The sequence below is a fragment of the Comamonas testosteroni ATCC 11996 genome (assembly GCF_000241525.1).
In the GTDB taxonomy this organism is placed as follows: domain Bacteria; phylum Pseudomonadota; class Gammaproteobacteria; order Burkholderiales; family Burkholderiaceae_C; genus Comamonas; species Comamonas testosteroni.
The window spans coordinates 114,542-170,261 of record NZ_AHIL01000032.1; the positions used below are offsets into that span (position 1 = coordinate 114,542).

The 55,720-nt window shown below is 61.1% G+C and carries 49 protein-coding genes, 2 tRNA genes and 1 pseudogene (2 of these 52 cut by a window edge); 25 read left to right on the forward strand and 27 right to left on the reverse strand.

Annotation, left to right across the window (positions count from 1 at the left end):
* On the reverse strand, positions 1-280 hold the 5' portion of the coding sequence (locus CTATCC11996_RS13855; RefSeq protein ID WP_003077149.1) for a leucine-rich repeat-containing protein kinase family protein. It extends 923 nt beyond the left edge of the window; only the first 280 of its 1,203 coding nucleotides appear in the window; it begins with the start codon at positions 278-280; its stop codon lies beyond the left edge, outside the window.
* Between the two features lie 65 nt (positions 281-345).
* On the opposite strand from CTATCC11996_RS13855, the gene CTATCC11996_RS13860 reads away from it, so the two are divergent.
* Both CTATCC11996_RS13860 and CTATCC11996_RS13865 read left to right on the forward strand, forming a co-directional pair.
* Positions 346-1,323, forward strand: coding sequence for an SMI1/KNR4 family protein (locus CTATCC11996_RS13860; protein WP_003077151.1), 978 nt, complete (start codon positions 346-348; stop codon positions 1,321-1,323).
* A gap of 1 nt (position 1,324) precedes the next feature.
* Positions 1,325-1,834, forward strand: a complete 510-nt coding sequence (locus CTATCC11996_RS13865; protein WP_003077153.1) for an ankyrin repeat domain-containing protein — start codon at positions 1,325-1,327, stop codon at positions 1,832-1,834.
* Between the two features lie 57 nt (positions 1,835-1,891).
* Here the strand turns inward: CTATCC11996_RS13865 and CTATCC11996_RS13870 are convergent, their stop codons facing one another.
* The 8 genes from CTATCC11996_RS13870 to CTATCC11996_RS13905 form a co-directional block, all read right to left on the reverse strand.
* Entirely contained in the window at positions 1,892-2,260 is a 369-nt protein-coding gene (locus CTATCC11996_RS13870; RefSeq protein WP_003077155.1) for a copper-binding protein, read from the reverse strand.
* A 23-nt stretch (positions 2,261-2,283) separates the two neighbouring features.
* Positions 2,284-2,772: a DUF411 domain-containing protein gene (locus tag CTATCC11996_RS13875; RefSeq protein ID WP_003077157.1), complete on the reverse strand. Its 489-nt coding sequence runs from the start codon at positions 2,770-2,772 to the stop codon at positions 2,284-2,286.
* A gap of 19 nt (positions 2,773-2,791) precedes the next feature.
* Positions 2,792-3,274 carry a cupredoxin domain-containing protein gene (locus CTATCC11996_RS13880; protein WP_003077158.1) on the reverse strand — a complete coding sequence of 161 codons (483 nt, stop codon included), beginning with the start codon at positions 3,272-3,274 and terminating at the stop codon, positions 2,792-2,794.
* A 15-nt stretch (positions 3,275-3,289) separates the two neighbouring features.
* Positions 3,290-4,696: a multicopper oxidase family protein gene (locus CTATCC11996_RS13885; RefSeq protein WP_034349175.1), complete on the reverse strand. Its 1,407-nt coding sequence runs from the start codon at positions 4,694-4,696 to the stop codon at positions 3,290-3,292.
* Position 4,697: 1 nt separating this feature from the next.
* Positions 4,698-6,131, reverse strand: coding sequence for a TolC family protein (locus CTATCC11996_RS13890; RefSeq protein WP_003077161.1), 1,434 nt, complete (start codon positions 6,129-6,131; stop codon positions 4,698-4,700).
* Positions 6,128-6,487: a hypothetical protein gene (locus CTATCC11996_RS13895; protein WP_003077163.1), complete on the reverse strand. Its 360-nt coding sequence runs from the start codon at positions 6,485-6,487 to the stop codon at positions 6,128-6,130. The genes CTATCC11996_RS13890 and CTATCC11996_RS13895 overlap by 4 nt, the downstream gene beginning before the upstream one ends.
* 115 nt (positions 6,488-6,602) lie before the next feature.
* Positions 6,603-7,064 carry a hypothetical protein gene (locus CTATCC11996_RS13900; RefSeq protein WP_003077164.1) on the reverse strand — a complete coding sequence of 154 codons (462 nt, stop codon included), beginning with the start codon at positions 7,062-7,064 and terminating at the stop codon, positions 6,603-6,605.
* Between the two features lie 104 nt (positions 7,065-7,168).
* Positions 7,169-9,304: a heavy metal translocating P-type ATPase gene (locus tag CTATCC11996_RS13905; RefSeq protein ID WP_003077166.1), complete on the reverse strand. Its 2,136-nt coding sequence runs from the start codon at positions 9,302-9,304 to the stop codon at positions 7,169-7,171.
* A 39-nt stretch (positions 9,305-9,343) separates the two neighbouring features.
* On the opposite strand from CTATCC11996_RS13905, the gene CTATCC11996_RS13910 reads away from it, so the two are divergent.
* From CTATCC11996_RS13910 to CTATCC11996_RS13925, 4 genes are read left to right on the forward strand one after another with little or no spacing between them, the layout of a single operon-like run.
* Positions 9,344-9,817 carry a Cd(II)/Pb(II)-responsive transcriptional regulator gene (locus CTATCC11996_RS13910; RefSeq protein ID WP_003077167.1) on the forward strand — a complete coding sequence of 158 codons (474 nt, stop codon included), beginning with the start codon at positions 9,344-9,346 and terminating at the stop codon, positions 9,815-9,817.
* A 57-nt stretch (positions 9,818-9,874) separates the two neighbouring features.
* Complete coding sequence (locus CTATCC11996_RS13915; RefSeq protein WP_003077169.1) at positions 9,875-10,678, forward strand: MlaE family ABC transporter permease; 804 nt, start codon at positions 9,875-9,877, stop codon at positions 10,676-10,678.
* Between the two features lie 13 nt (positions 10,679-10,691).
* Complete coding sequence (locus CTATCC11996_RS13920) at positions 10,692-11,681, forward strand: MlaD family protein (RefSeq protein WP_003077171.1); 990 nt, start codon at positions 10,692-10,694, stop codon at positions 11,679-11,681.
* On the forward strand, positions 11,678-12,382 hold the full coding sequence (locus CTATCC11996_RS13925) for a hypothetical protein (protein ID WP_034349176.1): 705 nt from the start codon (positions 11,678-11,680) through the stop codon (positions 12,380-12,382). Before CTATCC11996_RS13920 ends, CTATCC11996_RS13925 begins: the two co-directional genes overlap by 4 nt.
* 95 nt (positions 12,383-12,477) lie before the next feature.
* Here CTATCC11996_RS13925 and CTATCC11996_RS13930 read toward each other — a convergent pair whose 3' ends face one another.
* A complete protein-coding gene (locus CTATCC11996_RS13930) occupies positions 12,478-13,518 on the reverse strand; it encodes a porin (RefSeq protein ID WP_003077175.1) in 1,041 nt (346 codons plus the stop codon).
* A gap of 578 nt (positions 13,519-14,096) precedes the next feature.
* Between CTATCC11996_RS13930 and CTATCC11996_RS13935 the strand changes: the two genes are divergently transcribed.
* Both CTATCC11996_RS13935 and CTATCC11996_RS13940 read left to right on the forward strand, forming a co-directional pair.
* Positions 14,097-14,173, forward strand: a tRNA-Pro gene (locus tag CTATCC11996_RS13935).
* 169 nt (positions 14,174-14,342) lie between these two features.
* Positions 14,343-14,419, forward strand: a tRNA-Pro gene (locus CTATCC11996_RS13940).
* A 108-nt stretch (positions 14,420-14,527) separates the two neighbouring features.
* Here the strand turns inward: CTATCC11996_RS13940 and CTATCC11996_RS13945 are convergent.
* Positions 14,528-14,956, reverse strand: coding sequence for a YbaN family protein (locus CTATCC11996_RS13945; protein WP_003077176.1), 429 nt, complete (start codon positions 14,954-14,956; stop codon positions 14,528-14,530).
* A gap of 217 nt (positions 14,957-15,173) precedes the next feature.
* Here CTATCC11996_RS13945 and CTATCC11996_RS13950 point away from each other — a divergent pair, with 217 nt between their 5' ends.
* Positions 15,174-16,277, forward strand: a complete 1,104-nt coding sequence (locus CTATCC11996_RS13950) for an enoyl-CoA hydratase/isomerase family protein (protein ID WP_003077178.1) — start codon at positions 15,174-15,176, stop codon at positions 16,275-16,277.
* Positions 16,278-16,390: 113 nt separating this feature from the next.
* Here CTATCC11996_RS13950 and CTATCC11996_RS13955 read toward each other — a convergent pair whose 3' ends face one another.
* On the reverse strand, positions 16,391-17,509 hold the full coding sequence (locus CTATCC11996_RS13955; RefSeq protein WP_003077180.1) for a DUF72 domain-containing protein: 1,119 nt from the start codon (positions 17,507-17,509) through the stop codon (positions 16,391-16,393).
* A gap of 178 nt (positions 17,510-17,687) precedes the next feature.
* Between CTATCC11996_RS13955 and CTATCC11996_RS13960 the strand changes: the two genes are divergently transcribed.
* From CTATCC11996_RS13960 to CTATCC11996_RS13990, 7 genes are all read left to right on the forward strand, one after another.
* Positions 17,688-20,069, forward strand: coding sequence for a Tex family protein (locus CTATCC11996_RS13960; protein ID WP_003077181.1), 2,382 nt, complete (start codon positions 17,688-17,690; stop codon positions 20,067-20,069).
* 159 nt (positions 20,070-20,228) lie between these two features.
* Positions 20,229-21,377: an alpha/beta hydrolase family protein gene (locus tag CTATCC11996_RS13965; RefSeq protein ID WP_236597860.1), complete on the forward strand. Its 1,149-nt coding sequence runs from the start codon at positions 20,229-20,231 to the stop codon at positions 21,375-21,377.
* Between the two features lie 66 nt (positions 21,378-21,443).
* Positions 21,444-22,286: an HDOD domain-containing protein gene (locus CTATCC11996_RS13970; protein ID WP_034349177.1), complete on the forward strand. Its 843-nt coding sequence runs from the start codon at positions 21,444-21,446 to the stop codon at positions 22,284-22,286.
* A 207-nt stretch (positions 22,287-22,493) separates the two neighbouring features.
* Positions 22,494-23,255 (forward strand): response regulator, encoded by a 762-nt coding sequence (locus CTATCC11996_RS13975; protein WP_003077190.1) that lies wholly within the window; start codon positions 22,494-22,496, stop codon positions 23,253-23,255.
* 156 nt (positions 23,256-23,411) lie between these two features.
* Entirely contained in the window at positions 23,412-24,125 is a 714-nt protein-coding gene (locus CTATCC11996_RS13980; RefSeq protein WP_233506467.1) for a sensor histidine kinase, read from the forward strand.
* A gap of 133 nt (positions 24,126-24,258) precedes the next feature.
* Positions 24,259-25,278 (forward strand): patatin-like phospholipase family protein, encoded by a 1,020-nt coding sequence (locus CTATCC11996_RS13985; protein ID WP_003077195.1) that lies wholly within the window; start codon positions 24,259-24,261, stop codon positions 25,276-25,278.
* A gap of 298 nt (positions 25,279-25,576) precedes the next feature.
* The gene (locus CTATCC11996_RS13990; RefSeq protein ID WP_003077198.1) at positions 25,577-28,003 is read left to right on the forward strand and encodes an AI-2E family transporter; all 2,427 of its coding nucleotides are present in this window, start codon (positions 25,577-25,579) and stop codon (positions 28,001-28,003) included.
* 18 nt (positions 28,004-28,021) lie between these two features.
* Here the strand turns inward: CTATCC11996_RS13990 and CTATCC11996_RS13995 are convergent, their stop codons facing one another.
* Positions 28,022-29,158, reverse strand: a complete 1,137-nt coding sequence (locus tag CTATCC11996_RS13995) for an iron-containing alcohol dehydrogenase (RefSeq protein WP_003077201.1) — start codon at positions 29,156-29,158, stop codon at positions 28,022-28,024.
* A 164-nt stretch (positions 29,159-29,322) separates the two neighbouring features.
* Between CTATCC11996_RS13995 and CTATCC11996_RS25950 the strand changes: the two are divergent.
* Positions 29,323-30,024: pseudogene (locus CTATCC11996_RS25950) on the forward strand (transposase family protein); the annotation flags it as partial.
* 259 nt (positions 30,025-30,283) lie between these two features.
* Here the strand turns inward: CTATCC11996_RS25950 and CTATCC11996_RS25565 are convergent.
* Positions 30,284-31,264, reverse strand: coding sequence for a GlxA family transcriptional regulator (locus tag CTATCC11996_RS25565; RefSeq protein WP_034349178.1), 981 nt, complete (start codon positions 31,262-31,264; stop codon positions 30,284-30,286).
* Between the two features lie 88 nt (positions 31,265-31,352).
* Between CTATCC11996_RS25565 and CTATCC11996_RS25080 the strand changes: the two genes are divergently transcribed.
* Entirely contained in the window at positions 31,353-32,162 is an 810-nt protein-coding gene (locus CTATCC11996_RS25080) for an MBL fold metallo-hydrolase (RefSeq protein ID WP_003077205.1), read from the forward strand.
* Between the two features lie 276 nt (positions 32,163-32,438).
* On the opposite strand, the gene CTATCC11996_RS14015 is transcribed toward CTATCC11996_RS25080, so the two are convergent.
* The 7 genes from CTATCC11996_RS14015 to CTATCC11996_RS14045 all read right to left on the reverse strand — a co-directional run bounded on the left by CTATCC11996_RS14015 (position 32,439) and on the right by CTATCC11996_RS14045 (position 39,814).
* A complete protein-coding gene (locus CTATCC11996_RS14015) occupies positions 32,439-32,783 on the reverse strand; it encodes a DUF4148 domain-containing protein (protein ID WP_034349181.1) in 345 nt (114 codons plus the stop codon).
* Between the two features lie 280 nt (positions 32,784-33,063).
* Positions 33,064-34,158 carry a porin gene (locus CTATCC11996_RS14020; RefSeq protein WP_003077207.1) on the reverse strand — a complete coding sequence of 365 codons (1,095 nt, stop codon included), beginning with the start codon at positions 34,156-34,158 and terminating at the stop codon, positions 33,064-33,066.
* A gap of 107 nt (positions 34,159-34,265) precedes the next feature.
* Positions 34,266-35,069 (reverse strand): SRPBCC family protein, encoded by an 804-nt coding sequence (locus CTATCC11996_RS14025; RefSeq protein WP_003077209.1) that lies wholly within the window; start codon positions 35,067-35,069, stop codon positions 34,266-34,268.
* The gene (locus tag CTATCC11996_RS14030) at positions 35,059-35,538 is read right to left on the reverse strand and encodes a (2Fe-2S)-binding protein (RefSeq protein ID WP_003077211.1); all 480 of its coding nucleotides are present in this window, start codon (positions 35,536-35,538) and stop codon (positions 35,059-35,061) included. Before CTATCC11996_RS14030 ends, CTATCC11996_RS14025 begins: the two co-directional genes overlap by 11 nt.
* Complete coding sequence (locus CTATCC11996_RS14035; RefSeq protein WP_003077213.1) at positions 35,535-36,416, reverse strand: FAD binding domain-containing protein; 882 nt, start codon at positions 36,414-36,416, stop codon at positions 35,535-35,537. The genes CTATCC11996_RS14030 and CTATCC11996_RS14035 overlap by 4 nt, the downstream gene beginning before the upstream one ends.
* Positions 36,409-38,715 carry a xanthine dehydrogenase family protein molybdopterin-binding subunit gene (locus tag CTATCC11996_RS14040; RefSeq protein ID WP_034349182.1) on the reverse strand — a complete coding sequence of 769 codons (2,307 nt, stop codon included), beginning with the start codon at positions 38,713-38,715 and terminating at the stop codon, positions 36,409-36,411. Before CTATCC11996_RS14040 ends, CTATCC11996_RS14035 begins: the two co-directional genes overlap by 8 nt.
* 115 nt (positions 38,716-38,830) lie before the next feature.
* A complete protein-coding gene (locus CTATCC11996_RS14045) occupies positions 38,831-39,814 on the reverse strand; it encodes a Bug family tripartite tricarboxylate transporter substrate binding protein (protein WP_003077219.1) in 984 nt (327 codons plus the stop codon).
* A 177-nt stretch (positions 39,815-39,991) separates the two neighbouring features.
* Here CTATCC11996_RS14045 and CTATCC11996_RS14050 point away from each other — a divergent pair, with 177 nt between their 5' ends.
* Positions 39,992-40,516: a MarR family winged helix-turn-helix transcriptional regulator gene (locus CTATCC11996_RS14050; RefSeq protein WP_003077222.1), complete on the forward strand. Its 525-nt coding sequence runs from the start codon at positions 39,992-39,994 to the stop codon at positions 40,514-40,516.
* 470 nt (positions 40,517-40,986) lie between these two features.
* On the opposite strand, the gene CTATCC11996_RS14060 is transcribed toward CTATCC11996_RS14050, so the two are convergent.
* Positions 40,987-42,159, reverse strand: coding sequence for an FAD-dependent monooxygenase (locus CTATCC11996_RS14060; RefSeq protein ID WP_003077225.1), 1,173 nt, complete (start codon positions 42,157-42,159; stop codon positions 40,987-40,989).
* A 142-nt stretch (positions 42,160-42,301) separates the two neighbouring features.
* Between CTATCC11996_RS14060 and CTATCC11996_RS14065 the strand changes: the two genes are divergently transcribed.
* On the forward strand, positions 42,302-43,273 hold the full coding sequence (locus CTATCC11996_RS14065; RefSeq protein WP_003077226.1) for an AraC family transcriptional regulator: 972 nt from the start codon (positions 42,302-42,304) through the stop codon (positions 43,271-43,273).
* Positions 43,274-43,419: 146 nt separating this feature from the next.
* On the opposite strand, the gene CTATCC11996_RS14070 is transcribed toward CTATCC11996_RS14065, so the two are convergent.
* The 5 genes from CTATCC11996_RS14070 to CTATCC11996_RS14090 form a co-directional block, all read right to left on the reverse strand.
* On the reverse strand, positions 43,420-45,606 hold the full coding sequence (locus tag CTATCC11996_RS14070; protein ID WP_034349184.1) for a TonB-dependent siderophore receptor: 2,187 nt from the start codon (positions 45,604-45,606) through the stop codon (positions 43,420-43,422).
* Positions 45,607-45,687: 81 nt separating this feature from the next.
* On the reverse strand, positions 45,688-46,404 hold the full coding sequence (locus CTATCC11996_RS14075) for a TonB-dependent receptor (RefSeq protein ID WP_034349212.1): 717 nt from the start codon (positions 46,402-46,404) through the stop codon (positions 45,688-45,690).
* A 326-nt stretch (positions 46,405-46,730) separates the two neighbouring features.
* Positions 46,731-47,090: a DUF3325 domain-containing protein gene (locus CTATCC11996_RS14080; protein WP_003077232.1), complete on the reverse strand. Its 360-nt coding sequence runs from the start codon at positions 47,088-47,090 to the stop codon at positions 46,731-46,733.
* A 2-nt stretch (positions 47,091-47,092) separates the two neighbouring features.
* Positions 47,093-48,805 (reverse strand): PepSY-associated TM helix domain-containing protein, encoded by a 1,713-nt coding sequence (locus CTATCC11996_RS14085; protein ID WP_003077233.1) that lies wholly within the window; start codon positions 48,803-48,805, stop codon positions 47,093-47,095.
* Positions 48,802-49,110, reverse strand: a complete 309-nt coding sequence (locus CTATCC11996_RS14090) for a DUF3649 domain-containing protein (RefSeq protein ID WP_003077235.1) — start codon at positions 49,108-49,110, stop codon at positions 48,802-48,804. The genes CTATCC11996_RS14085 and CTATCC11996_RS14090 overlap by 4 nt, the downstream gene beginning before the upstream one ends.
* Positions 49,111-49,572: 462 nt before the next feature.
* Here CTATCC11996_RS14090 and CTATCC11996_RS14100 point away from each other — a divergent pair, with 462 nt between their 5' ends.
* The 5 genes from CTATCC11996_RS14100 to CTATCC11996_RS26310 all read left to right on the forward strand — a co-directional run.
* A complete protein-coding gene (locus tag CTATCC11996_RS14100; RefSeq protein ID WP_034349186.1) occupies positions 49,573-50,091 on the forward strand; it encodes a sigma-70 family RNA polymerase sigma factor in 519 nt (172 codons plus the stop codon).
* Entirely contained in the window at positions 50,088-51,068 is a 981-nt protein-coding gene (locus CTATCC11996_RS14105) for a FecR domain-containing protein (RefSeq protein ID WP_003077238.1), read from the forward strand. Before CTATCC11996_RS14100 ends, CTATCC11996_RS14105 begins: the two co-directional genes overlap by 4 nt.
* A gap of 149 nt (positions 51,069-51,217) precedes the next feature.
* Positions 51,218-53,824: a TonB-dependent receptor gene (locus tag CTATCC11996_RS14110; RefSeq protein WP_003077240.1), complete on the forward strand. Its 2,607-nt coding sequence runs from the start codon at positions 51,218-51,220 to the stop codon at positions 53,822-53,824.
* Positions 53,825-53,890: 66 nt separating this feature from the next.
* Positions 53,891-55,537 (forward strand): choice-of-anchor tandem repeat GloVer-containing protein, encoded by a 1,647-nt coding sequence (locus tag CTATCC11996_RS14115; RefSeq protein ID WP_003077242.1) that lies wholly within the window; start codon positions 53,891-53,893, stop codon positions 55,535-55,537.
* Between the two features lie 96 nt (positions 55,538-55,633).
* Positions 55,634-55,720, forward strand: the beginning of a protein-coding gene (locus tag CTATCC11996_RS26310; RefSeq protein ID WP_003077245.1) for a hypothetical protein. Its footprint extends 285 nt past the window's final position; 87 of the gene's 372 nt are visible here — the first part of the coding sequence; it begins with the start codon at positions 55,634-55,636; its stop codon lies off the right edge, out of view.

A 55,720-nucleotide genomic window follows, 5' to 3' on the forward strand; every position in this document is an offset into this window, starting at 1 on the left:
TGAAGCCCACCATTTCGAGTTGCGGCATGCGGCCCAGCACACGGGGCAGTTCGCTGAACAGGTTGCTCGAGGCAAACAGAATGCGCAACCGCGCAAAGCGCGTCAGATCATCGGGCAGGGTGGTGAGCTGGTTGCCGGACAGATCGAGGATCTCCAGCGTCTCGGCCAGCTGATAAAGCGCGGCGGGGAACTCGGTCAGGCCATCGCTAAGCCTGATATGGTGTGCGCGGGCCAGTGAGCCATTGGCCAGCCCGGAGTGAAACTGTTCTAGCGTCAACATAGGACGCGCAGTCTAAGCCTTGCGCACGAAATGCACAGAAAACACGAAATGCACGGAATGCCTGCATGAAAATCTTCAAAGACCTGCCTGCGCTGGTGCAGGCATTGCCAGAACTGACGCTGAGCGACTGGGTGGATCTGCCTGCCGATACCGCTGCCCAGCTTGAGGCGCCAAATCAGTCTCCGCCAGCAGATCTGCTGAAACAGCCGGCCTTGCGCTTTGTGGTGCGTGATGCGAATGAAGTGCCGCGCATGGGCCATAAGCCCTGGATGCCGGTGGCGGTACTCGCCCGGATGCACTGGCCTTCCTCTGCGGACGCGGTGGCATGGTCTCGTTTTTTGCAGGCCGAGTTTGGGCGCAGCCAGCGCTTTGTAGAAAACCATGATGTGTGGGATGAGGCCGACGTGCCTGAGCCGTATTGGCCGCCCGCCGATGCGTCGTCCGATCAGCGGCTGGCCTATTGGCATCAAGGCTTGCAAGCCCATTTCTGGATGGATGAAGAGCCCGCCCAAGCCAAGCCATTCAGCCGGGCCGAGCTGCGCCTGTGCGAATGGCGCCTGGGTTGCAGTCTTCCCCAGTCCTTGCGTGACTATCTTTTGCAACTCGGTGTGCTGGAATGGGCCGAGCGCTTGCTGAGTCCGCGCTTTGTTCTCATGGCGCCGGATGCAGACATGGACGCCATCGGTCCGGTGCAAGTCGTGTTCCCAGGCATAGTCGACATTGTGGAAATGAGTGCGCCGCAACAGGCACAGGCCTTGATGGCGCAGTTGAATGAGCTGGTGGTGTTCGGGGACTATCTGAGCAATGGCAACCTCTGGTGCTTTGACCGTCGCGATGGCTCTGTCTGGTATCTGGACCATGACAGCAGTCCCTTGCTAACCCGTATGTTTGACGATGCGGGCGACTATCTGGACGCGCTGGCCTTGATGTCGCTATGCCACAGTCACGTCGTGGCCCAGGGGCGGGATGATGGCGATGAGCAGGCCGAAGTGCTGCTGGCAAAGCGCTTTGGGCGGGCGCTAATCAGGAAATGGATGTACTGAGATGAGCATGAAACTGCTCAAGGCCGCTGAACAGGGCGATATCGCTGCGCTGGAGCTGCGCCTGAAGGACGGTGACGATATCGCCTATGTGCAAAAGAGCACTGGCCTCAATGCGCTGATCACTGCCCTCAATTGCGGCAACGATGCTGCGGCCCAATGGTTGGTGGAGCAAGGCAGTCCGCTGGATCAGGTGAGCCTGACAACGGGCATGACCGCCACCGCCTGGGCGGCCTTCAACGGGCGCACAGAGATGCTGCAAGCGCTGCGGCAAGCGGGGGCCGATCTCGACAAGACAGGGGATGACAAAGGCCGAACCCCGTATCTGATTGCCGTGGACCATGGTGCCTGGGAGGCTGTGCGCTGGTTCTGGTCGACAGGGGTCGATCTTCGGCGCAGAGATGCACAGGGTCGCAATGCCCATGATCTGCTGGTGCAGAGCGGTCGCGATGTGCCTGGGGATTTGCTGGAGCGCACGGCAGCTCATGCGGCAGTACCGCCCACGGGGCTGTGACGGGATGACGATGCCATGCTTGCATGGCATCGTCATCGTCTCAACGGCGAGACTGCATCAGGACGCTGGCTGGATGCGTGTGATGATCAGCGAGCCATCCTTGTCCTCGGCATGGAACAGAACCTTGTCACCGGCCTTGAAAGAGGTCGACTGAGCGGAGTCAGACAGCGCAAACACCATGGTCATGGGAGGCATGTCCAGGTTCTTGATTTCTTCATGGCGAATCGTCAACTTGCCTGTGCGAGCGTCCACACGGGTGATTTCACCGGCGGTCATCACATTGCTCTGGCCGGTCGATGCGGCTGTCGAAGCACCGGCCATCGCCCCATGGCCTGCGTGCGCCGAGTGATCCTGTGCGGAAGCCGGAGCGGCCAGTGCAATGCCGAGGCTCAGGGCTGCCAAAGTGGTGTGAAAGAGGTTTCTCATCATGTTCTCCTGAGTTGAGGGGGTCAGCCGCGATAGCTGGTGAAGACCGAGGTGGACACATCGCTGCGCATCAGGCTTTGGGTGACCAGCAGCACGTCGTAGGGGTCTTTGCGGCCACCGTACTCGGGGCCATCCATGCCGGGACTACCAATGGGCATGCCTGGTACGGTGATGCCCAGCGCCTTGGGTTTCTGCTTCAGCAGCTTGTGCACATCGGAGGCAGGCACATGTCCTTCGACCAGATAACCGCCCACCAGGGCGGTATGGCAGGAACCCAGGCGGCCAGGCAGGCCCAGTTTGGCGCGTACGGCGCTGTTGCCCACGTCGTGCACCTTGACGGCGAAGCCAGCCTGCTCCATCAGGGCAATCCAGTCCTTGCAACAGCCGCAGTTCGGGTCTTTCCAGACCTCCATGGCAATCTTGGCGGGAGCAGCCGCCATTGCTGGCAGCGCAGCCATGCCGACAGCGGTGGCCAGCATATGCAGGACGTGGCGGCGGTTGGTGCTTGTCATCGGGAATTCCTTTCTTGCGTTATTCGGTGACGGTGAAGCGCCCCGTCATGCCTGCCTGGTAGTGGCCGGCGATCAGGCAGGCGAAGTCGAAATCGCCTGCGCGGTTGAAGCTCCAGACCATGTCTTCGGTCTGGCCTGCGGCGACATGGGCCATATAGGGTTCGGCATGCTCCATGCCAGGGTACTTGAGCATCATCTGCGCGTGCTCATCAAGCGATGCCCGGGTGCCCAGCACCATCTCGTGCATGAGAAGGCCTTTGTTGACCACGCGCAGGCGCAGGGTTTCGCCCTTTTTCACGCTGAAATGGCTGGGGCTGAAGCGCATGTCGTCCGTCATCTGGATGGTGATGGTGCGCTGGGCCTCCCTGGCCTCGGCTGCAATGCCCCAGGGCTTTTGCTCCTTGATCACGGGACCGCTGGCATGGGCGTTGTTTCCATGCGCAAAACTAGCGCTGGTGCATGCTGCCAAGGCGCAGGCAGCTATGAAATGAATAGTCTTCATGGGAGTCTCCTGGCATCAGTGCTGGGTGTGAGTACCCGTGACGGGGCCGGTTTCGGGTTTGCGTACGGTGGCGGCACCGGGAGCGGTGCCGGGCGTGGTCTGGCGGGGGGCCTTGGCATCGAAAGGCGCGCCCTGCCATTCATAGGCCCGTGTGCCCTTGGGCTGCTGGTACCAGCCAGGATCGCCGTAGTCGTTGGCACCCAGGTTTTTGCGAACCTTGAAGCTGGTGAACATGCCGCCCATCTCGATGGGGCCGTAAGGGCCTTGGCCGGTCATCATGGGGAAGGTGTTGTCGGGCAGAGGCATTTCCATGGCGCCCATATCGCCCATGCCGCGCTCGCCCATCAGCATGTAGTCGGGCACGATCTTCTGGATCTTGCCCACCAGGCCGCGGTGGTCCACGCCGATCATGGTGGGTACGTCGTGACCCATGGCGCCCATGGTGTGGTGGCTCTTGTGGCAGTGGAAAGCCCAGTCGCCGGGTTCGTCTGCAATGAATTCCACCTGGCGCATCTGGCCCACGGCCACATCCGTCGTCACTTCGGGCCAGCGGGCGGACTTTGGCACGGGGCCGCCATCGGTGCCCGTGACCTCGAACTCATGGCCGTGGATATGGATGGGGTGGTTGGTCATGGTCAGATTGCCCACGCGGATGCGCACCTTGTCGCCCTGACGAGCCACCAGCGGGCTGATGGCGGGGAAGGCGCGGCTGTTGAAGGTCCAGATATTGAAGTCCGTCATCTCGTTGATGCGCGGCGTCATGGTGCCGGGCTCGACCGCATAGGCGCTGAGCAGGAAGGCATAGTCGCGCTGCACCTTGTCGATCAGCGGGTGGGCTGTCTTGGGGTGGGTGATCCACAAGCCCATCATGCCCATGGCCATCTGCACCATCTCGTCCGAATGCGGGTGGTACATGAAGGTGCCGGGGCGGCGCGCCTCGAACTCATAGACGAAGGTCTTGCCCGGCGGGATGTGGGGCTGGTTCAGACCGCCCACACCGTCCATGCCATTGGGCAGACGCTGGCCATGCCAGTGGATGGTGGTGCTCTCGGGCAGGCGGTTGGTGACGAAGATGCGCACCTTGTCGCCTTCCACCACTTCGATCGTGGGGCCCGGCGACTGGCCGTTGTAGCCCCACATATTGACGAAAAATCCGGGCGCCACCTCGCGCACCACGGGCTCAGCCACGAGGTGGAACTCTTTGACGCCCGCATTCATGCGCCAGGGCGTGGTCCAGCCGTTGAGCGTGACCACGGGTTGGTAGGGGCGACCGTTGGGCGGCGTCAGAGGCGCAGCCGTGTCGGCGCTGCCTTGCATGACGGGTTCGGGCAGGGCCGCCATGGCAACCCGGCTTACGGCCATTGAAGTTGTGGCGGCTGCCACTGCAGTGGCCGCGCCAGTGAAAAAGGATCGGCGTTGCATATCAGTGACCTGCTTCGGCTTGTGCAGCGGGCGCTGCGGTAGTGTTGACGGTGGGGGAGGTTCCTGGCGATGTGCCGGTCAGGGCCAGGCGTAGATCGGTCTCGGCCAGCCAGAAGTCGCGCTGGGCCTCGGTGGCGGTCACCACCGCTTGCGTGGTGCTGCGGGCCTGGGCCAATAGCTGCCACACACTCATGAACATGCCGTTGTAGCGGTAGATGGTTTCTTCCTGCATCAGCTTGGCCAAGGGCAGCACCTCTGCCTGCTGCTGCTGGGCCAGGTCATAAGCCGTGCGGTAGGCCAGCCAGTTGCTGCGTGCTTCGCTGCGTGCGCGTATGGCGTTGTCGCGCAGCAGCGATGCGCTGCGCAGCACCTGGTTGCGCGCCATGCCGCGTGCGGCAAAGCCCCAGTCAAACAGCGGCAGGGGCACGTCGAACTCCCAGCCCTGGGTCTTGTCGCTGTGACCGGTGGCTCGTTCGGTGCTGGTGTTGTTGCTGTAGCTGGCGCCGATATCGCCAAAGATGGTGCCCACCGTGGCCCAGCCTTGGCGGCCGGCGGTTACATCCAGGTCGCGGCGCAGCGCGCCCAGATCCAGCCGCTGGCGCAGCGCTGTGGCCTCGGCGTCATCGCCGCTGCGCAATTCGGCTGCTTTTGGCAGGGCGGGCAGCTGGGCGGGCAGCTTGTAGGCCAGTTGCTGCCCCCACAGGCCCATGCGGCGGGCCAGCTGCTCGCGTTCCAGCTGGGCGTTCAGGCGCGCGCGTGCCAGTTGGGCGGCGGCCTGCTGCTGTTGGGCCAGCTCTCTGGCCTGGTCCATCTTGCTGAAGTTGCCGACCTGGGCCATGCGGCGGGCCAGCTCGCCGCCCAGGGCTGCGGCCTCATGCATGCGCTCGTTGGCGGCCAGAGCCTGCTCGGCGGCCACGGCGCGCAGCCACGCGCGCCGTGTGTCGGAGGCCAGCAGCAGCACCTGCTGGGCGGCCGTCAGAGTGGCCTGCTCCATCTGCCAGCCCTGCCAGCGGCTGCGCCAGGGCAGGGTGATGAGCTGCACCAGGCCAAAGCTGAGCTGGCGCTCGATCTCGCGCTCGTGGCCGTTGCGAAAGCGGCCGAAGGTAAAGCTGGGGTTGGGCAGGGTCAGGACCTGCACGCGCTGCGCGTCGGCAATACCGAGCTGCGCCAGTTGGGCCTGCAGACCGGGGTTGTTGAGCAGGGCGATGCGCACGGCGGTGTCTGCATCGACTGGGGCTTTGAGCCAGTCGGCAATCTGGGTCTGCGCATCCTGCAGGGCCTGGGCGTCCGGCGACGGCAGCTGCGCGCCAGCAGGCAGCCTGCCTTCGGTATGTCTGGCCACATCGCCGCGCAGTCCGTCGGGCGAGATGCTGGCGCAGCCGGCCAGCGCCAGTGCGGCGAGCAAGGGGCCGGTTTTGAATGCAAGGCGCTTCATGGCTGGCCTCCGTGATGTTGCTGATGAGCGGACGCACCGCTGTCCGGGGCTGCGCCGGAGGCATTGCCCTGGGATTTCTCCCACCTGAGCACATCGCCATGGCCGCGCGGGAACTCGCCCACGGCAGCATTGGCGGCCTTCCAGTCGCCGGGTTGGTTCACGATGGCAGCACCTGCCGCGAGTGGCCGATGCTGCAGCGCCAGCGTAGGAGCGTCGGGATCGAAAACGCGGTTGCCATTGGCTGGGGATCGGGCGGCCGGGGGAGCCGGCTCGGGCGTCTGGGCCAGGACTGGAGGGCTGACGCCGGCCATGAGCAAAGCCATGGCTGTCAAAGAAAGAGGATGCGCTTGGCGCATAGGGGATTCCTGTCGTCTAAAACCGGGAGAAGGTCCGCAGTTATGCGCGTTTGACGGCTCGAAACTAGACAGCTAGCACGGTGGCTGCCATCAAAATGCGGACGCACCTAGGGCGTCAGAGCGCAGAAATCGGTGGTTTGACGAGTTCGGCAGGTGCGGCGCTGGCAAAGCGCGCTGCACCATGGGCCGGCTGGGCGGCCAGTGGGAGGCTGGAGTGAAGCGTCAGCAATTCGGGGTTGGCCAGCGTCGAGTGGCAGATGCCGCAGGCCGTGCAATGGCCTTCATGCTGGTGGCAGTCGCTGTCGGCGACCTTGGCGCTACAGCTGACGGCCCCTGCAGGGCCTGCCTTGTGGGACGCGGCCATATCGTGATGCGGCTGTGCGTCGGTCGCGAGGTTTGCATGCGCGTGGTGCACAGCGGCTGCCATGGCGGCCACTTCATCCAGGCTTTGCGTCTGCACCAGTGCATGTCCCATGTGATGGGCCTGGTCGGTGTTCTGCTCCATGGCCATGGCATCGCCTGCCAGGCCGCGCAGGGCCAGCAGCAAAACCAGGAATAAGGAGAAAAAGCGACGCATGGGCTGAATGATAGCGAAGGGCGGGGTTTAGTTCCCCGCCCGGTGCAGTAAATCGTAAATTAGATAGCTGCTTGCGCTTGCCCATCAAGGGCTAAAGTCGAATTTCATGCATTCTCAGGCCTGTTACCCCAATGGCGCAGGCGCAGGCCATTGGCGACCACCAGCAGGCTCACACCCATATCGGCCAGCACGGCCAGCCACATGCTGGCATTGCCGCTGACGGCCAGAACGAAGAAGGCCAGCTTGATGCCCAGGGCCAGGCTGATGTTCTGCCAGAGCACGCTGTGTGCGCGCTGCGAGAGATCAACCACCTCGGGGATGCGGCGCAGGTCGTCGTTCATGAGCACCACATCGGCGGTCTCCATGGCCATGTCGGTGGCATGCATGCCGCCCATGGCAAAGCCTATATCGGCCTGGGCCAGTGCCGGCGCGTCGTTGATACCGTCGCCTGTCATGGCCGTGGGGCCGATGTCGCGCTGCAACTCGCTCAGGGTCTTGAGCTTGTCCTCGGGCAGCATATTGCCGCGCGCATCGCTGATGCCCGCTTCAGCGGCCACCGTGCGCACGGTGGCGCTGTTGTCGCCGCTGAGCACAATGGGCTTGACACCTAGCGCCTGCAGCTGGGCCACGGCTGCCTTGGCTTGGGGACGCAGCGGGTCGGCCACGGCAAACAGCGCCTGCACGCCCTGCTCGTTGGCCAGCAGGGTGACGGTGCGGCCCTGTTGCTCCTGCAGCATTAGCGCAGCCTTGAGTTCGGCGCTGTCCCAGCCTTGCTCGCCCACCCAGCGCAGATTGGCCAGCGTCCAGTGTTCAGCACCGATCTGGGCCTGCACACCGCGGCCGGGCAGGGCCTGCAATTGCTGTGCTTCGGCAAAGTCCTTGCCGACCTGGGTCTCCAGTCCCTGGGCAATCGCGCGCGATACCGGGTGGTCGGAGCGCGATGCCAGCGCATAGGCGCGGGCTGCGGCTTCATCGCTGCCCGCTGCATTCCAGCCCTGCCAGTCCACCAGCCTGGGCGAGCCCGTGGTCAGCGTGCCGGTCTTGTCGAGTGCAATGGCCTTGAGCTGGCGGGCCGACTCCAGCGCGCTGCCGCCTTTGATGAGAATGCCGCGCTTGGCCGCAGCCGTGAGCGCGCTGACCACAGTGACGGGGGTGGACAGTACCAGGGCGCAGGGGCAGGCGATGACCAGCAGGGCCAAGGCCTGGTAAGCGGCCTGATGCCAGCTCCAGTCCAGCAGCCAGGGGGCGAGCAGGCCCAGGGCAATCGCCAGCACCAGCACGATGGGGGTGTAGATCTCGGCGAAGCGGTCGACAAAGCGCTGGGTGGGGGCCTTGGAGGATTGCGCCTGCTCCACGGCATGGACGATGCGAGCAATCAGGCTGTCGCTGGCCGGCGCGGTCACGCGCAGGTGCAGCTCGCCGTCCTGGTTGATGGAGCCTGCATACAGCTCGTCGCCCGGGCCTTTGTGCGCCAGCGCGCTCTCGCCCGTGATGGGGGCCTGGTTGACCGAGCTTTCGCCCTCGGTGACCAGGCCGTCGAGTGGGACGCGAGCGCCTGGCGTCACACGCAGCACGGCGCCCAGAGGCACCTCGCTGGCGGCCATGCGCTGGGTGCTGCCGTCGGGTTGCAGCACATCGGCGGTCTCTGGCGCCAGCTGCAGCAGGTTGCGGATGGCCAGGCGGGCCTTGTCCATGGCCTGGTCTTCGATGCGCTCGGCCGCTGCATAAAGGGCCATGACCATGGCGGCTTCGGGCCATTGGCCGATGATGAAGGCGCCCGTGACGGCTACGGCCATCAGTGCATGAATCCCGAGCTTGAAGCGCAGCAGATCCTTGAGACCGGCCTTGTAGACGCCCAGACCCGACAGCGCTATGCCCAGCACGGCCAGTGCCATGCCCAGGTATTGAAGCGTCGAGTTGGCGCCGTCGCCGCCAAACCAGTGGCAGGCCTCGGCCGCCAGAGCCGCCGCCAGAGCAGCGTAGATGCGCGGCCAGCCGGGCAGCACGCCATGGTCGTGAGCATGGTCATGACCGTCGCCTTCATCATGACCCTGGCTCTTGGCCGGCTCGCTGATGGAAAACGGTGCGCAGCAGCCCGTGCCGCAGCTCGATGCAGCGGTGGCGGCGACGGGTTTGGACGTGGCGGGCGCATGGGCATGGTCATGCTCATGATCGTGATCATGTGAATGACCATTGTGGCCGCCGCCATGGGCGTGGGTAGACAGGCTTTCTTGCTTCATGGCAGTATTGAAAACAATAAAGTCACTTTAAGGTCAAGCATGTCCCTCAATTCGCACGATATTCCGCGCTGGCGCATTGGCGAGGCAGCCAAGCGTTCCGGCATCGCAGCGGCCAATATCCGCTACTACGAGAAGGAGCAACTGCTCTCGCCCGGCGTGCGCGAGGACAACCAGTACCGGCTCTATACCGATGTCGATGTGCACCGTCTGCGTTTTATCCGGCTGTGCCGGGCCATGGATATGTCGCTCGACGAGGTCCGAACCCTATTGGCGCTTGATGGTGCACGCAAGGCCGATTGCGTGGCTGCCAACAAGACCCTGGACGCCCATCTAGGTCATGTGCGCGAGCGGCTGGCCGAGCTGCAGGCGCTGGAGCACGAGTTGATGCAGCTGCGCAGCCAGTGCGACGGCTCGGACAGTTTTTGCCACATCATCGAGGCCTTGCATGCCCAGGCCGATGAGCCCTTGCCTGAAGGCCTGCAGGGCAGCGCTGCAGCAAAGCGCCATGTCTGACAGACTGCAACAGTGGTGGCTGCGCCTGCACCCTGAAGTGGACGCTATCATTCCTGCATGAGTTGGAGTGAAACCACCATCAAGCTGCCGGGGCGGATCTGGGCCGCGCTGGGCGCGCAGGCCCTGGCGTGGTGGCGCAGCATTTATCTGACAGCCGTGCTGCTGGTGCTGGTCAGCTCGCCGTCGAGCTACCAGAAGCGCGGGCGGGCCATGCTGGCCCAGCAGATGTTTGCGCAGACCGCCCCCATACTCACAGGCTTTACCGCGCTGGCGGCCCTGCTGTGTGCGGTAATTGCGCGCATCGTCATTGTCACCGCACAAAGTTACGGCCTGTCGCGCTATGCGCTGGATCTGGTGGTGCGGGTGATGGTGATCGAGCTGATACCGCTGACGGCTGCACTGTTTGTGGCCATGCGCTGCACCATTCCAGCCGGCGTGCAGGTGGTGCAGATGCGTATGCAGGGCCAGCTCGCGAAGTGGAAGACGCAAGGCATTGACCCTGTCCGTGCGGCGCTGGTGCCGCGTGCGGCGGCGGGCGTGTTTGCCGCAATCACGCTGGCCGCACTCAGCTGCATCGTTGCCTTGGTCACCGTGTATCTGAGCGTCTATGGCTTCAGCCTGGCCGGGTTTGGTGCGTACACACGCATCTTTGGCCAGATCTTCACACCGTCGCTGACGTTGGTGTTCGTGCTCAAGACCTGGTTTTTCAGTCTCACGGTGGCCGTCATGCCGCTGGCCTCTGCCATGTACACGCCTGTTGCGCGACACAGGCAGGGCGGGGCGGAGCTGGGTGGCTTTGCACGCATGTTTGCCGTGTTGCTCCTGATCGAGGTGATCTCGCTCATGGGCAACTATTACTGAAAAGGATGGAGCCATGAGCGAAACGCGTATGGCTGAGGAGCAACTGATTGACGAGGAGTTGCTCAGCCTCAAACCCGTCGCGCACCTGCGCGCCAAGGCAGCCGCGCTGCTGGCGCTGACCCTGATCTTGATTCTGAGTGCTGCCGCTTATCTGCTCTACGCGCGTGGAGTGTTCGAGCCCACGCAGCGTCTGGTGCTGACGGCCGATGACTCCGAAGGCGTGGTCGTGGGTATGGATATGACGTTCTCGGGCTTTCCCATAGGCCGCGTGCGCAAGATAGAGCTGGCCGAGGACGGCTCGGTCCGCATTCTGGTCGATGTGACCGAAAAGGATGCCCACTGGCTGCGCCAGTCCAGCGTGTTCACCTTGGTCAAGGGACTGGTGGGCGGCACTACCATCAAGGCTTATACCGGCATGCTGGGCGATGCACCGCTACCGCCGGACTCTGTGCGGCCCGTGCTCAGCGGTGATGCTACGGCAGAGCTGCCTCAGATCATCAGTTCCGCCAAGGAGGTGCTGGCCAATGTGGCAGCTCTGACCGCCACAGATTCGGCATTGGGCGGATCGTTGGCCGAAGTGCGCAAGCTGGCCGAGCGCATGCAGGGCCAGGGCGGAGTTCTGGGCGCGGTGCTGGGCAGCGATGAGGAAGCGAAGAAGGTGGGCCAGATGCTGGAGCATGCCAATTCCCTGCTCGGACGCATGGATCGGATGGTGGCGCGCGCCGACAGCCAGGTCTTTGATGCGAATGGCGTCATGCCCCAGGTCAAGGCCACCATGGAGCAGCTCAATGGTTTGCTGGCCGATACGCGCAAAAGCATGGCCAAGGTTGACGCCGTGCTGGCCGATATGCAGGTGGTGGGCGGCAATGCCCGCGAGGCCTCGACCGATCTGGGCGCGCTGCGCGCCGAGGTGGAAAGCAATCTGCTCCGACTGGAGTCCGTGCTCAACGATCTGCAGCGCAAATGGCCGTTTTCCCACAAGCCGGAGTTGAAGCTGCCATGAAGCAAAAAATCAAGCAAAAACAAACTCTAGGCCATTATGGGAAGGCGATGGCTGCTATATTTGTCATAGCGATTTCAGCCTGCGGCAGCCACCCTCCGGCACCGGATTGGGCGTTGAGCGCCGAAGCTGCGGCGCAGAAAGCCACCCAGGCCTATTTGCAGGGACAGCAGCGTGTGGAGGCGCTGCAGTGGCAGAAGGCACGTGATGCCGTGGCCAGCACCGGCCAACCCGCACAGGCCGCCAAACTGGAGTTGATGCGCTGCGCAGCGCAAGTGGCCAGCTTGGACTGGAATGCCTGTCCGGCCTATGAGGCGCTGGCGCAGGATGCGGGCCAGCAAGAACAAGCCTATGCCCGTTACCTGCAGGCCCGGCCGCAAGCGGGTGATACAGAGCTATTGCCAGAGGCACAGCGTGCCGTGGCGCGGCAACTGCTCGGCGGCGCCTCAGGTGCGGTAGCTGTGGCCGAGATCAAGGATCCGCTATCGAGACTGGTAGCGGCGGGCGTGCTGCTGCGTGGTGGAGCTGCCGGCCCAGCCCTGCTCCAGCAAGGCGTCGATACCGCTTCCGAGCAAGGCTGGCGCAGGCCTTTGATGGCCTGGTTGCTGCTGCAGCTCAAGGCAGCGCAGCAGAGCGGCGATGCGGAACAGCAGGCGCAGTTGCAGCGTCGGCTGAAGCTGTTGGAGACATCCGCGCCCAAGTGAACAGGCCGCCGGTCATAGGCTCGGAAATAAAAAAGCGAGGCTCAGGCCTCGCTTTTTTATGGATGGCGAGCCAGAGGCCCGCTCGAGTCCAGTGCTTAGAAACGGTGACGGATACCGGCGATCAGGCTGGTGCCGGTCTTGGGGTTGGCATCAGTCACGCGGTCGTACATCAGAGCGGTGTAGACATCGGTGCGCTTGGACAGGAAGTGGTCGTAACCCAGGGTTGCGGTGGTGCGTGTGGCGTCGGTGGCTGCTTCGTACTTGGTGCGGGCTACGGCTGCCTTCACAGTGCCGGGGGTGCCGGAGACCGGAATGTCCAGACCCAGCGAGTAGGTCTTGCTCTTAGTATCCAGATCCTTGACCTTGGCCTGGCCGTAGGTGGCGTAGAGCTTCACAACGTTGAAGTTGTAGCTGCCGCCGACCATCCAGTCGCTCTTGGTGGGCATGACTGTGCCGCTGCCGGGGTTGGTGATCTGGTCGCGCTCGTAGAAGGCCGTCAGGCTCAGAGGACCGCTGAAATACAGAGCGTTCACGCCGACGTTCTTCTTGCTCTTGTTGCCAGGAGTTGTTTGCTCGCCGAACTGGTAGTAGACATTGGCAGTCAGACCGCCGAAGTTAGGTGTCGTGTAGACCAGCATATTGCTCCAGCCGGTGTCGGCGGGCGTGGTCAGACGGGAGCTGTCCCAGACTCCGAAGGTGGGCGTGTTCGCATGCAGCACCAGAGGCGAGATGGTGAACGAGTCGCCGAAGGGGTTGGTCAGAATGGTGGGCAGGAAGTTAGGCGCCTTGTCGCGGCCCAGGCCGATGCGGCCGAAGTTGCCGTTCAGGCCGATATTGGCATCGCGCGAGAAAAAGGTGTCGCCAGGGAAGCGGCCGGGTTCACCCGTGTCCATGCGCATGAAAGCGGTGAGGTTGAAATCGACCTTCAGGCCGCCGCCCAGGTCTTCCGTACCCTTCAGGCCCCACCAGGAAGTGGTCATGCCGCCGGAGCCGACAACGCCCTTGCGGTCCTGGCCGGCCATCTTGACGGAGCCGGCATACATATCGGCCAGGCCCGTCAGTTGCACATTGCTCTGGGCAAAAGCGGCGCCGGAGCAGGCCAGGGCTGCAGCCATGGCGATAAAAGCGGTCTTCATGAGTGTCCTCTCGAGTTAGATATTGGATTTACGTTTTGAAATATAGCGGGGGTTTGTATACAGCTTGCTCTGCAGTTCCGCGGATGCCGATGAAATCATCTTTTCAGCGATATGACAGTGGTTTTTTTTACCTCAAGGACTCAGGGAAATCTCTTGTATGCACTGTATTGGTGCTATCGATATTGCCGTGCAAAGCGGCTGGGGGAGGCCCGTCGAATGAGAGTGAGTGCTGATGGTTCCGTGATCAAGGAATAACAGTCATTCCTGGTGAGCCTGGTTTGATCAGGAGGTCCGGCGATGACAGTGTCAGCGTATGGAACAGGTGTGGCTCGGCGATGGATGCCTGCTTGGAATCGCTGAAGCGCCCACTCTTGTCGTTCTCTTGGGCAGTCTTGGTCAAGCCCTGAGCAGGGCTTGCGATTTGCCGGAGTGTGCTGCGCGCGCGCAGCGCTTATGTGGCCGGGCGTGCGTTGATCTCAGGCCTGCGGCTTTCAGCACCTGTTTGGTACTTTTTTGAAAAAAGTGCGCGTTTTCCCAGGGGAGGGTGTTTTTCCTCCATATAATTCATCCTATCGACACGGAATGTAGCGCAGCCTGGTAGCGCACTTGCATGGGGTGCAAGGGGTCGCGAGTTCGAATCCCGCCATTCCGACCAAATTGAAAAGGCCTGTGATGCAAATCACAGGCCTTTTTCAATGCCGCTGCGAGGTTCGCTATGAAACCTGCAGCGTTAGATGACCGTCGTGGTTGATAACCGAGCAACTGCTCGAGTTGCGGCCTTCCCAAAAGATGGTCGAAAATCGGTTACAATAGCGTCATCGACACGGAATGTAGCGCAGCCTGGTAGCGCACTTGCATGGGGTGCAAGGGGTCGCGAGTTCGAATCCCGCCATTCCGACCAAATTGAAAAGGCCTGTGATGAAAATCACGGGCCTTTTTCTATTTCTGCTCTCTGCTTCAAAGAAAGCCCCGGGGCTGCCGGCATCGTTGCTTGGAGCCGGCCCTGCCTCTACGGCTCGGGCCTGAGCCACAACCAGAGCAGCACGCAGGCCATGATGCTCAACGTCATCGCAGTGAGCCATGGCTTGTACGAAAAATACAGAATCAGCAGGCTGCTGGCGCCCATGCTGACGGTTGCCGTCCATTTGGCGCGGCGGCTGACCTTGCCACCGGTGTCCCAGTTGTGCAGCAGTGGGCCGAACACACGGTGCGCATAGAGCCAGCGGTGCAGCCTGGGCGAGCTGCGCACCGCCGCCCAGGCGGCCATCAGTATGAATACCGTGGTGGGCATGCCGGGAACCACGGCGCCTATCAGCCCCAATATCACGCAAACCAGCGCAAAAGCAATGAGCAGATAGCGCAGCGGCGCGGAAAGCTGTTTGGGCTCCAGATGCGGTTCTTCGCGAGGGGTTTCGGGCGGTGGTGGCAGATCGTTCATGAGGCAGAAGATGGGCCGCAGAAACTGGTGAAGCTGCAGCCAGGCACGGTTCCCATATTAGTCAGCATTGCAGACCGTTCGGGCTTTGTGGCTGCAGATGCTGGCGGTATTTGTCACGTCCTTGTCCCTGCTTGCGCGGAGTGCACCCGCATAATCGGTGCGCATGGCCTGGCGACCGATTGGCGACCAGCATGGAATTGATTCAAGGAGCAAGACAATGACCCCCACCCCGAGCGCCGATATGTCCGATGTGATTGCCGAAGTCCGTGGCAAGCTGGGCATGATTACGCTCAACCGTCCCAAGGCGCTCAACGCGCTGTCTCTGGGCATGGTGCGCGATCTGCTGGGCACTTTGCTGGCCTGGCAAAAAGACGACTCGATTCTGGGCGTGGCCATTCGTGGCAGCAACAAGGAAGGGGTGTTCGGGGCGTTTTGCGCGGGTGGTGACATCCGCTTTCTGCATTCGGCCGGCAGCAGTGGCAATCCTCAACTCGAAGATTTCTTCACCGAGGAATATGCGCTCAACCATCTGATCCACAGCTTTGGCAAACCCTATATCGCTTTCATGGATGGCATCGTCATGGGCGGCGGCATGGGTATCAGCCAGGGCGGCTCGCTGCGCATCGTGACCGAACGCACCAAGATGGCCATGCCCGAGACGGCCATTGGCCTGTTCCCCGATGTGGGGGGAGGCTACTTCCTCTCGCGCTGCCCCGGTGCCGTGGGCGAATGGCTGGCCTTGACCGGCGATACCATCGGTGCGGGCGATGCCCTGGCTTTTGGTTTGGCCGATGGCTGCATTCCCGCCGAACAGCAGGCAGAGCTGTGGGAGACCCTGGCGACCACGGATTTTGCCAATGTGGAGGCGCTCAATGCCGTGGTGCGCTCCCGCTTTGTGAGCGCCGAACCCAAGGTGGTGGCGCACCGTGCTGAAATCGACACCTGCTTCTCCCAGCCCACGGTGGCGGCCATTGTCAAGGCCTTGCAGGCCGGCAGCGACTGGGCCCAGGCCGAAGCTGCTACGCTGCGCAAGCGCTCTCCGCTGATGCTGCATGTGGTGCTGGAGCAAATCCGTCGCGCACGCCAGATGACTCTGGCTGAAGATCTGCGCATGGAGCGCGATATGGTGCGCCACTGCTTTTATCTGCGCCCGGGTCGGAGCGAAACCGTGGAGGGCATCCGCGCATTGGCGGTGGACAAGGACCACAGCCCGCGCTGGAATCCTGCCAGCATCGAAGAGGTGAGCGATGCCGAGTGGCAGGCGTTCTTTGACAGCCCCTGGCCTGCGCATTCTCACCCGCTGGCGGCGCTGCAAGGCTGATTCGGCTCCTTATCAAAACAAAGCCCGACAGACTCGATGCTGTCGGGCTTTGTTTATTTTGATAGCTATCAGCGCTTTTCTGGTAAACGTTTGATGGTATTTTTAGTATCAATTCAGGACGGCGAGCGCGGATGCTTGTCCGGGCTAGGGTCTGCAAGACTCGCAAGTGCCTGCGCCAGCAGCGCTATCGAGCGTGGGGCACATCCCTCGGCATCGTTGCTGATGGTCACAAAAGCGGGTTGACCGGCACCGGTGATGCCGGCAATCGTGCGGGCCAGCCGCTCCCTGGTATGCAGGTCTTCGCTGAGGATCTCGTTGAACGGCTGGTGCTTCTTCTGGGCATCGGCATAGCCATAAGCGCCAAAGAGGCGATTCAGATTCCAGCGGCACACCAGCGGCCCGGGCCACAAGGCACGCAACGTGGGCAACTGCTCTTCGATGGGAGGCATCTTGCCGTGCAGCCCTAAGCAATAGGTCGCGTCATGGAGCTTGAGTGTCTGGGCCAGTGCCGAGGTCAGCAGTTCAGGGTCTCTCACCTCGACGGCAACGACGACCTGCGGATGTGCTTGCAGCGCCTGTTTCACGGTGGCCAGCAGCAGGCCCAGCTTGTCCATCAACAGGGCAGGGCGGCTGAGCAGATTCCAGGGTAGGGGGCTGAGCTGAAAGACCAGAACGCCCAGTTTGCTGCCCAGACCTTCGAGAGTGGGTTCCACGAAATGCTCTATGGCCAGGCCAGGGTCCAGAAACGCGGGGTTGGCTTCGCGCGGCTTACCTTCCTCGCTGCGTACCTGGGCATCGGTAATGCCAGCCGGGCATTTGACGACAAAGCGGAAGTCGGCATCGACCTGAGCGGCAAAGGCGGCATATTGGCTGGCCGTCAGCGGCCTCCAGAAGGTGCGGTCGACGCAGACGGTGCGCAGCAACGGGTGCCGGTGATAGGCCGTCAGGCCTTTTTTGGCCAGCACGCTGCTGTCATAGGCTCCGTCCCAGACCAAGCCCTCCCAGCCCGGATAGGACCAGGTCGAGACGCCCATGCGCAGCAGGGGTGGCAGTTGTGCGGCCAGCTCCTGGTACTGCGCGGCTGCCGGGGCCAGGGCAATCGCGCCGCGTCTGGGTTTGCGTTCACCTGGGCCATCGGCCTGCGGCGCTTCTTCAGGCGGTGCTTTGCCGGCGCCGTCTCCGGAGGGAGGCAGCTCATCGGCAAAAAAATCGTCCTGGAAGGTATCGGTCATGTCGCAATAATTCTAATGAAATTGGCCTTCCACGCTTTCTCATCAATGGAAAGCAGCTATGGAAAGCATAGTTTTTAAGGTTTGCTTGCACTTCTGCCAGATATCTAGGGCGGTCTGGCGGCATGCCTATGGCAAACTCATCGGCTTCCTGTGTTGAACGCCGTGGGGCGAATATCGAATGCAAAAAATCATTGGTCAGATTGCTCAAGAACTGAATGTCAAGCCGCAGCAGGTGAGCGCGGCAGTGGAGTTGCTCGATGGTGGCGCCACGGTTCCGTTTGTGGCCCGCTACCGCAAGGAGGCCACGGGCGGTCTGGACGATACGCAGCTGCGCACGCTGGACGAGCGCCTGACCTATTTGCGTGAGCTGGACGACCGCCGCGAAACGGTGCTCAAGGCCATTGACGAGCAGGGCAAGCTGACCGATGCGCTGCGCCTGGCGATTGCCAGTGCACCGACCAAGCAGGAGCTGGAGGACATTTACCTGCCCTTCAAGCAAAAGCGCCGCACCAAGGGTCAGATTGCCAAGGAGTTCGGCATCGAGCCGCTGGCCGACAAGCTGTTTGCCGACCCCACGCTGGACCCGCACAAGGAAGCCGAGGCTTTCTGCAAGCCTGCGACGACGCTGGACGACGGCAAGCCCGGCCCCGACTTCAGCACCACTTTTGCAGTGCTGGACGGCGTACGCGACATCCTGTCCGAGCGCTGGGCCGAGGACCCGGCGCTGGTGCAGAAGCTGCGCGAATGGCTGTGGGATGAAGGCCTGCTCAAGTCCAAGAAGGTCGAGAGCAAGAACGAAAGCGACCCCGAGGTCGCCAAGTTTCGCGACTATTTCGAATACGACGAGCCCATTGGCCGCGTGCCCTCGCACCGTGCGCTGGCCGTGTTCCGCGGCCGTGCACTGGAGGTTCTCGAAGCCAAGCTGGTGCAACCAGTCGAGCCTGAACCGGGCCAACCCAGCCTTGCTGAGGGCAAGATTGCGCTGCACCTGGGTTGGAGCCATGCCAAGCGCGCCGCTGACGATCTGATTCGTAAATGCGTTGCCTGGACATGGCGCGTGAAGCTGAGCCTGTCCACCGAGCGCGACCTGTTCAGCCGCCTGCGCGAAGACGCCGAGAAGGTGGCGATCAAGGTGTTTGGCGACAATCTGCGTGACCTGCTGCTGGCGGCACCCGCCGGCCAGCGGGCCGTGATCGGCCTGGATCCCGGCATTCGCACCGGCGTCAAGGTGGCCGTGGTGGACAGCACGGGCAAGCTGGTGGACACCACAACCATCTACCCGCATGAGCCGCGCCGCGACTGGGATGGCTCGCTGGCCGCGCTCGCCCGTCTGGTGGAAAAGCACGATATCAATCTGATTGCCATCGGCAACGGCACAGCCAGCCGCGAAACCGACAAGCTGGCGGCGGATCTCATCAAGATAGCCACCAAGGCCGACAAGAAGATCGAGAAGGTGGTGGTGAGCGAGGCCGGGGCTTCGGTCTATTCGGCCAGTGAGTTTGCGGCGCAGGAAATGCCCGATATCGACGTGAGCCTGCGTGGTGCGGCATCGATTGCCCGCCGCCTGCAGGATCCGCTGGCCGAGCTGGTCAAGATCGACCCCAAGAGCATTGGTGTGGGCCAGTACCAGCACGATGTGAACCAGAGCGAGCTGGCGCGCCAGCTGGATGCCGTGGTCGAGGATTGCGTGAACTCCGTGGGAGTGGACTTGAACACCGCTTCGGCTCCGCTGCTGACGCGCGTATCAGGCCTGTCGGGTTCGGTCGCCAAGTCGGTGGTGCGCTGGCGCGATGCCAATGGCTCGTTCAAGAACCGCAAGCAACTGATGGAGGTGGCCGGTCTGGGGGCTAAGACTTTCGAGCAGGCCGCAGGCTTTCTGCGCATTCGTGGTGGGGACAATCCGCTCGATATGACAGGCGTTCACCCCGAAACCTATCCTGTGGTGGAGCAGATTATTGTCTCTACCGGCAAGCCCGTGGACCAGATCATGGGTCGTGGCGAGGTGCTCAAGTCTTTGAAGCCTGAACAGTTTGCCAATGAAAAATTTGGTGCTGTGACCATCAAGGACATTCTTGGCGAGCTGGAGAAGCCCGGCCGCGACCCGCGTCCCGACTTTGTCGTCGCCCGCTTCAATGATGGTGTGGAAGACATCAAGGACCTGAAGGAAGGAATGACGCTGGAAGGCACGGTCAGCAACGTGGCCCAGTTCGGCGCGTTCGTGGATCTGGGCGTGCACCAGGATGGTCTGGTGCACGTGAGTCAGATGAGTCACAAGTTCATCGAAGATGCGCGTGAAGTGGTCAAGACTGGGCAGATCGTCAAGGTCAAGGTGCTGGAAGTCGATGTGGACCGTAAGCGCATCAGCCTGACCATGAAGCTCGATGCGGCGCCTGCGCGCCGAGACGGCCCGCGCGACAACCGCTTTGAAGGCGCAGGCCGCGGCAACAGCTATGGCGGCGGCAACCGTGGTGGCTATGCACAACCCCAGCGTGGCAACCAGCCCACAGAGCAAAACGCCATGGCATCAGCCTTTGCGAAGTTGCAGGGATTAAAGAAATAATCTCCTATCAGGCCGCCACTTAATTCATATTACAGGCGGCCTTTTTGTGGGAGCACATCAATGCGCAAAGCGAGGGGGCGGGTGATACTGCCGGCCATAGGGGTGGCAATTTTGGTGGTCTTTATCGGCGCCAAGATGGCATCGCGCGGCTGGATATCGTTGGACAAAATCAAAAACAAGGCCCATGCCCAGCAGCCTGCAGCCTTGGCCTGGCCACCATCCCTGGCGCCAGAGAGCGATGACTTTTGTCATACCGTCAAGCTCAATCTTGCCCAGGTCGACAAGGCCCAGGAAGAGGGCATCAACATAGATCAACAACGGCGCTGCATCACGCGTGCTGCTATGGCAGAGCATGAGACGGCCAAAGTGCGTCACGCTGCCGCTCGCAAGCTGCACGAGAGCCAGCGCGCGGAGCAGGTCCAGATCGAGCAGGTGGTTGAGCAACAGATCGCTTCTGGTGAAATCGCTCTGCAGAACCTGATGCAGGCTCGCTTGGGCAAGACAACACAGATTGCGACAGCCTTGTTGGCGGCGGCACATACGCCCATCCAGCCGATGCCTACGCCGCCTTCCCAGCTGTTTGTTTCCATGAGCTATCAGAGCGGGGACCTGAAACTCAATGCCTTTGTCACTCCGGACCCCAGGGATGGGAAGAAGCTGCCTTTGATGGTCTGGCTGACGGGAGGAGACACCAATAGCCTGGACGATTTCTGGAGCGAAGGGCCAGCCGCCAATGACCAAAGCGCCAGTGCTTTTCGCAAGGCTGGCATGGCAATGCTGTTTCCCACATTGCGCGGCGGCAATGACAATCCCGGCCAGCGTGAGTATTTCTGGGGGGAAGTGCAGGATGTGGCTGCAGCCATCCTGCAGGCCGCACAGCTGCCTTATGTCGACCCGGCACGCATCTATCTCGGTGGGCACAGCACCGGAGCCACGCTGGCTTTGCTGACGGCGACGGCAGGGTTGCCAGTTCAGGGGGTGTTCGCGTTTGGCCCTGTGGACGAGGTCAGCGGCTATGGCTGGCCTGTGAAATGGGGTTTGATCTCGGCGGATGAAAAGCGCTTGCGTTCGCCTGTCTACTGGCTGCATGCCATAAAGAGTCCGACGTGGATCATCGAGGGCAGCAAGAGCCCCGGCAATATCAACAGCCTTGACAATATGTGCGCCGCACGAAAATCGAATCAGCTGCATTGCGTCTCGGTTCAGGGGGCTGATCACTTTTCCGTGTTACAACCCCTGACACGCAAGCTTGCCAGCCAGTTGGTCATGGGCCAGCCTGTGCAATTGAATAGAGATGAAAAGCTCTGACATTCCTATGAGCCCACTCCTGTTCGTTTCGTGGTGGCGACAGCCTTGCTATCGCCTTTGACCCAGATGAGCCGCGTCAAACCATTGAGTCTGGCAACTCTGCTGGAGCAGCATGTATTGCTGCCAAGCCAGCCGCGCGTCGTTGCGCTGCTGTCGAGTGAACTGCGCAAGCCAGAGCCCGGCATGCGCAGTCTGGTGCAATTGTTTTCCACCGATCCGGTCTTGACCGCTCGTCTGCTGGCAGCGGCCAATGGGCCAGCGCATCTGCTGGGGCAACGCGTTCACAGCATTCCCGAAGCACTGGTGCTGCTGGCGCCGGTTCAGTTGCGACAATTGGTGCAAAAGGCGGCTCCAGTCAGTGCATCTCATGTCTCGGCAGGCTGGAGTCTGGCGAATTTCTGGCGCTACAGCCTGGACACGGCACGCATGGCGCGCGCGCTTGCAATGTCGGTTCAGGCCAACGCCTCGCAGGCATATACGTTGGGACTGCTGCATGGCCTGGGAGAGCTGTTGCTGCAGGCTGCCGACCCAGACACTTTCTTCAGACTTTCCGAGCTGTTGGAGCCCATGCATCCCAAGCGCCCCCAGGTGGAGATGCAGCTGATGGGCTATTGCTCGGGGCAGATTACGGCCCATTTGGCGCGGCAGTGGAATTTTCCAGAGCTGATCAGCGATGCCTTTCAGTTCATGCATGCGCCGATGGAGCAGCCTGTATTCGAGCCTTTGACGGGGGTGCTGCATCTGGCCGTCTGGCGAGCATCGACTCGCGCGCTTAACTGGGGTGAGCGCCAGCTGGCAGTGACATTCCCTGCTGAAACTGGACTGGCGCTGGGCATGGACATCGACATGGTGCTGCGTCAGGCATCTATCGACTGGCACGCGGCAGGCTCTCTGGATGTTCAGTTTTAGGTCGCCTGGGCGATTGTGATGAGGAATTGGCGGTTTTGAACAGGGTCGTCAGAAAACCGTGATTACTCAAATTGCATTTTTTCTTACGCTGAGTTGCAGTTTTAATTGCTAAAAACTATCTAATGACGCGCTGGGGAGTTTTTTTCTATATGGTGTCTTGAGCACCATCCTGAGTCCCCGGCAAGCAACTCTGGCCAGGAGAGAGAAATGGACCCGAACAGTGCAAACAACTCTGGTGATGCCTTGATGCTTCGACCCATGGCTGTGGAGCTGGGGAGTCCTTCCATGTGGCCCGATCACATGGTGGGGCAGCCCGACAAGCCCGTCAGAGTGCTGTTGGTGGACGATGATGCGCATCTACGCATGGTGATCGCGCAGGAAATCATGAATGATCGGCGCACCATGGTGGTCGCGCAGGCGGACAACCTCAAGGATGCAAGAAAAGCCATTCGTCAACATGAGTTTGATGTCATGTTGCTGGATCTGAAGCTGGGGGCTGACGATGGCCTTGAGTTGATTGAGGTGATGAAAAGCCAGCGCCCGCAGGCCGAGGTCATTGTGGTTTCGGTGGTGGAGACGGAAGAGCAGGTGCTGCACGCTTTTGAGTTGGGTGCAACCGGCTATCTGGTCAAGAACTCCTGGTTTGGCAACTATCCTCAAGCGGTGCTGCAGGTCGTCAATGGCGGTGCATCCATTACCCCCAGTCTCGCCAGGCGGCTGTTGCAGCGGTATGACAAGCGGCCGGCCACCGGAGCCATTCCGGGCTCTGATATGTCCGACAGGCTCTCCAGCCGCGAATGCGAGGTCTTGCGTATGGTTGCCAGCGGCAATACCAGTGCAGAGATCGGCACGCAGTTGGAGATCAGCACCATGACGGTCAACACGCACATCAAGAACATCTATCGCAAACTCCAGGTGCGCACCCGAGCACAAGCCGTGCGTTTCGCCTACTTGCGTGGCTGGTTCTAGGCGCCAGCGTCTGTGAACGCATTCACCATGTCCTACGTCTGGCAGCTGCTACTGTGGAGTGTTCAGCTGCTGCTGTGGCTGCCCTTGCTTTTGCAGACTGGAGCGGTGTTCAATTCAGCTGCCTGGTGGACTGCGGCGCTAGGTGCGGGGGGCTGCATGGCGGCTGTCGCCTGGTTGTTGCCTCTTGCATATCGCAGCGTGCTGTGGCGCAGACGTAAAAGCGTACGTCCATCGAGAGAGGTACAGCTGGAGCGTAGGCGCATAGCGGAGGCATTGCATGATGATGTCGGCAGCCAGCTGGTGCAGCTGATCAGCCTGACCGATCTCGGCACGAACCCGGCGATTCGCAGCAACGCAGAACAATGCCTGCTCGATCTACGGCTGATTGTGGATTCCATGGATAGCCGAAATGAACCATTGGGTGTCCTTCTGGCACGTTTCAGGCACAGGCTGCAACCCGTGCTGGATCATCGAGGCATGAGTCTGCACTGGGATGTTTGGGACCCGGAGATGTCTGGCGATACCGGCAGCCTGCCATGCGGCGCCATGGCCGAGGAAATCATGGCAGTGGTGAAGGAGGCTGTGAGCAATGTGCTGCAGCACACTGACGCGCTTGAACTCTGGATCACGCTGGCTGCCGACGAACGGTGGAAAAGTGCTTCAAGTTTTTCAGATGCCTCCTTTGTGCATGCTCGCCTGAGCATTGAGGATGCGGGGCCCGTCAGACCTGCTGATGGCAGGCAAATCCCGGGCGTAGCATCTGCTGGCATGGGGTGGGTCAATATGCGCCGCAGAGCGCTTGTCATGGGGGCGAAGCTGAGCATCTCAGCCCGACCCGGCGGCGGTACCTCGGTCTCGCTCAACTGGTGAAGTCGCTGAGCTGATCGCGAGCAACGGGGCTTGAAAGCACAATGCCTACATGACGTCATCCACAAGAGCATTGCGAATCTATGCCGGTCCAAAGGCGCGGCAGTCTATAGAGCGGCGGGGCTTGCAGCCGGATATGGTCAGAGTCATACCGGCGGCGGCAGGCGGTCCCAAGGGTTTGATTCTTGGACCTCTGGATCGCTTCATTTTTGGACAGTGGTTACAGACCAGCGCACAGCCGGTGGATCTGATTGGCGCTTCCATCGGTGCCTGGCGCATGGCGACGGCTTGCCTGGACGCACCAGTGGACGCCTTTGAGCGACTGGAGCGTGACTATATTGCACAGCGCTTTGATCCCCCCGAAGGGCAGAAGCGCACGCCGTCTTCGCTGGTCAGTGAGCGGTTTGCTCAGTCACTACAGGATTTTTACGGGGGGCGTGTGAGCGAGGTTCTGGCGAATCCTCGCTATAGGCTGCATGTGATCGCCGCCCGCGGGCGTGGTCTGCTGTCACGTGCATCGTCCTGGCGCACTCCACTGGGCTATGCGGCCGCGTTTGCCGGCAATGCATTGCATCGGTCGGCATTGGGCTGCTTGCTGGAGCGTGTGATCTTTTCCTCTTCTGCAAACGATGCCGTGCATGCTCTTCCCTTTGGAGTTGAGGACATTCGGTCTGCGCAGGCCCGGCTGACGGAGAGTAATTTCATGGATGCCTTGCGAGCCAGTTGCTCCATCCCTTTCGTGCTGGATGCCGTGCAAGACATTTCAGATGCTCCCAAGGGCGCCTATTGGGATGGTGGCATTACCGACTATCACATGCATCTGGATTATCTGGCCTCTCGTCACGGCGATGGGGTGGTGCTATATCCTCATTTCCAGAAAGCGGTGATCCCTGGCTGGTTGGACAAAGGGCTGAAATGGCGTCATGGCTCCAGCTCGTACCTGGACTCGATGGTGGTACTGGCACCCGACCCTGCATGGGTGGCCCGCCTGCCCAATGGCAAGTTGCCGGACCGGCATGACTTTCTGAGTTACGGCATCGACCATGATGCGCGTGCCAAGGCCTGGAATGTGGCGACGTCGGCCAGTCAGCAACTGGCCGATGAGTTTGCCGAGTGGCTGCATGCACCCGATCCGAGCCGGGTCGAGGCGCTGTAGCTTTCTTGCAAATTGAGACAAAGCCTGACAGCAGAAGGAGGCAGAGCCAGTTGCAATTCCAGATGAGCACACTTTGACTCCGAAAATCACAGACCGTAGTCCACCAACGATGTCCATGTCCGAGAACCGAAACGAGAAGTCTCCTTCCGATGAGTCGTCTCCCTCCCCCGAGGTCAACTTTGGAGCGGTTGCGCCCACCAAGCCCTATGCGGGGGCGCCGGTCGAAATCGAGACTCTCTCGCGAGAGACGGGTTCGGCCGGAGAGGGCCGGCAGCCTGCGCCTGGTTTGTGGGAGGGCATGGACAGACGTGCCAGGGGCAATGTGGCTCCCGGGCTTGTGCATCTGGCAGAAATGCTGCCGGCATTGCGCTTGCTCATCGGACTGATGATTGCTTCCATCGTGATCCTTGCTCTGTACTTCGGGCGGGACATGCTGATTCCTCTGGCCCTGGCAATGCTGTTCGGCTTCTTGCTCGACCCGGCTGTCAGCCGGCTCAAGCGCTGGGGACTGCCGCGAATGGCTTCGGCTATCGTGGTGGTGGCCTTTGCCCTGGCAGCGCTCGGAGGGCTGGGCATGTATCTGGGTAGTCAGGTGCAGCAACTCAGCGCTGACTTGCCGACCTATCAATCGACAATCCGTGACAAATTGCGCAGTTTGCGCAAGAGCGCAAACATGCCCAGCGCCTGGGATGGCGTTTTCAAAACCTACAACACCGTTGAGAAAGAGATTGCCAGCGTGGATAACGCCAGGGCGCGGGTGCAGAAAGTGGAGGTTCAACCTCCCGAGTCCAAACCCACCACGCGGATGCTGCAGTGGCTGGGGCGTATTGCCGAGCCGGTGACGACCGCAGGAATCGTCTTGCTGTTTGTCATTTTGATTCTGCTTGATAGGGACGAACTGAGGGATCGATTGCTTAGGCTGGTGGGAGGCAACCTCAATGTGGCCACCGATGCGCTGGATGAGGCCTCGCAGCGCATTGGCAAATATCTGCGCATGCAGTTCATCGTCAATGTCAGCTATGGCGTGCCACTCGCCATGGGCTTGTTGCTCATTGGTGTGCCAGGGGCGATTCTCTGGGGCGTTCTGGGTGCCATCATGCGTTTTGTACCCTATGTGGGTCCGATGATGTCTGCGGTATTTCCGCTGGCGCTGGCCTTTGCAGTCGATCCCAGCTGGGATATGTTTTTGATGACTCTGGGCCTGATTCTGCTGCTGGAGCTGATCAGCAACAATGTGATCGAGCCATGGCTATATGGCGCAAGTACAGGTTTGTCGACCTTGTCAATCATTGTTGCCGCAACCTTCTGGACAGCGCTTTGGGGGCCGATCGGCCTGATTCTTTCCACACCTTTGACTGTGTGCCTGCTGGTGCTGGGGCGCTACATTCCCTCGCTCAAATTCATGGAGGTATTGCTGGGCAGCGAGCCTGTTCTCGGGCCGCAGCAACGGCTGTACCAGCGTCTGCTGGCCGATGACGCTGATGATGCCATCAGCATGGCCGTACAGTCCGTGGAGGAGCGCCTGCTCTCGAAGCCCAACCAGGATGACAGAGCCAATGCTGTCAGCGGGTTTTATGATGAGGTTGCAATTCCTGCTCTGCGTATTGCAACCCAGCAGCATCTGGAGTCGGCGACGGCCGAACATCGCTTGCGACTGTCCAATGGCATGGCAGCCTTGCTTGAGGAGTTGCAGGACCAATATGCATTCAGAAGCCGTGGCGAGCATGCCCGGGCGGCTCCCGGTGAAGGTGATCAGCGTCGATGTCTGCGCATTCATTGCGCGGGTGTGCGTTGGGAGGTGGATGCCCTGGGCGCAGCCATGGTGGCCCACGCAGAGAGCTTGCATGGTCATGAGGTTAGCTGCTCCGGATGGGCACTTGCCCCGGACTCGAAGTCCTTGCAGTTTGATGCCAATGGCTTGTTGGCGGATCGCGAGTGGGTTCAGGCCGTGAAGCAATCGGATCTATTGGTGTTGTCGATTTTCAATCACCAGCCACAAAGCATGGCGAGACGCATTGTGCGGCGCATTCGTCGCCATTGGCCGGGCGCACGGGTGGTGCTGTGCCTGTGGAATGCTCCAGCCGTGGCAGCTGACCCCGAGTTTGCCCGACAGACAGGAGCGCAGGCCTGCGTGACCAGTCTGCGGGAGTTGCATCTGTGGGTAGAGGCCATGCAGGTTGGAGATCCCGGCGAGTGTGTGATTGCTGCTCCGATTCCCGATGACGATGAGCAGCGCGTCAAGATGCTGCATGAAAGCGGAGTGCTGGCACCAGCATTGACAGCGCTGTATCGCGACACGGCCAAGAAGGCCGTGAACGCTTTCAACACCAAGTGGGCTCAAGTTTCCTGGGTGGATGCTGAACGTGTCTTTGCGCCGGGAAGTCTGCTGCCGCTGTCAGCGCAAGAGGGAGCTCAACAAGGCTTCCCTCGTGATGGCACGGTGTGCTCGTATGTCGTGTATGAAGAAGAGGCCATTGTGGTCGGGGACTTGGCGCGAGACCCCCGATTTGCAAGCGACTCGGTGGTGCATAGCCTCAAGCTGCGCTTTTACGCGGGTGTGCCTCTGGTGGACAAAAAAGGCAATGTGCTGGGCTGCCTAGCCATACTTGATGACGAGCCTCGCAACATGTCCGACGATGAGCTCGAGGTGCTCAGCGGCATGGCGAGGCAATTGATGGACGATGTGCGTGAAGCGCTCAAGCAGGGCCCTGTCGTTGAGGCTTGAGCGCTTGTGTGCAGTCTGTCAGAGCGAGGTGCTGAGCATCTGCTCATAGTCCTGTGCGGAAGCCAGTCGTGGATTGGTGGCGTGGCAGTGGTCCTTGAGCGCACCGCTGATGATTGCATCAAACTGTGCACGCTCCACGCCCATGGCAGCCAGACCCGATGGCAGATTCAGGCGGGCATTCATATCTCGGATCGCGTCGGGGATATCGCTTCCGCTGCTGAGACCCATGGCATGCGCCATGCGGTTGAGACGGTCCTCGCGCTGAACGCTTTCGGCTTCGGCATTGAAACGCACGACTGCGGGCAAAAACATGGCGTTGAGCGTGCCGTGGTGCAGGCGTGGGTTGATGCCGCCCAGGCTGTGACTGAGGCTATGCACGCAGCCCAGCCCTTTTTGAAAAGCCATGGCCCCTTGCATGCTTGCGCTCATCAATTGGCGGCGGGCTTCTGCATCGTTGCCATTGAGCATGGCCCGCTCGATATGTGCCCAGCCCCGGGTCAGCCCGTCCAGGCCGATGCCGTCGGCTGGTGGATTGAAGGCCGAGGCCATAAAGGTTTCCATGCAATGGGCTATGGCATCCATGCCGGTTGCTGCCGTCAGAATGGGGGGGAGGCCGAAGGTGAGCTCGGGGTCGCAGATGGCAGCCTTGGGCACCAGATGCCAGCTGTGAAAACCCAGTTTGCGATGGTCGTCCACGATGATGATCGCACCACGCGCTACCTCGCTGCCCGTGCCGCTGGTGGTGGGTACGGCAATCAGCGGAGCAACTCGCTCCGTAATACGAGGCGAGCCGCCTTCAATCGTCGCGTAGTACGAGAGCGGGCCTTCATGCGTAGCCGCAATTGCCACGCCTTTGGCACAGTCAATGGCACTGCCACCGCCCACGGCGATCAATCCATCGCAGTTCTGGGTTTTGTAGATTTCAGCCGCAGCGCGTACTGCCGCTTCAGTGGGGTTGGAAGGAGTCTGGTCAAATACGGCATGGGGCAGGCCACCCAGTGCATCTATGGATTTTTGCAAAATCCCTGCAGCCATGACGCCGGGGTCGGTCACGATCAGCGGCTTGCTGATACCCACACGCTCGCATTCCTGGCGCAGCATTTGCACGGCGCCAAAGTCAAACTGGATCTGTGTCACGTAATTGATGAAGGCCATGTTCTGCTTGCTCAGTAGAAAGAGGAGTCTTGGCAATCTAGAAGCCTAGAAGCCGAATGCTGCCACGCAAAGACAGCAAACCCTAGGGGGTGGGAAAAATCGTCTCTCAGGGGACAGGGTAGAGACGATAACGCCATCCTCTTCGATGCCAACTTGAAGCGCTGATGCTTCATGCCTTCATGGCAAGACAATCCGTTAACAAAGAACTGTGGCGATGGCTGCAGCCCTAATACCAGCCTTCGCACCTGTGCCAAAAGCGGTATATGTAAGCTCTCTGTGTGCAATGAAGCCGTTCTCGACGGCATCCTGTTTGTGCAGCAAACAGGCGTTTCTTTGGAGGATATCCCCCAAGTTTTGGGCTACGGTGGGAGTATGACTTGCGAGCGGTGTCTGGCAGAAGCTGCATCTGGCGATGCTGGTGCGGCTGAGCGAACATGACCAGGTTGACTGGGGTCGAGCCAGCATCGATGAATCCTCTGCATCAAGTTCCTGGTGGGCAGGAGACGGGCATAAATCCATCGGCTGCAAACAACACATCGTAGGAGATGCCAGAGGCACCAGTGCTGGTGATCTTCGTCAGGAGTGCCAATAGGCCGACTTCATGACGTTCGAGAAGTATCTGGATGCAATGCAGCCGTTGCATAACTGCCGGGGCGGTCACGCAAACGAACGGTAAAGCTTCATGACGACAAAGGTTACGACAAAAGGCGCTGCCGTGCCTGTTTGAGGTTGCGCGGTATCACTTGCAGGTTTGCTAGGCGAGGAGTCGAGATCTGCAACTCGGCAAATTGGCATTGAAAGGCGGCTGGATACCCGAAGTGTTGCTGAAACCGGCTGCTGCAATCATCTGTCCATGCTTCGTGGATGAGGAGCGTGAGCGGCTCTTGGTGAAAAGGTTCTGGCCCAGATCAGATTGCAGCATGGGCCGGGATGCTGCCGCAATTGGAACGCATGCGCAAGCACATGCGTGTGGGAGCTATGCAAAGGTTTCCTAAGCGAGCCGCATGCGTGACACCCACGCAAGCAGTCGCTGAGTCGCAATTCAAGTTGAGCGCCAGTGGTCGAACCCAGTCGGTCACAGCCAGCGGACTGGTCGGCCGTGGCCAGTTCAATCGGAGTGGACATTCAGGCATGGACCATACGATACGCCACAGGCGTTATGCCGGTAGCTTGTCTGAATGCCCGGATGAGGCTCGCCTCACTTGCGAAGCCAAGGTCATCGACAATGCGTTTGAGTGGCTGCTGGGTTTCACATAGCGCTTCGGCCACTTGGCGCAGTTTGATGCGTCGCATCCACTGAGCTGCTGCCAGACCCGTATGCTCATGCACTCGCCGTGCCAATGTTCGTGGAGAGATATGCAATTGGGCAGCAAGCGCAGGCAAGCGCAACTCGCCTGCGGGGCTGCGCTGCACAATCATCTGTGCATGACGTAGAGACTCATCAGTCAGAGCAATGAGTTCCAGATTGGCAAATGCGGCATGCAACACTGCAGGGCGTGGCAGCATTAGTAGATTTTGTAGATCTCGAAGCTCAGTGGGGTCTAGCCTCTTGGTCAACATGTGCTGCACGAGCGGCAGATATCCGTGAGCGCCGGCAGCCGTCAACGAGCCTTCGCTGATGATCATTGGCTCATCAAAGCTCCATTCAACGCCTGGAAAGCTGGCTTGCAATGATTCCCGCAGCCACCACGTCGCCGTTGCACGTTGCCCACGCAACCTCCCGCTTGCAGCAACTGGCAGAACTCCTGCGCAATAGCTCCACACCTGGGTTTCCTTGGGCAATTCCCGCAATGCTCGGATCACCGGAGCCAGTTTCTGCAATGGGGCTCGCAGGTCATTTGCAGACGATAGCCACAGGCCTGGTACCACCACTGCGTCCGCGTGCACAGCATGTAGGCAGGTCTTCGGAGCTATCGACGGTCCTTGCCAGGTTGTGACTGGTGTTGTATCTACTCCTGCCCAGATCACGTCGCACACCATACGCCTTGCGCGCAGGTTGGCGGCTCGCACCATATCTGCTACAGAAAATAGGCCAGCCGGCATGCATTCGGGATACAGCAGCAATGCAAGGCGGAATGGCTCCATTTGAGATGTGGAATCTGGCATGAATTGGTAATTAACTGACTAGTCTTGCCATTTTCCATGCAGAGGCATATCGGAAGAATGAGGCATTTCCTCCACCTCCGAGTTTTTCATGCAGATCACCCAGTTACGCAATGCCACTATCGTTCTAGAGTTTGAGGCCCAAGGCAGGAGCATTGGTCTGCTTGTCGACCCAATGCTCGCCCCTCGCGGAAGTCTGCCCGGATTGCGTTATCTGGGACGTGGGCGGCAGCGCAATCCAATCGTCGAACTGCCTGCGAATTCAAAGGCCGTGCTTGAACGAGTGACGCATGCGCTTATTACCCATTGCCAGCGCGGACACTTCGATCACCTGGATCGCATCGGTAAGCGCTTTCTACGTGAGAGACAGATCCCTGTGTTCTGCATGCCGCGTGATGCGGAGTACCTTTGCCAGCGGGGACTCAATGCAGAGTCGTTGAGTGCTCAGGAGCGCCAGTTGTGGAGTCTCGGTGGCCACATTACCCCAATCCTCTGTGTACATGGGAAAGGGTGGGTCGGGCGATTCATGGAGCATGGTCACGGCTACCTGCTGGAACTGCCTGGCGAACCTAGTGTCTATGTGGCCGGCGACACTTTGCTTACTCCAGCAGTACGTGACTGCCTGCATAGGCTGAGACCCGATATCGCCATCCTGCCTGCAGGCGGAGCACGCTTCGATCTGGGAGGCGATATCCTTATGGATGCCAAAGATGTAATGGAAGCTGCAAGTTGCTGGCCTGGCGAGCTAGTGGTGAATCATCTTGAAGCTCTGGATCATTGCCCAGTTACGCGAGAGGAAGTGCGAACTCTCGCTCAAGATCGGGGTGTCGCTGATCGAGTATGGGTGCCTGAAGATGGGCAGTGTCGTCGCTATAAAGTCAGTCTTGCCGCAATTGACTAGCAAGGGCACTTCCTGAGAGAAGGTGCCGCACGCGTGTGACGTGAGAAGTTCCATGTATGGCCGCTTGGAACTTGGTCTTCAAGAGCAGCTCAGGGGCGTCGCCTGTGGGGCGATGAGCAATTGAAGGAAGCGGATAAAAACTTGAACTGGGTGATGCTGGCAATTCAAGCATTGGTCATCTCAACTCGGCTGGCAGCAACGGGGCAGTTGCTGCCAGCGCTCAGATCCGCATGCTGGTCAAGGAAGACCGGCGCCCCAATAAGGCCTCCATAGGCCTCAGCGAGCGATGGACTGCAAACGAGCTTCCCGCGCTGCTGGAGATTCGCGCAGCAATTCGTTAATCACTTCTTCGCGTGTTTTACCGGGACCTGCAGGGGGGGCAAAGTTGGGGTAGTTGCTTTCTCCATACGACAGGCGGCCGTTTTTCATCGCATCTGCAGTTTCGGCCCTGACTTGATCACGTGTTTTCTGGCTCACAAAATGTTCCGGATGAATAGTCACGCCTTGCTCGTTATTGGCTGGGTGTTCGTAGGCTGCCGAAGCCATCCCCGGCATGGCCAGTACAGCTACTGCTGCTGCGCTTGCAAATACGGATGCGAGGGAGAGACGACGTTGAGACATTTTGGTAGCTCCTAAGAAAGTCGGTGAAACACAATCTCCCAGGCCTTGAGAAAGGTAAGGAGGAGATGTGTGGATCTTAGGAATCCGACCCCAACAGAAGCGGGACAGCGCGGTGACATTGTTGTCAGCTTCTTCTCATGCCGACCTTAACGGCCCTTAGGCAGATAGACATGTCCGGTCTATCTTGGTGAACGAGCCCCGCCAGGGGGACTGCCGCCTTTTTTGAAAAGCGGGTGCAGGCCACCAGGCTACCCGCACTCGCTCTATTTGTGCTCTGTCCTCAGAACATGTGGCGCAGGCCCATGCCAAAGCCAGTCTGGTTCACACCCGGCATTGGTGTTCCACCAGCTTGAGCGCTGCTCGCTCCAAAAGCCGCATTGCCGCTGTTCTTCATATAGCCCAGCGAGGCATAGGCCGCAGTGCGCTTGGACAGGTTGTAGGTACCGCGCAGTACCAGCAACTGACCCTTGTCCGCGTTGTCCTTGTACTTGAGCTGGTTGTACTGGGCGTCCACGGTCCATTGACCAAGGGGGTAGGTCACGCCCACAAACCACAGGTCGTTGCGCGGCGATGCGATATAGCCGTCATTCTTGCGGCGCATATAGCCACCACCAATCTTGGCGCCACCAAGCTTCACATAGCCGTTGAGCATGGTGCGCTTGTCGACTTTGTCGCTGCTGGTCAGCCCCGCGAAAGCGCCGGGACCGCCACGCAGCTCATCATGGGCGAATGCTGCACCCCATGCCCCTGTGTCGTACTTGAGCATGGCCGACCACTCGCGGCAGGTCTTGGAGTCGGTGCTGCTTTCTCCCGCGCAGTTGGTTCCGCCAGGGCTGGGGCCCGCATTGACGGCATCGCGGCCGAAGCTATAGGTTGCGCCCACCGTCAGGCCCGAGAACGTGCCTTTGTAAGAGATCGCATTGTCGGCACGCGCATTGGGAAAGTAGTTGTCCAGACTGGCCATGCTGTGCAGGCTCGGACCGATCACGTCAGCATCCAGCACGGACCAGAACAGCATGGTGTACTGACGGCCCAGACCCAGCGATCCCCAGGGGCCATTGAGGCTGACGAAGGACTGGCGGCCGAAACCTCGACCGCCCTGGTTGAGGGCTCCGCTGTCGGGGCCGATACCCATCTCCAGCGTGAAGGATGCGCTCAATCCGCCTCCCAGATCCTCGCGGCCGCGAAAGCCCAGGCGTGATGGAACGCTGCCCGTCAGATTGGGCATGCGTGTGAGGTTGGACTTGGTTGCGCCCACGTTGTTCATGGTTTCGACGGCCGTGTCCATGATGCCGTAAATCTGTACGGACGATTGTGCGTGTGCCAATCCTCCCACCCCCAGAAGCGCAATGGCGCTCGCTACCTTCTTCAGCATGAATGTCTCCAATTTTTAATGTCATTCAGTATTTTTTGCATGCGTGGCTTGATGTGATTGAGCTGTTGAGTCGTGAGCCTCCTTCTTGATCGGCGCAAAAGCAGTGCTTACTTGTGCAGAGACTGGAGCCATTCCCGGCATTCGGATGCAGCTGTGGCAGGCCACTCGACACAGATGGTCTTGTCCATCTGACGCACTTCTACGCGTATGACCTGGCCGGTGCTGCGTGCATTGCGAGTACCTCCGAAGATGCGGGTCCACCAGCCGGCTTCGCTGTATGTGTCCTGCGCGGAGGCGGTGATGGATGCTTCCATCCGACCCTGCGGCACTGCGCTAGAGCAGACGGCTGACACGGCGGCGGGCTTGATCTCAGGGCTCAGGGCAGCTTGCTTGGCCGATGAAGGCATGGTGGGCGCTGTCGAGGGTGCGGCGGTGGAAGGTGGCACCGCATCAACGATCAAGCCACCAGCCTCGATGCGGGCAGCCAGATTGCTGCCAAACTCTTCCCATAGACGATCGGCCTTGGTCTTCATGACCGACAGGCCAAAGGCGCCCAGGCGGCCCAGCACATCCACCTGGACCTTGATGCGCAGATCCGTGCCGCCGTTGGCAGCGGGCGTCAGAAACACTTCGCTGGTCTGCTTGAGCGAACTGGCCACCGAGGCATCCTCGCCGGTGCCTTCCACGCGCATGTATTCCGGAGCGTTCTGCTCGACGATCCTGGTCTTGAGCTTGAACTTGGCGCTGATGAAGGAAATCTTCTGGTGCATCTCCGCCACGTATTCCGTGGGACTGATGACCTCGATGGACTTCATTCCGGGCACGGCGCCGGCCATGATCTGGGGATTGAGGAGCAGATCCCAGACCTGCTGGGGAGGGGCTGAAACGGTCAGGGTTTTTTCAATTTCCATGATGCATCTCCTGTGCTGCATGCAGCACGGACTCGACGATTTGGGTGTATCCGGTGCAGCGGCAGAGATTGCCGCTGAGGCCGTGGCGCACTTCCTCGCAGCTGGGCTGGGGCGTGTTCTTGAGCAGGTCGCAGGAGGCCATGATGAAACCCGGCGTGCAGTAGCCGCATTGCAGGCCGCCGCACTGCATGAAGTTCTTCTGCAAGGGGTGCAGCTGGTCGTTGGCGGCCAGCCCTTCGATGGTGGTGATGCTGCGCCCGTGAACCTGCACGGCCAGCATCAGACAGGATTTGATGACTTCGCCGTCCAGCAGCACCGAGCAGGCGCCACAGGTGCCGGTTTCGCAGCCTCGCTTGGTGCCTGTCAGATGCAGGTCGTCTCGCAGGAAATCCGATAGCAGTCGTCGTGACGCGACTTCAGCGCTATGCGATTCGCCGTTGACCTGGAATTCGATGCGATGCGTGCTCATGCTGCAACTCCTTCATTGATATCAATTCCAAACAGCGTGGCCACCGTGCGGCGGGTTACCGTGCGCACCATTTCTCGGCGAAACTCGCTACTGCCCCGCAGGTCGGAGACCGGTTGGATGTCCTCAGCCACGATGCTTGCGACCTCTGCAGCGAGCTGCGCATTCACGGTCTTGCCACGCAAGCATTCCTCGGCACGGCGCAGCCTGGTGGGAATGGGTGTGGATGCGCCCACGGCCAGACGTGCCTGATGGCATATCTGCCCTTCTTTTTGCACAACCAGGGCCAGGCTGACCAGAGGCCGGTGTTCTGCTGCCGTGCGCAGAAAGCGCGTGTATTCCCCCTGGGTGCCGGGCGCCTGCAGCGGCACCCGGATTTCCAGCAGCAGTTCATCGCTCTCCATGGCCGTGGTGTAGTAGTCGACCAAAAACTCTTCCATCGACAACACGCGCTCTCCGCGTGTGCTGCCCAGAACGACCGAGGCATCGAGGGCCATGAGGCAGCCGGGCGGGTCCGTGGAGGGGTCGGCATAGCAGAGATTGCCGCCAATCGTTCCCTGGTTGCGCACCTGGGGATTGGCCACCTGGGCGGCCATCCGGGCAAGCACCGGTGCATGCGCTTTCACGAGCTCGGAGCGAGCCACATCGATATGGCGACTCATGGCTCCGATGCGCAGACCTTCTCGTGGATCGAAATCGATGCCATGCAGGCGGGGCAGCCTTGCCACCGAGATCAGGTGCGTGGGTGCAAGCATGCGTTGGCGCATGGCCAGCATCAGCGCCGATCCGCCCGCGATGATGCGTGCATCGTCGCCGTATTCGGCCAGCATCTGGCTGGCCTCCGCTATCGAGCGGGGCTCCGCAAAATCAAACTCACGCATGGCTTGCTCCTTGCTGCTGCTTGTCGCGCCATGCAGCCAGCACTTTTTCCGGGGTGATGGGCAGGTCGGTGATGCGCACGCCAACCGCGTCATAGACGGCGTTGGCGATGGCTGGTGCGCCTGGCAGGATGGCGGTCTCGCTGGCCCCTTTGGCGCCATAGGGGCCGTTGGGATCGTTGGATTCCACAAGGCCGCCGCGCAGCATGGGCACCGCATCGGCGGTGGCCATGTTGTAGTCAGCGAAATTGCCGTTCGCCAGGCGCCCGCCCTCGTAGTGCAACTGCTCATACAGCGTCCAGCCGATGGCCTGAACGGTGGCGCCATTGGTCTGGCCGTGAATCGCAATGGGGTTGAGCGCCTTGCCGCAGTCGTCGGCAACATAGCTGTCGATGATGCTGACCTGGCCGGTCTCGATGTCGACCTCGACTTCAACGGCCTGGGCGGCGTAGGAGTAGGCAGCGGCGATATTGCCGTAGAGCTTGTCGTCATGCATGACGGTCTTGGGGTCCCAGGTCCCGGTGACCTGGATGCCACCTCCGCCATGGCGCCAGATATGCTGGCGCGCCAGATCGGCCAGGGTGACGCGGCGTTCAGGCGCGGCACTTACGCAAACAGCACCGCCTTCCAGCGTCAGAGCGTCTGAGGGGGCATTCAGGCGCTCGGCAGCCAGGCTCAGCAGCTCGTGCCGCGCCTTGCGTGCAGCGATGATGGCTGCGTTGCCGCCCGACATGGTGACGCGTGAAGCCAGAGTGCCCACGGCCACCGGAGAGACATCGGTGTCGGGTGCAAGCACATGAATGTCGGCCAGAGGCAGGTCCAGTTCATGGGCCACGATCTGGCTGAGCATGGTGCTTGCCCCCTGGCCCATATCGCATTCACCGCTGATGAGGAAGACGCGACCGTCCTCATTGATCTTGATGACCAATGTCGATCCATCCCAGTTGCCGATGGTTCGGTTGCCGCTCACATGCATGGCCGCTGCCATGCCCACGCCGCGGCGCTTGACGCCACTGGCCTTGGCGCATTGGCGCTTGTGGGTCCAACCTATGGCCTCGGTTGCCATGTCTATGCACTCCCGAAGTCCGGTGCTGCCGATATGCCAGCCGTGAATCGAGACATCACCGGCCTTGAGCGCGTTGATCTTGTGCACCTGCACCGGGTCCAGGCCCAGTTTCTCCGCCATGGTGTGGATATGGCTGTTGAGCGCAAACTGCATCTGGGTTCCGCCAAAGCCCCTGAAGGCACCGCGTGGCGGATTGTTGGTGTAGTACAGCGTCGCTTCCGAACGCACATTCGGATTGCGGTGCATATTGTCGCTGCGCATGGCGCTGACGTGCATCACATCACCCGCAAGGCCTGCATATGCACCGCATTCGGCAATGATGCGAACCTGCTTGGCGACAATGCTGCCGTCCTTGAGCATGCCCAGCTTGAGGGTGATGTGCTCGGGCACGCTGGCGCATGCGGCCTGGAAGTCCTCCAGGCGGTTGTTGACCAGTCGCACCGGACGCCGGGTATGCAGAGCCAGCAGGCCGGCAAGCAACTGGTTGTCGTCCTCGACGATCTTGCCGCCGAAGCCGCCGCCGGTCGCAGCCTGCAACACGCGCACGCGGGAGATGGGCAGACCAAGGGTCATGGCCACCTGCATGCGCACCAGATTCACAGCCTGGGTCGAGGTGTAGAGCACAAGTCGGCCATCGGGGTCCAGCGAGGCCACCGTGGCCATGGGCTCCATATAGCCGGGGTATTGAGAATGCGTGGTGTAGGTGGCTTCGTGGATCAGATCCGCGGCGGCAAAGCCTGCATCCACATCTCCGCGCTCGAACTGGATATGCTGGGCCACATTGTTGCGCCCTGGATGGATGCCGAAGGCTTCCTCATCCATGGCTTCCTCGGGCGTCAGAATGGCGGGTAGTTCTTCGTACTCCACCCGAATCAGATCCAGCGCGTCGCGTGCGATCTCATCGGAGACGGCGGCCACGGCGGCTACCTCTTCGCCGCAATAACGCACCACGCCTTTGGCCAGAACGGCGCGTTCCTTGTGATGCGCCCCCCAAAGGTTGGCGGGAGCATCCTCGCCGGTCAGAACCGCCTTGACGCCAGGCAGCGCACGCGCCTCGGCAGTGTCTATGCGAACGATGCGCGCATGCGGGTAAGGGCTGCGCAGAACCTTGCCATGCAACATGCCGGCAAGCTTGAGGTCTCCTGCGTAGACGGCCCGGCCAAGCACCTTGGCCTTGGCCGTTACCTGCGGAGTGTCCATGCCCAGCGTGGATCGAGATGAAAGAGCAGATGTCATATCCGTGCCTCGCGGCAGAAGGCCAGGGTCGCTGCGGACCCCGGGCTTGTGCCACGTCAGTCATATAGAGGTCAGTTGGAATCGCCCAGACCTGGGCCTGCGCGATTCACCGGTTTCACTCGGCCACGATGCCGAGTTCCTTGATGGCCTGGCCCATCACCATGTACTCGCGTTGATTGAGATCGCTGAGCACCTTGGGCGATCCGCCCGCAGGCAGGGCGCCGAAGACCGCGAGCTTTTCCACGACTTCGGGCTCTCGCAAAATGGCATTGAGGTGCTCGTTGAGCAGATTGATCACTGCGGCAGGGGTCTTCTTGGGAGCAAAGAAGCCGTTCCAGGCGCTGACCACCACATCCTTGTAGCCCAGCTCGGTCAAGGTCGGAACGGCAGGTGCAAGCGATGAGCGCTTGGTATCGCCGATGGCCAGCGCCACCAGCTTGCCGGAGTCCAGATACTGGCGCACAGGCCCGAAAGTGACCCAGGCAGTATCGACATGGCCGGCCACGACATCGGTCACCGAGGGCCCGACGCCGCGGTATGGAACATGGGACAGCTTGACGCCAGCGGCCTTGTTCAGCCACTCGCCAGCGATGTGCATGGGCGAGCCGGCGCCGGGGCTGGCATAGGAGACGGTGGCGCCACTCTTGGCCCTGGCAATCAGCTCAGGCAGATTTTTGACCCCGAGCTTGGGGCTTGTGACCAGCACCAGGGGCTGAGTGGCGGTGTTGACGATGGCTTCGTAGCCCTTGAGCACGTCGTAGGCTGCAGCACCCGACAGCTTCATGACCAGGGGCGCGGTGGTGAAGGGGTTGGGAGTGAACAGCAAGGTGTAGCCATCGGCACGTGCACGCCCCACCATGCCGTTGCCTATCGCACCGCCAGCACCCGGGCGGTTGTCGATCAGCACGGTCTGCTTGAGCCTGTGGCTGAGCTTGTCGGCAAAGAGGCGGGCGACTGCGTCGGTATCCCCGCCCGGCGGGTAAGACACGATCACCGTGATGGGCTTGCTCGGATAAGTCTCTTCAGCAAGCACCGGCTGCGCAAGCAGCGTGCCGCAGGCAAGCGCGGTAAAGCAAAACTGGCGTCTATCAACTGACATGGTCGCCTCTCCTTGGGCCGTGGGTATAAATCTCATACGCGACATTTATGATTCAATAGTGAAACAATGGGTCGCAAAAGAAACAATGAGTGAAGTTATACGCCTATAGTTGATTGATCAAATTGCCGTTTTCACTATTGACATTGGATTTTGTTAATTCCAATGGAACAATGGCGCATGAACAAGAAAACGTGTGAAACGCCCTGGTCGCACTTGAACGCGCAAGGTGATGGACTGACGGTGGACGACTTCATCACCACATTGATGAGTCAGGTGGGCAATGCTCTGCGTCGCACGATTACCGTGCCCTATGCCGAGAAACATGATCTGACGGTCTCGGAGTGGCGCTTGCTGGCCTTGATTGCTCACTCGAAGCGGTTGGCCTTCTCGGATCTGGTCATTCAGTCCACCTCGGACAAAGCCTTGGTGAGCCGCGCTCTCAAGCGGCTGCAATCCAAAGGCCTGGTGGATCTGCAGGGTGAAGGCAATACTCCGCGCAAGAAGATTTTTTGTCAGGTCACCGAACAGGGCGAGGCCCTGCATGCACAGGTCATGCCCTTGGCGCGTGCCAGCCAGGCTGCTGCCATTCGGGCATTGCCTGAAGATGAGCGCAATGTCATGTACAACGCGCTGATGCGCTTGCGTACACATTGCGAGAAAGCAGGCGCTTTGTCCGGCGAGGATGAAGCAGGTCTGGAATAGTTCCTGATGCCCGGTGTTGGACGGCTGCCTGGATGCTGTTGCAACACATATAGACGCACGAGTTTCCGCATGCTGCAGGCGGGGTCATGCCGATCAGCACATTACGTGTGCTTCGCCGTCTGATGCGCCATTTTGAGAATGAGGGCTGAGGCCAGCCACTTCCAAAGCCGCGACTGGAAGTCACCGACCAGCACTTTCTCGCCTGGTTTTCGAGGTCGCCAGTCACGGTCCTTGAATATGTCTCGCAAGTCAGCAGCGCCTGGCGAGATCCGGATCCACCATGGCAGGATGCACTCCCGCAGACACCTGTCTTCATGCTCATGGGCAGAGGCAGGCTCATGCAATGGGCCAAGCAAAGCATGGGAGCCAGCCATGCACCGTGGCTTTCCGCTGGATGCCGACAGCGCCACGATGTCCGCTCAAGACCGCGCCATCAACCCCGGAGGCAGACTGCCGGGGTGTACCGTCGCTCAGGTAGAGCAGGCAGCCGGCTCGGCCGTCAAAGCAACTTGCCACGCGTCATAGCCATAGACCCAGTCGGCATTGCCTCCGGCACGCAGCCAGTTATTGCCTCGTGAGCCGATCTGAATCTGACTGGTGCGCTGTTTGCGCATGGCCTCGTAGTTCTGCAAGGCTTGCGCAACGCCTTCAGCGTCCTGCACGGCATCAAGATTGCGGGCCAGCACCACGGCATCTTCGATCGCCATGCCGGCACCCTGGGCCATGAACGGCATCATGGGATGGCTGGCATCGCCGAGCAACGATATGCGGCCCTGCGACCAGTGCTGCAGCGGGTCGCGCTCATACAGAGCCGTCTTGAGTACGCTGTCACACGCATCCAGCAAGGCCCGTGCATGTGGATGGAAGCCTGCATAGAAGCCGCGCAGTTCGGTCACGCTGCCCTCGGTGGTCCAGGATTCCTCATGCCAGGATTCCTGCGCCGTGGTGGCGAAGATGAAGGTGTCGCGGCCCTGATTGAGCGGAAAGGTCACGATCTGGCTGTCCGGAGTCGGTCCCCACCATTTGGTGAAGGCTCCGATATCGGGAACATGGCGCACGCGCTCGGTGGGCACCACGGTGCGAAATGCCACCACTCCGGTGAAGCGCGGGCTCTCTGCGCCAAACAGGGATGTGCGCACCACAGAATGAATACCGTCCGAACCTATCAGCGCATCCAGTCCATCGACTCGTGCGCCGTCGGAAAATTCCACGGCAACGCCGGCATCGTTTTGCACAATCCGGTTGACGCGTTTGGCGAACCTCACCTGCTCATGGGGAAAGGCATCGGCCAGCGCAGCCAGCAGGTCGGCGCGATGGATGGTGAGTTGTGGCGCACCGTATTGACGCTCGGCCTCATTGCCCATGGTCAGGCGCGATGTTTCCTCGCCGTTGTCCCAGGTGCGGCTGATACGGTGCGTCGGGCGGGCAGCCGAAGCCCGTACGGCAGCCGCAATGCCGTCGCCCAGTCCGTCTAGCGCGCGTACAGCATTGGGCGTCAGATTGATGTCGGCGCCCACGCGCAGGTATTGCCGGCTCTGCTCGAACACTGTCACCTCGTGTCCGTTGCGGTGCAGCGCGTTGGCGGCGGCCAGGCCACCAATGCCGCCTCCCACAATGCCTATTTTCAATCGTGTCTTGGACATGTTTGCTCCTTGATATGGGTATGGTTTGCGTGTTCCGGCTGCGCTGGCAGCTCGCTTACGGTGCCAGCCAGTGTCGACAAGGCAGCCTGTCACGTGAAGCGCAAAGCATCCATAAAATGGCACAAATCGTCCGGAATCCTCCATGAAACAAAGCAGCGACCATTTAAGCGACGTGCTGGCCATCTGCCGAGCCGAGCGCGCGGTGACGGCCAGCTTTTCATTGGGTGAGCCTTGGGCGCTGGCGTCCGAGGGAGTGCCAGGGACCATGATTCGCATTGCCCAGGGGCAGCCGTACTGGCTGAAAGTGCAAGGCCAGGCACCGTTGCAGGTCTTGCCTGGCGATCTGGTGGTGCTTCCGCTGGGCAGTCCGCACGTAATTGCGTCGGACCTCGCGCTGGCTCCGGTGCCGTTCGCACGCATGATCGAGCGCTTTGCCCAGGGGCCAAAGGACGAGAACCCTCTGACGTTCGAGCATGGTGGATGCGGGTCCCAGACCCGCATCGATTCGGTGCTGCTCTGGATATCGGCCTACTGCCGGCACACCATATTGACTCTGCTGCCGCCGCTGCTGCACATACCTGCAGCGCAGGCCGCTCCACCGGCCATGCTGGGCAGGATGCTGCAGACTCTGATAGAGGACTCGCTGGCGCGACGCGCCGGCTGGCGATTGGCCGCCGCGCGCCTGGGTGAATTGGTCCTGATCCACGTGCTCAGCAACCATTTCGCCGCACAGCAGCACCGCGGTCAAGGCTGGGTGCGCGGCCTGGCCGATGTGCAGATTGCCAGGGCGATGGCCGCCATCCACGGCTGCCCCAGCCATGGCTGGACCTTGCAGGCCCTGGCCAGGGAGGCGGCCATGTCGCGCTCGCTCTTTGCCGAAAAATTCAAGGCACTGGTTGGCGAATCTCCCATGGCCTATCTGCAACAGCAACGCATGGCACATGCCGCACAGCAACTGGAATCGGGTTTGCCGCTGGCCCAGATCGCCGAGGATTGCGGCTACGAGTCAGAGCGTGTTTTTGCACGCGCTTTCAAGCGCTGGTGCGGCCTGCCGCCGCGCGCCTATCAACGCAACACCAAGGTGCTCAGAAACGAATTTGCTGCGCTGAAATGAGATCCCCCAGTCGCTTGCGTGCGGCACCTCAATCAAGCGCAATCTGCCTCGCCAGCGGCCCTTACAAACTGAAGAGCAGGTGCCGTTGACGCCTTCGCCTCGCATTTGATAGTGACTGCTGGACATTGTTCGCATTGCCTGTCCGCTCAGTAACGATAGGTGGCAGTCAGCAGAAAGTTGCGGCGTTCGCCGTAGAAGCAGTCGCCGCGCGACAGGCATTGGGTGATCACCACCTTGTCGCCGATATTGTTGGCATGCAGGGCCAGGCGCCAGTCGCCGGCGTCATAGGCCACCATCGCGTCGGCCAGCAGGGCTGAGGGCGTGTCGATGGCAGAGGTGCCGCTCCACTGCGGTCCGATATAGCGCAGACCGGCACCGAGACTCCAGCCTCCCCGGCCCTGCGCGGCAAATCGATGCATCAACCAGCTGGATGCCATATGGCGCGATACCGAGGCTACGCGCTGCCCCTGGTCGCCAGCGTTGCTGCGGCTGATTTTTGCGTCGGTATAGGCGTAGGCCAGCGTCCAGTCCCAGTTTCTGGCCAGGCTTGCGATCAGCTCGGCTTCAAAGCCCTGGGTTTTGACCTCGCCCAGTTGCAGGCTGTTGAGGGGGTTGCCCGGGTCATTGGTCTTGCGATTCTGTTCACGCAGGCCGTAAACCGCGGCATAGCCAGAGATGCCTTTGCCCTCAGGAATCCATTTGACGCCGGCTTCCAGCTGCTTGCCGCGCTGGGGCTTGAACGGCGTGCCATAGTAGTCCACGCCGCCCAGAGGCTGGAAGGATTCGGTGTAGCTGACATACGGAGCCCAGCCACCACCGGCCTGGTAGGTCACGCCCAGGCGTTTGGTGGTGGCAGAGTCGTCGGCAGCTGCTGCCGGGCGACCTTCGGTCTCGGTTTTTGCCTTGTCGTGGCGCAAACCTACTGTTGCGGTCCAGGGGCCCCAGCGCAACTGGTCTTGCAGATAGAAGCCGAGCTGGCGCTGTGCCACGTTGGGCGCACGTACCAGCTGGGAGGCCGAGGGCGGCGTGAACGTGCCATACACGGGGTTGTAGACATCCAGGGCTGTGCCTGGCCCGCGCCAGTTGGATTGGTTGCTGGTGTTGCGCTGCCAGTCCATGCCTGCAAGCAGCTGGTGCTGAACCTCACCGGTTTGCAGCAGGCCTTCGAGCTGCGTGTCGACCAGCAGCATGCGTCCGCCGTTGATCTGCCATACGGCATCGCGCTGTACGGTGCGGCCGTTGGCGTCAAACACTGGGCGCGCTGGACGGCCCGTGGCGGCGTTGGCTGCAAAACTGGTGTAGAGCGTGCGGTAGTCCACTTCGCTGATGGTGCGGCGCAGGTTCTGACGCAGTGTCCATTGCGAGTTCAGGCGGTGGCTGAACAGATAGCCAAAGGACTTGTTTTCGGAGTCGTACTTGTCCCAGCCCGGTTCGCTGATAAAGGTGTTTGTCGGAATCTGTCCGTAGGGGCTGGGCAGGCGCGTTCCCTGCCAGGGAAAGAACTGGGTGATGGAGCCGCTCTTGTCCTTTTGGTACAGGGCTTGCAACGTCAGCGAAGTATCGGTGCTGGGACGATAGGTCAGCGAAGGCGCAATTACCACGCGGTCGTCCTTGACATGATCGACCTGGGTGTTGCTGTCGCGGCCCACGGCCACCAGGCGATAGAGCCACTTGCCTTCCTCGTCCATGGCGCCGGTCATGTCGCTGGCAATCTGCTTGCGGCCGTGGCTGCCGAGCTGTATCTGCACCTCATGCATGCGCTCGGCCTGCGGGCGTTTGCTGGTCAGGTTGAGTACACCGCCCACGCTGCCCTGGCCATAGAGCACGGAGGAGGGGCCGCGTAAAAATTCCACGCGCTCCAGCGTATAGGGCTCGACCTTGATGTTGTTGTAGGTGCCATAGGTGCGCAGCAGCCCGTCCTGGTACTGACTGACATCACCGCCGCGGGCCTTGAAGGAGTCCACGCGGTTGTCGAAATAGCTGGAATTGATGCCCGCCGTGTAGCGCGTGGTTTCGCGCAGTGTGGTCACGCCCTGGGCTTCGAACTGGTCGCGAGTGACTACGCTGATGGATTGCGGCGTTTCGATCAAGGATGTATCGGTCTTGGTAGCCGAGAGCGCACGCCGGGCGACAAAGCCGCTGACCGGACCAGTGGCGGTTTCACCGGCCAGGCTGTCTTGCACGGTAACGGGTGCCAGCATGACTTCGGCACTGCCGTCTGCGCTGGGTGCGGGAGGCGAGGTCTGTGCCTGAATGCTCAGGCTCAGGCAGGTCAGGGCGCTGAGCATGGCCAGCGATGATCGGCTGGGTACGCCGGGGAATGGGTAGTTCATGGTGCTGGTGTCAAATAGATGGCCACGGACAATGACCACCAGGGGTGGTCGTAGCGGTTGCTGGAGTAAATGGGGGCTGCGTCAGGGCTTGGCGGCGGACGGCAGGGCGGGGGAAGGCATGCCGTCCTTGACGTTGAAGCTCAACGTGGTCACATAGCTGGCTTCGCCATAGCGCTTGCCCTGCGCTTCGCCGCCTTGCTTGTCGCTGTGATGCACTTCGGCTACGTACAGGCCCTTCCAGGGCAGGGCAAAGTTGACCCGGCCTTGCTCGTCGCTTTGCGCCTCGCGCGACCAACCCGAGGGGGCGACGATCTGCACCTTGGCCTTGGGTAGAGCCAGGCCGTTGAAGCTCACCATGAATTGGCCCGGCTGGCCCGTGGGCACCAGATCCAGAGCCTGGGCATTGACGGCCACGGCCTGTGTCGGCGTTGCTACCCAGCGGGCCGCAGGTACCCACAGCAAAGCTGGCTCATTGCGCTTGCTGCGGTCAATCAAGGGATAGGCGGCGCTGGCAAAAAGGGTTTGGGCCTGGCTTGCCGCGTTGTAGCTGAAACCCGTGGCATTTCGCTGGCCGCTTAGTTGTTGTGTGCCGCCGGCTGTTTGCTGGGCCAGCGTGGGCGTGGCCAGAAATTTGTCCAGCGCCCCAGGCGAGGTCTCGCGCAGGTTGTCATTGAACTCACCAAAAAACAAATGGGCTTGGCCGCCATCGTTCTCCAGCCAGACTTGATGAGCTTGGGCTGTGCCCAGGCTGGCAAGCAGCAGAGCGGCGAGAGCAATGGGATGATAAAAACTGCGCATGAAAATCTCCTTGGATGCTGGATAGGTGAATGAGTTGCTCTGCACGCGTGAAGGTCTTCTGCCCGGTATCCAGACTCAAGTGCCGGTCTGGATTCCAAGAAAAGAGAGCCTGTTGATCTCTTGTATGGCTCTGTGATCTTTCCTTGCACCTCTTGTTCAATCGATTGGCCACGGCCAGCCATGCAAGCGCCGAGGCGGCCGCTGCACAGCGATGCGCAGCCCGGTCATGATCGGGATTCCCGTCGCATCAATAGCTGCCTGGGTTCAGTCATTGACGCTCAGCGGCTCTTTGATTCGTGGCCTCTGCGAGTTCTGAGTGCCGTCCGTCAATGACCGAGGCGGTCGAAGGTAAAAACCAGTACTCCCAGTGCCAGTGCCATCAAGCCAAGCAGGGGCAGGCGCTGTGCTTGCCAAGTCGCCATGCTGGTGGCGGCCAGAGCCGCCAGGCAAAGAGAGGCCGTCCACACCGTGGCCGACATGGCAGCGGTGGTTGCACCCGGAAAGCCCAGAGCAATGCCCAGTGACAGCACCAGCAGGATCCAGCCGGCCTGGAACAGGCGCTGGCGGCGAAGTACTGCAGCGGGTGCTTCACTATCGATATCCGGCCAAGCGTCTTCATGATGTCGGTCCATGGCCAGGGCAAGAGCCGTCCAGGCGGCAAAGCACAACAGAAAGTCGAGCAGCATTGCTATGCCTCCTGCGCAGTGTTGTCGCCAGGGATCCCTTGGGAGCCGGGCTGGCGTCCCGGGGCTGCCGCAGCCTTGGCGGGGAGAGCATGTCTGGCTGCAGTCTGGGATTTGCGTTGCAGCAGATGTCGGGTGAGGGCGGCAAGCATCAGCCCCATGGCCGCAAAACTCAGGTCTATGCCGGCCCAGGTCCAGTCCATGGCTGGCAGGCTGATGCCCAGATGAGTTGAAGTGGTCAAGGCATTGACCAAAGGCAGGTGCAGATAGGCGAGGGCGGTCATGCCCAGAACCAGTGCCCAGCCCTGGCGTGAAGGCCGGATCAGGCCCAGCAGCAGGGCCAGCGCCCAGGTGCCGAAGAAGCAGGACAGTTCGGCATCGGGGCGGCCTGGCATCTCCAATGGCAGCAGCCGGTTGGCCAACAGATAGGCCGCGATCGCCAGCGGCAGACCGCCCATGAGGCCGATATTGAAACTTGCCACCAGCCGTTCGCCAAAGGGCAGGGGAGCGGCAGGTGTCTTGCGCAGGGCCTGGGCGCGGCGCTTGACCGACCACAGTATCAGGCCCGAGGCAATCATCAGCGAACCCATGACGCCAAAGCCAAACAGCACCCAGCGCATCCCGATATCGGCGAAACGCCCCAGATGCAGACCATAGAGCACGCCATAGGTTTTGATGGCCGGGCTTTGCGGATCGACCTGGGTTTGCAGCTGGCCGGTGCGGCCATCGAAACGCAGCCGCGCTGGTCCGTATTGCAGCCTGTCGCCGTCGTGGCGGGTGATTTCCACCAGAGGACCCTGGCTGTCGCTGCGCACGGTGATGCTGCCGACACGACCGCCATGCCAGAGCTGACTGGCCTGGCTCAGCATGGGGCCCAGATCCAGCATAGGCAGGGGTTCGGTCTGTGCGTTGCCGCCACGTCTGGCGCTGCGCGCACCGGGAACATCGCCCTGCAACTCGGAGAAATAGCTTTGCGTATCCGTTCCTTTTGCGCCAGGGTAGGCGGCGGCTATGCCGGCCGGCATATACATGGCGTGAAAAATCATCAGACCGCTGAACGTAATCATCAGATAGAACGGCAGCACCAGTACTCCCGAGACGTTGTGTGCGTCCAGCCAGGCGCGCTGTCCGCCCTTGCGCGGGCGAAAAGTGAAGAAGTCCTTGAAGATGCGGCGATGCGTGACCACGCCGGTCAGCAAGGCAATGAACATCATCAGCGTCGCCGCGCCCACCACCCAGCGGCCCTGGATCGTCCAGCGGCCCTTGTGAGCGGTGCGAAGCTCGAAATGAAAGCGGTAGAAAAATTCTCCGCCGGCGGTCTCGCGGGCCTGCAGCGCCGCACCGGTTTGCGGGTGCAGCAGCAATGTCTCGAAGCGGCTGTTGGGCTTGTCGCGCCACAGCACATTGACGGCCGGCGTACGTTCATCGGGCAGACGCATGATGAAATTGCTGACGCCTGGCGCGTGCTTGTGCAGTGCAGCCTGGGCGCGTTGCGCGACATCACTGTCGGGTGGTGGCAGGCCATGCAGCTCGGGCCGCATCCACAGATTGAATTCGTTCTTGAAGAAGCTCAGCGTGCCGGTGACGAAGATCGCAAACAGAAGCCAGCCCAGAATCAGTCCCGACCATGTATGCAGCCAGGACATGGCTTGGCGAAAACCCTCCTGCTCGGGCTGGCGCGTGGTTTTGGTGCTTGTCTTGGTTTGAGGGGCGGTCATGCTTCCACTCCCAACCACAATGGCCCATACAGCGCTGCGCTTAGGGCTAGGGCAGGAAGGAGTACACCGGCCCAGGCAAGCCAGGCCGTGCGTGCATAGAAGCTCCAGGCAATAGCCATGGCGTAGATGACCCAGGACAGCAAGGTAGCGGTCATCACCGCCTCCACGCGGCTCATCAAGGAACCCAGCAGGAGACTCAGGGCAGCCGTACTGACTGCGGCCAGCGCATAGCCTCCAAGGACGGCAGCCAAACTGCGCGAGGCAATCGCAAGGCGGTAGTGAATAAGGGGCGATGTGGCTTTCATATCGCCTCCTGATGCGCTGGAGCTGGGCGGCAAGGATTGCCGCAGACAGGAGCTGCAACGACACAGCGCGGGTGAATCACCCTGGGCGAGGAAAGGCAGGTAGACGGAGAGCTCAGCATGACAGACAACCAAACGATGCAGTCGATTCGCTGGCTGGCTTGTGTCAAGAAATCATGCTGGCATGCGAAGAAATGTAAACCTGATTATAGATGTCATTGAGAATGATTTCCATTCATTCCTGTTTGGCTTGCAAAAAAGCATCATCAGCTCTTTCGACCATCGGAGCATTGCCAGCTCAGCTGACGCCTCAAGACCTTCATGTAGCTCTGGCAGATTCATCGCCAAGGGCCAGGTCGGCATTCCCTTGAGCCATACATGGATAAGCATGGCATGTGTTTCAAATGAATACAATTGAGAATGATTCTCAGTAATTAAATTTGAACCGTACGGAAATCATGAGCCATGGCTGGTGTGCAAGCTAGTTCTTCTTCTCTTCTACACACGCTTTATTGCGACCACCATGGATGGCTGGTGAACTGGCTGAGGCGGCGAGTGCATTGTGTGCAGGATGCGTCGGATCTGGCGCAGGACACTTATATGCGCCTGCTCAGGCAGTGCCCGGAGGAGTTGCAGGAGCCGAGAGCCTTTCTCGCCACGGTGGCACGCAGCGTGCTGATCGATCATTGCCGGCGCATGTCTCTGGAGCGGGCCTATCTTGAAACCTTGGCCCAGATGCCAGAGCCCGTATGTCCTTCGCCCGAAGAGCGGGCCATTGTGCTGCAGGCACTGGAGCAGATTGATCGCATGCTGGACGGGCTGGGCGCCCGCGCGCGCAGTGCCTTTTTGCTGGCGCAGCTCGATGGGCTGACGTACAAGGAAGTGGCAGCGCGTCTGGGTGTTTCCCTGAGCTCGGTCGAAAAATACATGGCAGCTGCCTTTGCACACTGCTACCGCATCGTTTACCTGGATGCCGCGGCATGAGCGCAGGCCCGAACGAGCCGTCGCCGGAGGTGGTCCAGAAGGCCATCGCATGGCTGGTGCGTCTTCAGGCCGGCAGTGCATCTGCGGCCGTCTGGGATGAATGTCGGCTCTGGAGAGAGGCCGCGCCCGAGCATGCCCTTGCCTGGGAGCGGCTGCAGGGAATTCAGAGCCGCTTCGCGGCCATGCCTCCGGTACCGTCCGCTCTGGCGCAACAGACCCTGGATGGCGCGAGCAAGCACATGGGCCGTCGCAAGGCTATGGGCCTGCTGGCCATTGCGATGGGTACCGGATGCACCGTGCTGATGGCGAATCGGCAATGGGGCGAGACCGCCTTGCTGGCTGATCTGCGCACCGGAGTCGGCGAGGTGCGTCGCGTGGTGCTGGCCGACGGCTCGGTCATGTTGATGGACACTTCGACGGCTGTGAACCTGCGCTTCGATGAGGGCGAGAGACGCCTGGTTCTGATCAAGGGGCGTATCGCGCTGACCTCGGGAACTGACAGAGAAGTGCAGCGCTATCGTCCTTTGTTCGTGCAGACGCCACACGGCCAGGTGCGAGCGCTTGGCACCCGCTTTCAGACGCATGTGCAGGAGGATGGAACCCAGGTGCAGGTGTTGAGCGATGCCGTCGAGCTCAGACCTCAAGCAGCTTCGCAAGTCCAGCTTTTGCGTCAGGGCGAGCAGGCCTGGTTCGATGCCTCGGGAGTTCATGACCTGAAGGCAGGCGACGGTGATGGCGACGCGTGGACGGACGGGCTGCTGGTGGCCAGAAGCATGCCGCTGTCGGATTTGGTGGCGCAACTGAGCCGCTACCGGGCAGGGCATCTGGCTTGCGACGAGCGTGTGGCGCAACTGCGCATCTCCGGGGTTTTCAGCCTGACGGATACCGAGCGCAGCCTTGATCTGCTGCAGAAAACATGGCCCCTGGAGTTGCGTCAGCGCACGCGTTACTGGGTCACTTTGATGCCGCGCAGCTGAGGTTTCCTGCTTTCGCGCGGCGGGTGCAAAAAATTTTTCAGAAAACATTACGGGTTTGGCGAGTTGCTTCGTCCTTGTTAACAGTAGCGCCTTGAAAAAGACCGCCGTTTGGCGGGTCTGACGTGGCGGCTTTCAGAAAGGACTTATCCATGCTCCCCCGTCGCCTGCCACGCATGCGTGCACCAGCTCCTGGGCATCCCGCCGCACTTGCCCTGACCGCTGTCGCAGTCAGCCTTGCCTGGGGCGCGCTGGCGCCGGTGGCTGCACATGCGCAGATCGCGTCCCAGGCGAGCAACCAGGCGTTGCGCACGTATTCGATTCCCGCAGCTCCGGTGGAAGCGGTGCTGAATCAACTGGCCCGTGAGGCTCAGGTCATGATCGCGTTTGATCCGGCCCTGGTGCAAGGCAAGCAGAGCCGAGGATTCAAGGGCATGGCAACGGTTCAAGGTGCGCTGGATTCGCTGCTGGAGGATCATCCGCTGCAGGCGCAAAGCGAAGGTCCGGGCGCATGGCGTGTTCGGCCGGCAGTTGCCCGTTCCCAGAAAGCGGCGCAAGGCGCACGGGCCGGTGCGCAGGAGCGCAATCTGGACGAGGTGCTGGTCGTCGCGAAAAAGGACGCGCGCCAGCAGGTGTTCGAGACGGCGGCCTCGGTGGCCGTGGTCACGCGCGAGGAGATCGATCGTCTGCCACCGCGCAACACTGCCGATGTTCTTGCAGAGGTGCCGGGTGTCTACACCTCGCAGAGCCGCAGGGATCCTGGAGTGTCGGTGAATATTCGCGGCATGCAGGATTTTGGCCGCGTCAACGTGATGATCGACGGCACGCGCCAGAACTACCAGCAAAGCGGGCATGGCTCCAACGGCTCGGTGTATCTCGATCCGGAAATGCTGGGCGGTGTGGATATCTCCAAAGGACCGACCTCCACGGTGGGCGGCGCAGGGATGATTGCGGGGGTTGTCAACTTCCGCACGCTCGAAGCAGACGACCTGATAAAGGACGGCAGCACCCGTGGCGCTCGGCTGAATCTTTCGAGTGGCAACAACGGCTATCACTTTGCCGGCAGTGCGGCTCTGGGCCTCAAGCCCCGTGAGGATCTCGATCTGGTGATGTTGGTCAGTCGCAAGAAAGTCGGTGAATTTGAAAAGGGCCGCCGCGGATCCATGACCGACGATGTGGATGGTCAGGTGCATGGCGTGAGCCAGCTGACCTCTCAGGATCAGACTTCGGTACTGCTCAAGAGCACCTGGCGTTTCGCGCCCGAACAGCAGCTCAAGTTCAGCTATATCGGCATGGATGCGAAGTTCGGCGAGAAGCCGCAGTCGGCCAGTGGCGGGGGCATTCTCAACCATGTCCGCACCGACACCTTGCTGGCCAACTACGCGTGGAACCCGTCTGCAAGCGCTCTGGTGGATCTCAAGTCCAGCCTCTACTACACCCGTACCCGAAATCAGGCGCATCGCTATGCGGGCGGCACGCTGGACCCCTATGCCTATGACCTGCAGTACCAGACCAGTACCGTGGGGGGGACGCTGGAGAACACCTCCCGCCTTCAGTGGGGAGCCAGGGATGCGGCGCTGGTCAAGACCGGAGCGGAGTTCTTCCACGACTGGACCGACCCGCAGGCACAAGCGCTCTCGGTGGGGGCGGATGCCGGCACGACGGCGCTGTATGCGGGCTCGACCCCGAAAGGCAAGCGCACCGTTGCCAGCCTGTTCGGCGAGCTCAACTGGATGCACAGCGACTGGCTGGAACTCACGGGCGGCCTGCGCTATGACTGGTACGGCTTGCAGGGGGACGGACGCATGCGCGTCGGCTCGCTCATCAATCCGCCGGGCGTGCGCCCACCCTCGACGGCGCTGTACACCCGCTTCAAGGCCGATCGCAACGACGGCGCTTTCGCCCCTCGCCTGGCACTGGCCGTCAAACCGGTGGAGCCCATACAGCTGTTCGCCAGCGTGGGTCGGGGCATGCGTCCGCCGGCACTGACGGAGGCGCTGATGTGGGGCCAGCATACGGGCAGCCTCTTTCCCTACTACCCCAACCCGGATCTGCGCGCCGAGCGTTCGCGCAACTGGGAGGTCGGGGCCAACGGCATGTTTGACGATGTGCTGAGCAAGGGCGACAAGCTGCGCGTGAAAGCGGCCTGGTTCAACAACAAGGTCAACGACTATGTGACGCTCGCGCGCATCATGTCGCCCATCGATACTGCCGGGGGAGGCCTGCTGGGGCCCTATGCCTACGTGAATCTGCAGGACCCTTTTCGCAGCAAGGGCCTGGAGCTGCAGGGCGACTATGACAACGGCCGCGTCTTCGGCAGCCTCAACTACACCCACATGTTCGTCAACACCGGCAAGGGCGGTTATGACTCCTTCCCTCTGGGCAGTCTGACGGGCTATCCCAACAACAATCTGGGGCAGTCGGGCGACGCCAATATCTGGTATGTGCTGCCGCCCAGAAAGACCGCCAGTCTGAGCGCCGGTGTGCGTCTGCTCGACAAGAAGCTGACGCTGGGGGGCCGCATGCGCTTTCAATCCCCCAGCACCAACAGCAGCGTCTGGACCACGCAGGGCGAGCGCTACAACCAGAAATCCTGGCGTCTGTTCGACCTCTGGGCAAGCTACGAAATCACTCCCAACGCCACCTTGCGTGTGTCCATCAACAACCTGCGCGATCTGAACTACTCCGAGATGCAGGGCGGCAGCTATTTCATCGGCCCTGGCCGTACCGCCATCGCCACCTTGTCCATCCAGTTCTGAGTTTCGGCCCGGGCCCGCGCCTTGCCGTCGTTTCCATCCGTCCGTCTTTTCCCAAAGGTCCCTGTGATGTCCTTTTCCGCTCTTCATGGCTGGCCGCTGCATTGGCCCGCCGCAGCCTGCGTCGCCGCCGCAGCGCTTTGTGCCGCCATGCCAGCCGCCGCGCAGACCAAGGTCAGCGATGCCCGGCTGACCATGCTCACCTCCTTGCGGCCCGCCGGCGACGATGTCACCACGCCCGACGGAACCATTGGCTGGCCCGGGGCGCGTTACCCCACCTCGCCGCCTCTGTATGCGGTGCGCCCAGGTTCGAGTGCCGGCTATTTGTTTGGCGGTTTCAACGGCGGCGGGCCATCGGTCTTGTCCTCGCAGATGTATACCGCTTTCGGCATGTACACCATGCGAGCCGGTGTCTCAGTCTATGAGCGCGTAGCCTATAACCCGGCCAACGATCTGCATGGTCGCATCTCGGGCACGCCGGTGCGCGCATCCGACGGCAGTCTGTACGCGGTGATGACGACGATCAACGGCCAAAAGAATGCGGGCAAGAACCAGCCCAGCGATATTTCCTATTCGCCTGCCGTGGGCCTGGGCATCATTGTCCGTACCGACTATGACGGAGCCAATTCCGCCTTGGTGCAGGGTACGCGTGGTCAGCTGTATTCGCCCAATGGCGCGCTGGTCATCGATGCGCAGGACAACCTCTATGGCATCGACAAGGGGCCCAAGGGACAGGGGCGGGTTTTCAAGATCGATATCGCCTCCGGCAAGGTAAGCACGCTGCATGAGTTTGCCGCCGGGCCTTCGGGCATGCGCCAGACGGCAAACGACCTGATTCTGGGCAAGGACGGCGTGCTGTATGGCGTGACCGCATACAACCGGGGACTGCCGCTGGCACCGTCGACGCCGACCGCAGCGACCACGCCCACGGGAACGCTCTACCGCATCAATGCCGCCGACGGCTCGGGTTTTGCCGTGCTGCACACCTTCACGCTGGCCGAAGGCGAAATCAACATCCATGACAACGCCAACAGCGAAGGCTTTGTGCTGTATCCCAGCGGCATTCCTTACGAAGCGGGGGTGACGGCGGGCGGCGACGTGACCAATCGGACCATGGGCTCAGGGCAGGAGCACAGCCTGTCGTCGCTGATTGATGGTGGTGACGGCTATCTCTATGGGGGGACTTCGGTCGGCGACTGCTATGTGCATGCCAACAGCAGCATCACCGGTACCTGGATCAAGAGCATCTCGCGCGACAACCCGTCCTGCGGCTCGCGCAAATGGGCGCCTAGTACCACCTTGAGCTACATCAAGGATTTGCCCTATTACGACGGACCCAAGCCTTATGGCGTGCTGTATCGCCTTGCCAAGGCGGGCGGGCCGCTGCAGATACTGCATACCTTCAGCAATGCCGATGGCGCCACGCCGCGCGGCCCCATGGCTTTGGGGTCCGACGGTGCCATCTACGGCACGACCATGTCCGGTGGCGCCAATCTGTGCACGCCGTCCAGTGCAGCGGCCAATTCCGAAGTGGGTTGCGGCACCGTCTACCGGATACGACCGGCAAACATTGTGGTGAATGGCGAAGGACAGGTCACGCAAGGCGGCTTCGAGCTGGTGCATTCCTTCTCGGGCACGGATGGACGCAAGCCTGTGGGCTTGCGTGCGGGCGCTGACGGGCGCCTGTATGGCGCAGCCGCCATGGGCGGCCACTAACTGAACAGCGCCGGACAGGTCGTTCCCACGGATTTCGGCACGGTTTTCCAGCTGGCCGTCGCCTCGTCCGAGACCCCGATCGCCGATGCCAGCCTGGTGGCCAGTGCCGGGGAGATCAAGTCGGGCGAAAGCGTCTCGCTGACCTGGATCACCAGCAACGCCGAGCAGTGCTCGGCAGCTTCG

What these genes read in the sequence shown, in the direction of transcription:
- CTATCC11996_RS13860 (WP_003077151.1), top strand. Translation starts at nt 346, where the DNA reads ATGAAAATCTTCAAAGACCTGCCTGCGCTGGTGCAGGCATTGCCAGAA.
- CTATCC11996_RS13865 (WP_003077153.1), top strand. Translation starts at nt 1,325, where the DNA reads ATGAGCATGAAACTGCTCAAGGCCGCTGAACAGGGCGATATCGCTGCG.
- CTATCC11996_RS13870 (WP_003077155.1), bottom strand. Translation starts at nt 2,260, where the DNA reads ATGAGAAACCTCTTTCACACCACTTTGGCAGCCCTGAGCCTCGGCATT.
- CTATCC11996_RS13875 (WP_003077157.1), bottom strand. Translation starts at nt 2,772, where the DNA reads ATGACAAGCACCAACCGCCGCCACGTCCTGCATATGCTGGCCACCGCT.
- CTATCC11996_RS13880 (WP_003077158.1), bottom strand. Translation starts at nt 3,274, where the DNA reads ATGAAGACTATTCATTTCATAGCTGCCTGCGCCTTGGCAGCATGCACC.
- CTATCC11996_RS13885 (WP_034349175.1), bottom strand. Translation starts at nt 4,696, where the DNA reads ATGCAACGCCGATCCTTTTTCACTGGCGCGGCCACTGCAGTGGCAGCC.
- CTATCC11996_RS13890 (WP_003077161.1), bottom strand. Translation starts at nt 6,131, where the DNA reads ATGAAGCGCCTTGCATTCAAAACCGGCCCCTTGCTCGCCGCACTGGCG.
- CTATCC11996_RS13895 (WP_003077163.1), bottom strand. Translation starts at nt 6,487, where the DNA reads ATGCGCCAAGCGCATCCTCTTTCTTTGACAGCCATGGCTTTGCTCATG.
- CTATCC11996_RS13900 (WP_003077164.1), bottom strand. Translation starts at nt 7,064, where the DNA reads ATGCGTCGCTTTTTCTCCTTATTCCTGGTTTTGCTGCTGGCCCTGCGC.
- CTATCC11996_RS13905 (WP_003077166.1), bottom strand. Translation starts at nt 9,304, where the DNA reads ATGAAGCAAGAAAGCCTGTCTACCCACGCCCATGGCGGCGGCCACAAT.
- CTATCC11996_RS13910 (WP_003077167.1), top strand. Translation starts at nt 9,344, where the DNA reads ATGTCCCTCAATTCGCACGATATTCCGCGCTGGCGCATTGGCGAGGCA.
- CTATCC11996_RS13915 (WP_003077169.1), top strand. Translation starts at nt 9,875, where the DNA reads ATGAGTTGGAGTGAAACCACCATCAAGCTGCCGGGGCGGATCTGGGCC.
- CTATCC11996_RS13920 (WP_003077171.1), top strand. Translation starts at nt 10,692, where the DNA reads ATGAGCGAAACGCGTATGGCTGAGGAGCAACTGATTGACGAGGAGTTG.
- CTATCC11996_RS13925 (WP_034349176.1), top strand. Translation starts at nt 11,678, where the DNA reads ATGAAGCAAAAAATCAAGCAAAAACAAACTCTAGGCCATTATGGGAAG.
- CTATCC11996_RS13930 (WP_003077175.1), bottom strand. Translation starts at nt 13,518, where the DNA reads ATGAAGACCGCTTTTATCGCCATGGCTGCAGCCCTGGCCTGCTCCGGC.
- CTATCC11996_RS13945 (WP_003077176.1), bottom strand. Translation starts at nt 14,956, where the DNA reads ATGAACGATCTGCCACCACCGCCCGAAACCCCTCGCGAAGAACCGCAT.
- CTATCC11996_RS13950 (WP_003077178.1), top strand. Translation starts at nt 15,174, where the DNA reads ATGACCCCCACCCCGAGCGCCGATATGTCCGATGTGATTGCCGAAGTC.
- CTATCC11996_RS13955 (WP_003077180.1), bottom strand. Translation starts at nt 17,509, where the DNA reads ATGACCGATACCTTCCAGGACGATTTTTTTGCCGATGAGCTGCCTCCC.
- CTATCC11996_RS13960 (WP_003077181.1), top strand. Translation starts at nt 17,688, where the DNA reads ATGCAAAAAATCATTGGTCAGATTGCTCAAGAACTGAATGTCAAGCCG.
- CTATCC11996_RS13970 (WP_034349177.1), top strand. Translation starts at nt 21,444, where the DNA reads ATGAGCCGCGTCAAACCATTGAGTCTGGCAACTCTGCTGGAGCAGCAT.
- CTATCC11996_RS13975 (WP_003077190.1), top strand. Translation starts at nt 22,494, where the DNA reads ATGGACCCGAACAGTGCAAACAACTCTGGTGATGCCTTGATGCTTCGA.
- CTATCC11996_RS13980 (WP_233506467.1), top strand. Translation starts at nt 23,412, where the DNA reads ATGGCGGCTGTCGCCTGGTTGTTGCCTCTTGCATATCGCAGCGTGCTG.
- CTATCC11996_RS13985 (WP_003077195.1), top strand. Translation starts at nt 24,259, where the DNA reads ATGGTCAGAGTCATACCGGCGGCGGCAGGCGGTCCCAAGGGTTTGATT.
- CTATCC11996_RS13990 (WP_003077198.1), top strand. Translation starts at nt 25,577, where the DNA reads ATGGACAGACGTGCCAGGGGCAATGTGGCTCCCGGGCTTGTGCATCTG.
- CTATCC11996_RS13995 (WP_003077201.1), bottom strand. Translation starts at nt 29,158, where the DNA reads ATGGCCTTCATCAATTACGTGACACAGATCCAGTTTGACTTTGGCGCC.
- CTATCC11996_RS25565 (WP_034349178.1), bottom strand. Translation starts at nt 31,264, where the DNA reads ATGCCAGATTCCACATCTCAAATGGAGCCATTCCGCCTTGCATTGCTG.
- CTATCC11996_RS25080 (WP_003077205.1), top strand. Translation starts at nt 31,353, where the DNA reads ATGCAGATCACCCAGTTACGCAATGCCACTATCGTTCTAGAGTTTGAG.
- CTATCC11996_RS14015 (WP_034349181.1), bottom strand. Translation starts at nt 32,783, where the DNA reads ATGTCTCAACGTCGTCTCTCCCTCGCATCCGTATTTGCAAGCGCAGCA.
- CTATCC11996_RS14020 (WP_003077207.1), bottom strand. Translation starts at nt 34,158, where the DNA reads ATGCTGAAGAAGGTAGCGAGCGCCATTGCGCTTCTGGGGGTGGGAGGA.
- CTATCC11996_RS14025 (WP_003077209.1), bottom strand. Translation starts at nt 35,069, where the DNA reads ATGGAAATTGAAAAAACCCTGACCGTTTCAGCCCCTCCCCAGCAGGTC.
- CTATCC11996_RS14030 (WP_003077211.1), bottom strand. Translation starts at nt 35,538, where the DNA reads ATGAGCACGCATCGCATCGAATTCCAGGTCAACGGCGAATCGCATAGC.
- CTATCC11996_RS14035 (WP_003077213.1), bottom strand. Translation starts at nt 36,416, where the DNA reads ATGCGTGAGTTTGATTTTGCGGAGCCCCGCTCGATAGCGGAGGCCAGC.
- CTATCC11996_RS14040 (WP_034349182.1), bottom strand. Translation starts at nt 38,715, where the DNA reads ATGACATCTGCTCTTTCATCTCGATCCACGCTGGGCATGGACACTCCG.
- CTATCC11996_RS14045 (WP_003077219.1), bottom strand. Translation starts at nt 39,814, where the DNA reads ATGTCAGTTGATAGACGCCAGTTTTGCTTTACCGCGCTTGCCTGCGGC.
- CTATCC11996_RS14050 (WP_003077222.1), top strand. Translation starts at nt 39,992, where the DNA reads ATGAACAAGAAAACGTGTGAAACGCCCTGGTCGCACTTGAACGCGCAA.
- CTATCC11996_RS14060 (WP_003077225.1), bottom strand. Translation starts at nt 42,159, where the DNA reads ATGTCCAAGACACGATTGAAAATAGGCATTGTGGGAGGCGGCATTGGT.
- CTATCC11996_RS14065 (WP_003077226.1), top strand. Translation starts at nt 42,302, where the DNA reads ATGAAACAAAGCAGCGACCATTTAAGCGACGTGCTGGCCATCTGCCGA.
- CTATCC11996_RS14070 (WP_034349184.1), bottom strand. Translation starts at nt 45,606, where the DNA reads ATGAACTACCCATTCCCCGGCGTACCCAGCCGATCATCGCTGGCCATG.
- CTATCC11996_RS14075 (WP_034349212.1), bottom strand. Translation starts at nt 46,404, where the DNA reads ATGCGCAGTTTTTATCATCCCATTGCTCTCGCCGCTCTGCTGCTTGCC.
- CTATCC11996_RS14080 (WP_003077232.1), bottom strand. Translation starts at nt 47,090, where the DNA reads ATGCTGCTCGACTTTCTGTTGTGCTTTGCCGCCTGGACGGCTCTTGCC.
- CTATCC11996_RS14085 (WP_003077233.1), bottom strand. Translation starts at nt 48,805, where the DNA reads ATGACCGCCCCTCAAACCAAGACAAGCACCAAAACCACGCGCCAGCCC.
- CTATCC11996_RS14090 (WP_003077235.1), bottom strand. Translation starts at nt 49,110, where the DNA reads ATGAAAGCCACATCGCCCCTTATTCACTACCGCCTTGCGATTGCCTCG.
- CTATCC11996_RS14100 (WP_034349186.1), top strand. Translation starts at nt 49,573, where the DNA reads ATGGCTGGTGTGCAAGCTAGTTCTTCTTCTCTTCTACACACGCTTTAT.
- CTATCC11996_RS14105 (WP_003077238.1), top strand. Translation starts at nt 50,088, where the DNA reads ATGAGCGCAGGCCCGAACGAGCCGTCGCCGGAGGTGGTCCAGAAGGCC.
- CTATCC11996_RS14110 (WP_003077240.1), top strand. Translation starts at nt 51,218, where the DNA reads ATGCTCCCCCGTCGCCTGCCACGCATGCGTGCACCAGCTCCTGGGCAT.
- CTATCC11996_RS14115 (WP_003077242.1), top strand. Translation starts at nt 53,891, where the DNA reads ATGTCCTTTTCCGCTCTTCATGGCTGGCCGCTGCATTGGCCCGCCGCA.